50 protein-coding genes (2 of these 50 running past the window's edge) are annotated in these 55,577 nt (G+C 70.9%); 28 read left to right on the top strand and 22 right to left on the bottom strand.

What is annotated here, in order from left to right; genetic code table 11:
* From ACGFR7_RS21830 to ACGFR7_RS21805, 6 genes are all read right to left on the bottom strand, one after another.
* Positions 1 to 1,833: the 5' portion of a 3-hydroxyacyl-CoA dehydrogenase NAD-binding domain-containing protein gene (locus ACGFR7_RS21830; RefSeq protein ID WP_393321631.1), read on the bottom strand. 372 nt of this gene lie to the left of the window's left edge; only the first 1,833 of its 2,205 coding nucleotides appear in the window; its start codon is at positions 1,831 to 1,833; its stop codon lies beyond the left edge, outside the window.
* A gap of 31 nt (positions 1,834 to 1,864) precedes the next feature.
* Positions 1,865 to 3,079 carry an acetyl-CoA C-acetyltransferase gene (locus ACGFR7_RS21825; protein WP_393321629.1) on the bottom strand — a complete coding sequence of 405 codons (1,215 nt, stop codon included), beginning with the start codon at positions 3,077 to 3,079 and terminating at the stop codon, positions 1,865 to 1,867.
* A 66-nt stretch (positions 3,080 to 3,145) separates the two neighbouring features.
* A complete protein-coding gene (locus tag ACGFR7_RS21820) occupies positions 3,146 to 4,288 on the bottom strand; it encodes an acyl-CoA dehydrogenase family protein (protein ID WP_393321771.1) in 1,143 nt (380 codons plus the stop codon).
* A 214-nt stretch (positions 4,289 to 4,502) separates the two neighbouring features.
* Positions 4,503 to 5,687: a CaiB/BaiF CoA transferase family protein gene (locus ACGFR7_RS21815; protein ID WP_393321626.1), complete on the bottom strand. Its 1,185-nt coding sequence runs from the start codon at positions 5,685 to 5,687 to the stop codon at positions 4,503 to 4,505.
* Positions 5,688 to 5,864: 177 nt separating this feature from the next.
* On the bottom strand, positions 5,865 to 6,245 hold the full coding sequence (locus ACGFR7_RS21810) for an MmcQ/YjbR family DNA-binding protein (protein ID WP_393321768.1): 381 nt from the start codon (positions 6,243 to 6,245) through the stop codon (positions 5,865 to 5,867).
* Between the two features lie 259 nt (positions 6,246 to 6,504).
* On the bottom strand, positions 6,505 to 7,995 hold the full coding sequence (locus tag ACGFR7_RS21805) for a sialate:H+ symport family MFS transporter (RefSeq protein ID WP_393321765.1): 1,491 nt from the start codon (positions 7,993 to 7,995) through the stop codon (positions 6,505 to 6,507).
* Positions 7,996 to 8,371: 376 nt separating this feature from the next.
* Here ACGFR7_RS21805 and ACGFR7_RS21800 point away from each other — a divergent pair, with 376 nt between their 5' ends.
* Both ACGFR7_RS21800 and ACGFR7_RS21795 read left to right on the top strand, forming a co-directional pair.
* Positions 8,372 to 9,559, top strand: coding sequence for a saccharopine dehydrogenase family protein (locus tag ACGFR7_RS21800; protein WP_393321623.1), 1,188 nt, complete (start codon positions 8,372 to 8,374; stop codon positions 9,557 to 9,559).
* A 90-nt stretch (positions 9,560 to 9,649) separates the two neighbouring features.
* Positions 9,650 to 10,156 carry an NUDIX hydrolase gene (locus ACGFR7_RS21795; RefSeq protein ID WP_393321620.1) on the top strand — a complete coding sequence of 169 codons (507 nt, stop codon included), beginning with the start codon at positions 9,650 to 9,652 and terminating at the stop codon, positions 10,154 to 10,156.
* Positions 10,157 to 10,327: 171 nt separating this feature from the next.
* Here the strand turns inward: ACGFR7_RS21795 and ACGFR7_RS21790 are convergent, their stop codons facing one another.
* The gene (locus ACGFR7_RS21790; protein WP_393321617.1) at positions 10,328 to 11,032 is read right to left on the bottom strand and encodes an endonuclease V; all 705 of its coding nucleotides are present in this window, start codon (positions 11,030 to 11,032) and stop codon (positions 10,328 to 10,330) included.
* 214 nt (positions 11,033 to 11,246) lie between these two features.
* Here ACGFR7_RS21790 and ACGFR7_RS21785 point away from each other — a divergent pair, with 214 nt between their 5' ends.
* Together ACGFR7_RS21785 and ACGFR7_RS21780 are read left to right on the top strand one after the other, a co-directional pair.
* Complete coding sequence (locus ACGFR7_RS21785; protein ID WP_393321614.1) at positions 11,247 to 12,668, top strand: amidase; 1,422 nt, start codon at positions 11,247 to 11,249, stop codon at positions 12,666 to 12,668.
* Positions 12,669 to 12,846: 178 nt separating this feature from the next.
* On the top strand, positions 12,847 to 13,146 hold the full coding sequence (locus ACGFR7_RS21780) for a YciI family protein (RefSeq protein WP_393321611.1): 300 nt from the start codon (positions 12,847 to 12,849) through the stop codon (positions 13,144 to 13,146).
* A 167-nt stretch (positions 13,147 to 13,313) separates the two neighbouring features.
* Here the strand turns inward: ACGFR7_RS21780 and ACGFR7_RS21775 are convergent, their stop codons facing one another.
* Entirely contained in the window at positions 13,314 to 14,774 is a 1,461-nt protein-coding gene (locus ACGFR7_RS21775; protein WP_393321609.1) for a sugar porter family MFS transporter, read from the bottom strand.
* A 453-nt stretch (positions 14,775 to 15,227) separates the two neighbouring features.
* On the opposite strand from ACGFR7_RS21775, the gene ACGFR7_RS21770 reads away from it, so the two are divergent.
* The 4 genes from ACGFR7_RS21770 to ACGFR7_RS21755 all read left to right on the top strand — a co-directional run bounded on the left by ACGFR7_RS21770 (position 15,228) and on the right by ACGFR7_RS21755 (position 18,785).
* Positions 15,228 to 16,133, top strand: coding sequence for an SIS domain-containing protein (locus ACGFR7_RS21770; RefSeq protein WP_393321606.1), 906 nt, complete (start codon positions 15,228 to 15,230; stop codon positions 16,131 to 16,133).
* 68 nt (positions 16,134 to 16,201) lie between these two features.
* Positions 16,202 to 17,083 carry a ketose-bisphosphate aldolase gene (locus ACGFR7_RS21765; RefSeq protein WP_393321603.1) on the top strand — a complete coding sequence of 294 codons (882 nt, stop codon included), beginning with the start codon at positions 16,202 to 16,204 and terminating at the stop codon, positions 17,081 to 17,083.
* 142 nt (positions 17,084 to 17,225) lie between these two features.
* Complete coding sequence (locus ACGFR7_RS21760; protein ID WP_393321600.1) at positions 17,226 to 18,029, top strand: DeoR/GlpR family DNA-binding transcription regulator; 804 nt, start codon at positions 17,226 to 17,228, stop codon at positions 18,027 to 18,029.
* 444 nt (positions 18,030 to 18,473) lie between these two features.
* Positions 18,474 to 18,785, top strand: coding sequence for a hypothetical protein (locus ACGFR7_RS21755; RefSeq protein WP_393321597.1), 312 nt, complete (start codon positions 18,474 to 18,476; stop codon positions 18,783 to 18,785).
* Between the two features lie 69 nt (positions 18,786 to 18,854).
* Here the strand turns inward: ACGFR7_RS21755 and ACGFR7_RS21750 are convergent, their stop codons facing one another.
* On the bottom strand, positions 18,855 to 19,472 hold the full coding sequence (locus tag ACGFR7_RS21750; RefSeq protein WP_393321594.1) for a TetR/AcrR family transcriptional regulator: 618 nt from the start codon (positions 19,470 to 19,472) through the stop codon (positions 18,855 to 18,857).
* 302 nt (positions 19,473 to 19,774) lie between these two features.
* Here ACGFR7_RS21750 and ACGFR7_RS21745 point away from each other — a divergent pair, with 302 nt between their 5' ends.
* Positions 19,775 to 21,781, top strand: a complete 2,007-nt coding sequence (locus ACGFR7_RS21745) for an FUSC family protein (RefSeq protein ID WP_393321592.1) — start codon at positions 19,775 to 19,777, stop codon at positions 21,779 to 21,781.
* 82 nt (positions 21,782 to 21,863) lie between these two features.
* Positions 21,864 to 22,370 (top strand): MarR family winged helix-turn-helix transcriptional regulator, encoded by a 507-nt coding sequence (locus tag ACGFR7_RS21740; protein ID WP_393321763.1) that lies wholly within the window; start codon positions 21,864 to 21,866, stop codon positions 22,368 to 22,370.
* A gap of 86 nt (positions 22,371 to 22,456) precedes the next feature.
* Here the strand turns inward: ACGFR7_RS21740 and ACGFR7_RS21735 are convergent, their stop codons facing one another.
* Both ACGFR7_RS21735 and ACGFR7_RS21730 read right to left on the bottom strand, forming a co-directional pair.
* Positions 22,457 to 23,548, bottom strand: coding sequence for a WD40/YVTN/BNR-like repeat-containing protein (locus tag ACGFR7_RS21735; RefSeq protein ID WP_393321761.1), 1,092 nt, complete (start codon positions 23,546 to 23,548; stop codon positions 22,457 to 22,459).
* 238 nt (positions 23,549 to 23,786) lie between these two features.
* Positions 23,787 to 23,954, bottom strand: coding sequence for a hypothetical protein (locus ACGFR7_RS21730; RefSeq protein WP_393321589.1), 168 nt, complete (start codon positions 23,952 to 23,954; stop codon positions 23,787 to 23,789).
* A gap of 177 nt (positions 23,955 to 24,131) precedes the next feature.
* Between ACGFR7_RS21730 and ACGFR7_RS21725 the strand changes: the two genes are divergently transcribed.
* Entirely contained in the window at positions 24,132 to 24,545 is a 414-nt protein-coding gene (locus tag ACGFR7_RS21725; protein WP_393321587.1) for an SsgA family sporulation/cell division regulator, read from the top strand.
* A 29-nt stretch (positions 24,546 to 24,574) separates the two neighbouring features.
* On the opposite strand, the gene ACGFR7_RS21720 is transcribed toward ACGFR7_RS21725, so the two are convergent.
* The gene (locus ACGFR7_RS21720; protein WP_393321585.1) at positions 24,575 to 25,198 is read right to left on the bottom strand and encodes a TetR/AcrR family transcriptional regulator; all 624 of its coding nucleotides are present in this window, start codon (positions 25,196 to 25,198) and stop codon (positions 24,575 to 24,577) included.
* Positions 25,199 to 25,383: 185 nt separating this feature from the next.
* Between ACGFR7_RS21720 and ACGFR7_RS21715 the strand changes: the two genes are divergently transcribed.
* From ACGFR7_RS21715 to ACGFR7_RS21705, 3 genes are all read left to right on the top strand, one after another.
* Complete coding sequence (locus tag ACGFR7_RS21715; protein WP_393321583.1) at positions 25,384 to 25,902, top strand: PH domain-containing protein; 519 nt, start codon at positions 25,384 to 25,386, stop codon at positions 25,900 to 25,902.
* Entirely contained in the window at positions 25,899 to 27,590 is a 1,692-nt protein-coding gene (locus ACGFR7_RS21710) for a PH domain-containing protein (RefSeq protein WP_393321581.1), read from the top strand. The genes ACGFR7_RS21715 and ACGFR7_RS21710 overlap by 4 nt, the downstream gene beginning before the upstream one ends.
* Before the next feature lie 207 nt (positions 27,591 to 27,797).
* Positions 27,798 to 28,211, top strand: a complete 414-nt coding sequence (locus tag ACGFR7_RS21705; protein WP_393321579.1) for an SsgA family sporulation/cell division regulator — start codon at positions 27,798 to 27,800, stop codon at positions 28,209 to 28,211.
* Positions 28,212 to 28,388: 177 nt separating this feature from the next.
* Here ACGFR7_RS21705 and ACGFR7_RS21700 read toward each other — a convergent pair whose 3' ends face one another.
* A complete protein-coding gene (locus tag ACGFR7_RS21700) occupies positions 28,389 to 29,159 on the bottom strand; it encodes a polysaccharide deacetylase family protein (RefSeq protein WP_393321576.1) in 771 nt (256 codons plus the stop codon).
* 147 nt (positions 29,160 to 29,306) lie between these two features.
* Here ACGFR7_RS21700 and ACGFR7_RS21695 point away from each other — a divergent pair, with 147 nt between their 5' ends.
* The 6 genes from ACGFR7_RS21695 to meaB all read left to right on the top strand — a co-directional run bounded on the left by ACGFR7_RS21695 (position 29,307) and on the right by meaB (position 37,637).
* A complete protein-coding gene (locus ACGFR7_RS21695; RefSeq protein ID WP_393321574.1) occupies positions 29,307 to 30,014 on the top strand; it encodes a response regulator in 708 nt (235 codons plus the stop codon).
* Positions 30,015 to 30,031: 17 nt separating this feature from the next.
* On the top strand, positions 30,032 to 31,615 hold the full coding sequence (locus ACGFR7_RS21690; protein WP_393321758.1) for an ATP-binding protein: 1,584 nt from the start codon (positions 30,032 to 30,034) through the stop codon (positions 31,613 to 31,615).
* Positions 31,612 to 32,286: a hypothetical protein gene (locus ACGFR7_RS21685; protein ID WP_393321571.1), complete on the top strand. Its 675-nt coding sequence runs from the start codon at positions 31,612 to 31,614 to the stop codon at positions 32,284 to 32,286. Before ACGFR7_RS21690 ends, ACGFR7_RS21685 begins: the two co-directional genes overlap by 4 nt.
* A gap of 224 nt (positions 32,287 to 32,510) precedes the next feature.
* The gene (gene mutA / locus ACGFR7_RS21680) at positions 32,511 to 34,394 is read left to right on the top strand and encodes a methylmalonyl-CoA mutase small subunit (protein WP_393321568.1); all 1,884 of its coding nucleotides are present in this window, start codon (positions 32,511 to 32,513) and stop codon (positions 34,392 to 34,394) included.
* Entirely contained in the window at positions 34,394 to 36,625 is a 2,232-nt protein-coding gene (gene scpA, locus ACGFR7_RS21675; protein ID WP_393321565.1) for a methylmalonyl-CoA mutase, read from the top strand. Before mutA ends, scpA begins: the two co-directional genes overlap by 1 nt.
* A gap of 10 nt (positions 36,626 to 36,635) precedes the next feature.
* Positions 36,636 to 37,637 carry a methylmalonyl Co-A mutase-associated GTPase MeaB gene (gene meaB / locus ACGFR7_RS21670; protein ID WP_393321564.1) on the top strand — a complete coding sequence of 334 codons (1,002 nt, stop codon included), beginning with the start codon at positions 36,636 to 36,638 and terminating at the stop codon, positions 37,635 to 37,637.
* Between the two features lie 42 nt (positions 37,638 to 37,679).
* Here the strand turns inward: meaB and ACGFR7_RS21665 are convergent, their stop codons facing one another.
* Complete coding sequence (locus ACGFR7_RS21665; RefSeq protein WP_393321561.1) at positions 37,680 to 38,612, bottom strand: LysR family transcriptional regulator; 933 nt, start codon at positions 38,610 to 38,612, stop codon at positions 37,680 to 37,682.
* A 151-nt stretch (positions 38,613 to 38,763) separates the two neighbouring features.
* Positions 38,764 to 39,270: an ATP-binding protein gene (locus tag ACGFR7_RS21660; RefSeq protein WP_393321558.1), complete on the bottom strand. Its 507-nt coding sequence runs from the start codon at positions 39,268 to 39,270 to the stop codon at positions 38,764 to 38,766.
* Positions 39,271 to 39,465: 195 nt separating this feature from the next.
* Between ACGFR7_RS21660 and ACGFR7_RS21655 the strand changes: the two genes are divergently transcribed.
* Positions 39,466 to 39,708 (top strand): DUF397 domain-containing protein, encoded by a 243-nt coding sequence (locus ACGFR7_RS21655; protein ID WP_392375694.1) that lies wholly within the window; start codon positions 39,466 to 39,468, stop codon positions 39,706 to 39,708.
* Between the two features lie 112 nt (positions 39,709 to 39,820).
* A complete protein-coding gene (locus ACGFR7_RS21650; RefSeq protein WP_393321555.1) occupies positions 39,821 to 40,729 on the top strand; it encodes a helix-turn-helix domain-containing protein in 909 nt (302 codons plus the stop codon).
* Positions 40,730 to 40,837: 108 nt separating this feature from the next.
* Here ACGFR7_RS21650 and ACGFR7_RS21645 read toward each other — a convergent pair whose 3' ends face one another.
* Complete coding sequence (locus tag ACGFR7_RS21645) at positions 40,838 to 41,653, bottom strand: SAM-dependent methyltransferase (RefSeq protein ID WP_393321552.1); 816 nt, start codon at positions 41,651 to 41,653, stop codon at positions 40,838 to 40,840.
* A gap of 609 nt (positions 41,654 to 42,262) precedes the next feature.
* Here ACGFR7_RS21645 and ACGFR7_RS21640 point away from each other — a divergent pair.
* Complete coding sequence (locus tag ACGFR7_RS21640) at positions 42,263 to 42,925, top strand: TetR/AcrR family transcriptional regulator (protein ID WP_393321549.1); 663 nt, start codon at positions 42,263 to 42,265, stop codon at positions 42,923 to 42,925.
* Between the two features lie 202 nt (positions 42,926 to 43,127).
* Entirely contained in the window at positions 43,128 to 44,027 is a 900-nt protein-coding gene (locus ACGFR7_RS21635; RefSeq protein WP_393321546.1) for a class I SAM-dependent methyltransferase, read from the top strand.
* A 109-nt stretch (positions 44,028 to 44,136) separates the two neighbouring features.
* Here the strand turns inward: ACGFR7_RS21635 and ACGFR7_RS21630 are convergent, their stop codons facing one another.
* Entirely contained in the window at positions 44,137 to 45,510 is a 1,374-nt protein-coding gene (locus ACGFR7_RS21630) for a PucR family transcriptional regulator (protein WP_393321544.1), read from the bottom strand.
* Between the two features lie 187 nt (positions 45,511 to 45,697).
* Here ACGFR7_RS21630 and ACGFR7_RS21625 point away from each other — a divergent pair, with 187 nt between their 5' ends.
* A complete protein-coding gene (locus tag ACGFR7_RS21625) occupies positions 45,698 to 47,245 on the top strand; it encodes a hypothetical protein (RefSeq protein ID WP_393321541.1) in 1,548 nt (515 codons plus the stop codon).
* A 112-nt stretch (positions 47,246 to 47,357) separates the two neighbouring features.
* Here ACGFR7_RS21625 and ACGFR7_RS21620 read toward each other — a convergent pair whose 3' ends face one another.
* Positions 47,358 to 47,900 carry a DUF6314 family protein gene (locus ACGFR7_RS21620; RefSeq protein WP_393321538.1) on the bottom strand — a complete coding sequence of 181 codons (543 nt, stop codon included), beginning with the start codon at positions 47,898 to 47,900 and terminating at the stop codon, positions 47,358 to 47,360.
* Between the two features lie 245 nt (positions 47,901 to 48,145).
* On the opposite strand from ACGFR7_RS21620, the gene ACGFR7_RS21615 reads away from it, so the two are divergent.
* The 3 genes from ACGFR7_RS21615 to ACGFR7_RS21605 are packed head-to-tail and all read left to right on the top strand — an operon-like array spanning position 48,146 to position 52,764.
* On the top strand, positions 48,146 to 49,615 hold the full coding sequence (locus ACGFR7_RS21615; protein ID WP_393321535.1) for an aldehyde dehydrogenase family protein: 1,470 nt from the start codon (positions 48,146 to 48,148) through the stop codon (positions 49,613 to 49,615).
* Entirely contained in the window at positions 49,612 to 51,186 is a 1,575-nt protein-coding gene (locus ACGFR7_RS21610) for an APC family permease (protein WP_393321532.1), read from the top strand. Before ACGFR7_RS21615 ends, ACGFR7_RS21610 begins: the two co-directional genes overlap by 4 nt.
* Positions 51,187 to 51,201: 15 nt before the next feature.
* Positions 51,202 to 52,764 (top strand): GMC family oxidoreductase, encoded by a 1,563-nt coding sequence (locus ACGFR7_RS21605; RefSeq protein WP_393321529.1) that lies wholly within the window; start codon positions 51,202 to 51,204, stop codon positions 52,762 to 52,764.
* Positions 52,765 to 53,519: 755 nt separating this feature from the next.
* Here ACGFR7_RS21605 and ACGFR7_RS21600 read toward each other — a convergent pair.
* From ACGFR7_RS21600 to ACGFR7_RS21585, 4 genes are all read right to left on the bottom strand, one after another.
* Positions 53,520 to 54,050 carry an SUKH-4 family immunity protein gene (locus tag ACGFR7_RS21600; RefSeq protein WP_393321526.1) on the bottom strand — a complete coding sequence of 177 codons (531 nt, stop codon included), beginning with the start codon at positions 54,048 to 54,050 and terminating at the stop codon, positions 53,520 to 53,522.
* A 66-nt stretch (positions 54,051 to 54,116) separates the two neighbouring features.
* Positions 54,117 to 54,656, bottom strand: a complete 540-nt coding sequence (locus tag ACGFR7_RS21595) for a hypothetical protein (protein WP_393321523.1) — start codon at positions 54,654 to 54,656, stop codon at positions 54,117 to 54,119.
* Entirely contained in the window at positions 54,649 to 55,458 is an 810-nt protein-coding gene (locus tag ACGFR7_RS21590) for a hypothetical protein (RefSeq protein ID WP_393321521.1), read from the bottom strand. Before ACGFR7_RS21590 ends, ACGFR7_RS21595 begins: the two co-directional genes overlap by 8 nt.
* On the bottom strand, positions 55,455 to 55,577 hold the 3' portion of the coding sequence (locus ACGFR7_RS21585) for a hypothetical protein (RefSeq protein ID WP_393321518.1). Its footprint extends 564 nt past the window's final position; the window shows 123 of its 687 coding nt (coding positions 565-687); its start codon lies beyond the right edge, outside the window — the gene reads right to left on this strand; the stop codon is at positions 55,455 to 55,457. Before ACGFR7_RS21585 ends, ACGFR7_RS21590 begins: the two co-directional genes overlap by 4 nt.

Raw genomic sequence — 55,577 nt, 5'->3', positions numbered from 1 at the left:
CTTGCCGTCGTCTCCGTACTCGTAGAAGCCCGCGCCACCGCTGCGACCGGGACGGCCGAACTCGTCGACCATCCGGTCGATCACCGCGTCGGCCGGGTGCGGCTGCCAGTCGCCGCCGGACTCCTCGACCGCCCGCTTGGTCTCCTCGCGGATCTTGCGCGGCAGGGTGAGGGTCAGCTCGTCCATCAGGGACAGCACCTTGGCCGGGTAGCCGGCCTGGGCCGCGGCCTGCTCGACGGAGACCGGGTCGACGCCTTCGCCGATCATCGCCACGCCTTCGTTGATGAAGTGGCCGATGACGCGGGAGGTGAAGAAGCCGCGCGAGTCGTTGACGACGATCGGGGTCTTCTTGATCTGGCGGACCAGGTCGAAGGCGCGGGCCAGTGCCTCGTCGCCGGTCCGCTCCCCCTTGATGATCTCCACCAGCGGCATCTTGTCGACCGGCGAGAAGAAGTGCAGTCCGATGAAGTCCTGGTCGCGCTCGACGCCCTCGGCCAGCAGCGTGATGGGCAGGGTGGAGGTGTTGGAGCACAGCAGCGCGTCGGGGGCGACGATGTGCTGGATCTCCTTGAACACCTTGCGCTTGAGGGCCACGTCCTCGAAGACCGCCTCGATGACGGCGTCACAGCCCGCGAGGTCCGCCGGCTCGGCGGTGGGCGTGATGCGCGCCAGCAGCTCGTCGCGCTTCTGCTCGGTCGTACGGCCCCGGGAAAGCGCCTTGGCGAGCAGCCCCTCCGCGTACGCCTTGCCCTTCTGCGCCGCCTCCGGGGTGATGTCCTTGAGGACGACCTGCATTCCGGCCCTGGCACAGGAGTAGGCGATGCCCGCGCCCATCATGCCGGCGCCGAGGACCGCGACCTTCTCGACCTTGCGGGGTGCGATGTCCTTGGGCCGGTTGGCGCCGGAATTGACGGCCTGCAGGTCGAAGAAGAACGCCTGGATCATGTTCTTGGAGATCTGGCCGGTCACCAGCTCGACGAAGTAGCGCGCCTCGATGGTCTGCGCGGTCTCGAAGTCGACCTGGGAGCCCTCCACCGCCGCGGCGAGGATGTTGCGAGGGGCGGGGTAGGGCGCGCCGTTGAGCTGCTTCTTGAGGTTGGCGGGGAACGCCGGGAGGTTGGCCGCGAACTTCGGCTGGGCGGGGGTGCCGCCGGGGATGCGGTAGCCCTTGACGTCCCAGGGCTGCTGGGACTCGGGGTGCTCGTCGATGAAGGTGCGGGCCTTGGCCAGCAGCTCCTCCGGCGTGGCCGCGACATCGTGGATCAGCCCGGCGTCCTTGGCGCGGGTGGCGTTGTACTGGGTGCCCTGGAGCAGCACCTTCAGCAGCGCGTCGGCGATCCCGAGCAGCCGGACCGTACGGGTGACGCCGCCGGCTGCGGGCAGCAGGCCGAGGGTGACCTCGGGCAGGCCGATCTTGGTGCCGGGGGTGTCGAGGGCGATGCGGTGGTGGCAGGCCAGCGCGATCTCGTAACCGCCGCCCAGCGCCGCGCCGTTGACCGCGGCGACGACGGGCTTGCCGAGGGTTTCGATGCGGCGCAGGTCGCGCTTGATGCCGTTGCCCGACTCGAAGGCCTGCTGGGCCGTGTCGGGGGTGACGGCGATCAGGTCGCGCAGGTCGCCGCCGGCGAAGAAGGTCTTCTTGGCGGAGGTGAAGATGATGCCGCGGATGCTGTCCTTCTCGGCCTCCAGGCGGTCGGCGACCGCGGTGAGGGAGGTTTTGAAGGCGTTGTTCATGGTGTTGGCGGACTGGTCCGGGTCGTCCAGGACCAGGGTGACGATGCCGGTCTCGTCCTGTTCCCAGCGAATGGTCGACACAGCAGCGGATTCACTCATGGTGCGTACTCCGTAGTGGGTAGGACGAGGGTCAGAGGCGCTCGATGACGGTGGCGGTGCCCATACCGCCGCCGACACAGAGGGTGGCCAGGCCGTAGCGCTTGTCCTGCCGCTCCAGCTCATCGATCAGGGTGCCGAGGATCATCGCGCCGGTGGCGCCGAGGGGGTGTCCCAGGGCGATGGCGCCGCCGTTGACATTGACCTTGTCCAGGCTCAGCCCCATGTCCTTGACGAAGCGCAGCACGACGGCGGCGAAGGCCTCGTTGATCTCGACCAGGTCGATGTCGTCGATGGTCAGCCCGGCCTTGGCGAGGGCCTTGCGGCTGGCGGGCGCGGGGCCGGTAAGCATGATCGTCGGCTCGGAGCCGGAGACCGCGGCGGAGAGAATACGGGCCCGGGGGGTCAGGCCGTAGCGCTCGCCGACCTCCTTGGAGCCGATGGCGACGAGCGCCGCGCCGTCCACGATGCCGGAGGAGTTGCCGGCGTGGTGGACATGGTCGATCTTCTCGACCCAGTGGTACTTCTGCAGGGCGACCGCGTCGAAGCCGCCGGCGTCACCGATAGTGGCGAAGGACGGCTTGAGGCCGGCCAGCGAGTCGGCGGTGGTGCCGGGGCGCATGTGCTCGTCGTGGTCGAGGACGACCAGGCCGTTGCGGTCGCGTACCGGGACGACGGAGCGGTCGAAGCGGCCGTCCTTCCAGGCCTCGGCGGCGCGCTCCTGGGAGAGCGCGGCGAACTCGTCGACGTCCCGGCGGGTGTAGCCCTCGATCGTGGCGATCAGGTCGGCTCCGATGCCCTGCGGGACGAAGCCGGTGTCGAAGTTGGTCATCGGGTCGGCGAACCAGGCGCCGCCGTCGGAGGCCATCGGGACCCGGGACATGGATTCGACGCCGCCCGCCAGGACCAGGTCCTCCCAGCCGGAACGCACCTTGGCGGCCGCCATGTTGACGGCCTCCAGACCCGAGGCACAGAAGCGGTTCTCCTGGACGCCGGCCACGGTGTCGGGCAGCCCGGCGGCGATCGCCGCGATCCGGGCGATGTCGGACCCCTGGTCACCGACCGGCCCGACGACGCCGAGCACGATGTCGTCGACGGCGGCCGGGTCCAGCCCGGGGAAGCGCCGGCGCACTTCATGGATCAGGCCGACGACCAGGTCGATCGGCTTGGTGCCGTGCAGTGCGCCATTGGCCTTGCCGCGGCCGCGCGGGGTGCGGATCGCGTCGTATACGTACGCTTCGGTACTCAAGTCAACAAGCCTTTCGCATGAGGGTGGAGGCAGGGGCAGCGGGTGGGGACCGGGGCCGGTCCGCGGTCAGCCGAGCAGGGAGCGTCCGATGATCTCCTTCATGATCTCGGTGGTCCCTCCGTAGATCGTCTGGATACGGCCGTCGGTGAAGGCCTTGGCCACGCGGTATTCCGCCATATAGCCGTAGCCGCCATGGAGTTGCAGACAGCGGTCGGCGACGCGCTTTTGCAGTTCGGTGGCCCACCACTTGGCCATCGAGGCGTGCACCGCATCCAGTGCGCCGGCGGAGTGGTCGGCGATACAGCGGTCGAGGAACGCCCGGGTGACGGCACATTCGGTGGCCATCTCGGCTATCTCGAAGCGGATGTGCTGGAGCTTGGCCAGCGGCCGTCCGAAGGCTTCGCGCTCCTTGACGTACTCGCTGGTGATCTCCAGCAGGTGTTCGGCACCGGCGATGGCGGCGACGGCGATGCCCATCCGCTCCTGGGCGAGATGGGTCATCAGATGGACGAAGGCGCCGTTCAGCGTGCCGAGGAGGTTGCCCTTGGGGACGCGGACGTCGTGGAAGAACAGCTCGGCGGTGTCCTGGGACTTCTGTCCGATCTTGTCGAGGTTGCGGCCCCGCTCGAAGCCCGCCATACCCCGCTCGACGACCAGCAGGCTCAGGCCGTGGGCCCCGCCTTCCGGTGTCGTTCTGGCCACGACGATGACCAGGTCGGCGAGGATTCCGTTGGAGATGAAGGTCTTGGATCCGTTGAGGATCCAGTGGTCACCGGCATCCTCGGCGTGGGTGCGGATGCCCTGCAGGTCGGAGCCCGCCCCTGGCTCGGTCATCGCGATGGCGGTGATGATCTCGCCGCTGCAGAAGCCGGGCAGCCAGCGGCGCTTCTGCTCCTCGGTGCCCAGCGTCGTCAGGTAGGGGCCGATGATGTCGTTGTGCAGGCCCACGGCCAGCCCGGCCGCGCCCGCCCGGGTGAATTCCTCGGCCAGCACCGCGCTGTAGCGGAAGTCGTGCTGCCCGCCCCCGCCGTACTCCTCGGGAACCGCCGGCCCCAGGAGCCCCTGCTTGCCGGCCGCTCGCCAGGCGTCCCGGCTGACGATGCCGTCCTTCTCCCACTGCTCGTAATACGGCGTCACTTCCCTGGCCAAAAAGGTCCGTACGACCTTGCGGAACGCCTCGTGGTCCTCGGTGAAAATCTGGCGCTTCATCTGCGCGGTCATCGCTGCGGGCCCTCCTCGGAGCCGGTTCTTGACGGTGTCGGTCGGCGTGGGGGCCCCGGCCGCCCCACGGGAGGGCACCGGGCGGCGCCCATGGCGAGTCGCCCGCCCCACCCGTCGCCGGCCCGCCCTTTGGGGAAGGACGCGGCCTCTTCGGCAGCCGGATGCGGGCCGGCCGCGTACGGGAGCGTGGTGGCGGGTGCCATCAGCCGGCCGTGTCCTGCTGGCCGGCGCCGACCGGTCCGGCGGGCGGGTCGGCGGCGGCGCGCGAGGCGAGGAGGCCGGGGACCTGCCAGTCACGGGCGATCTCCACCAGGTCGGCGCCGGGCCGCGCGGGGGGTCTGCGTACCGCGCCCGGAGTGCGCGAGAAGCGCGGCGCGGGTGCGGGCTGGGTGAGTCCACCGTGCTCGACGAAGGTGCCACGGGCGGCGAGATGTGGGTGCTGCGGGGCCTCGCGCAGGGAGAGCACGGGCGCCACACAGGCGTCGGACTCCGCGAAGACCGCCGTCCATTCCTCGCGGGTACGGGTCTTGAAGCGGGCGGCGATGGTGGTGCGCAGCTCGCCCCAGGCAGTCATGTCGTCGCGGCTGGGTGCCTCCTGCTCGATGCCCAGCAGCCGGATGAACGCGCCGTAGAACCGCGCCTCCAGCGCGCCCACCGCCATATAGCCGCCGTCGGCGGTCTCGTAGGTGCCGTAGAAGGGTGCCCCGCCGTCGAGGAGATTGGCGCTGCGCCGGTCCTGCCAGCCGCCGGCCGCCAGCATGCCGTGGATCATCGCCGTCAGATGGGCCGTGCCGTCGACGATGGCGGCGTCGACGACCTGGCCCGTTCCGTCCTCGGTGCGGGCGTGCTGGAGGGCGGCGAGGACACCGATGACGAGGTAGAGGGAGCCGCCGGCGTAGTCACCGAGGAGATTGGCGGGGATCGCGGGCGGGCCGTCGGGCGGGCCGATCATGCCCAGGGCGCCCGTGATGGCGATATAGCCGATGTCGTGTCCGGCGGTGTCGGCGAGCGGGCCCTGCTGTCCCCAGCCCGTCATCCGGCCGTAGACCAGCCGGGGGTTGCGCGCCAGGCACTCCTCGGGGCCCACCCCCAGCCGTTCGGCCACGCCCGGGCGGTACCCCTCGATCAGCACATCGGCACGCCCGGCGAGTTCGAGGACCTGCGCCACCCCCTCGGGGCTCTTCAGGTCCACCAGCACGGAGCGCTTGTTTCGGTTGGTGACGTCGCAGGCCGGATCGACGCCCAGCCCCGGGCCTCCGGGCCGGTCGACGCGGACGACATCCGCGCCGAGGTCGGCCAGGAGCATGGCGGCGAATGGACCGGGGCCGATGCCCGCGAGTTCGACCACCCGCACCCCGCTCAGCGGGCCGTTCCCTGACTCCGTCATCGCGCCCCATGCCCTTCCGCACTGTGACACTTCTGATGTAACACTCGCGATGTTAAGAACGTGTTCCACTTTCCACAAGACCCCCGTGCCACGTGGCACCAGCCAGAAGGCCCGTGACGGCGATGCTGAACTGCCATCGCCGTCACGGGCCTTTGCGCGCCTGTTGCCGCTGCGCCGCTATCCCCCGTCGAGCTCGGCGATGAGCTTCTTGGGGGCTATGCAGCGATATGACTCCTCTGCCCAGTCGCAGAGCAGCTCGGCCGGCGGAGCACCCGGCTCCACCAGCGGGACCTGCACCCATCCGGACCTGCCCAGGCCGTAACCCGCGGGCTTGGCGCCGGGCAAGGTCAGGGCATGGGCATGCGCTGCGGGATCCGTCAGCTTCAGCGTGACCGCGCGCGGACAGCCGCCGTCGTCGATGCCGAGGAAGACGAAGACCTTCTTGTTGACCTTGATGACGCTCTCCCCCCAGGGGAACTCCTCCACGGCCCCGGGAAGTCCGAGCGCGAACTCGCGCACCCGCTCACGCACCACCGCCGGACCTGCCACCTTCGCCATCCGCTCCTCCACATCCGTCCCCCGTACGGCGCCGCCCGCGGCGCCGCCCGGCGCCGCGCTCGTCACGCGCGGGCCGCCCAACGCCTTCCACGCTAACGGCGACCACTGACAACGGCCCGCGGAGCGCCGGACGCCGGGCCGACCGAGGGACAACGCCATCGTGTCCGCCCCGCAACTCGCCAGCCACCGCCCCTCCGCATCGGAAACGGCCCGGCGCCCCTCCGCCGGGTCTGCTCCCCCAGCGCCCGGTGGAGCACCGCTACGCCGGGTCCGGCGGCACCTCCCCGGGAGCGGGAGTGGAAGCGGGAGTGGTGGAAGCGGGGGTGGAAGCAGGAGCGGGAGTGGAAGCGGATGCCTGCCGCGGCGGCGTCCCCCCTTCCCCGGCCTCGGGCACAAGGTGCTCTTCGGGCGCCTGACGGTCCACCAGCCGGCCCAGCCGCCGGGGGACGTCGCCGCCCACCAGGATGATGACCACGAGCGTCAGTCCGAAGGTGAGCACGGCCAGCGCCCGCCCCAGGGACATGCCTTCGGCCAGCTGCGCTCCCAGGACGGGAGCCACCGCCCCGCCCAGGGCTCCGACGTTGTAGACGAAGCCCAGAGAGGCGGCGCGGGTGGCGGTCGGGAAGTGGCCGGCGAGGTACTTCGGCAAGATGCCGGAGATGCCCTGGCCGAGGGCTAGCAGCCCGAAGACCAGTACCCCGAGCGCCGGCAGGCTGTCCTGCACCGCGAAGACCGGGAAGACGAAGGCGAGGGAGGCCAGCAGGGTGCCGGCATAGGCGCGGCGGGTACCGAACCGGTCGCCGGCGAAGCCCGCCAGCCAGCAGCCCGCCATGGTGCCGAAGCCTGCGTAGAACATCACGTCGGTGACCTGTCCGGGGGCGTACCCGAGGTCGGTCTTGAGGTAGGTGGGCAGCAGGGCCTGGATCGGCCAGCTGTAGAGGAAAGCGCAGAACACGGTCGCCATCAAGGCCACATACAGCAGCCACCCGCGACGGCCACCGAGCTGCGCGGCGAATGCCACCAGGCACACTGCCGCGACGGCGGACAGCCCTGGCACGGCCCCCGCGCCGACGGGTGTGAAGACGCCGAACAGCGCGACCGAGGCCGCCGACCCCAGGGCAGCATTGATCCAGGGCCGGATGCGGCCGGTGAACAACGGCCGGAAAGGATGGGGACGTTCCCCTTCCGTGCCGGTGGTGCCGATCTGCCGCTGCCAGTCACCGGCCTCCGGCAGCGATCTGCGCATCCAGAGGGCGACCAGGACGGGCAGGACGCCGATCCAGAACATCCAGCGCCAGCCCCAGTGCGGGACCACCCACCGGTAGAGCTCGGCCGCGAGGACGGTTCCGCCGGCGTACCCGGAGATGATGAATCCGGAGGCGCGATTGCGCCATCGGACGGGCCAGCTCTCCAGGACATACGTCACGCCGGCGCTGTACTCCCCCGCCATGCCCAGGCCGATCACCAGCCGCGCGACGAACAGGCTGGTGTAGCCCCAGGCGAATCCGCAGGCGAAGGTGCCCAGCGAATACAGCAGGATGCTGGTGACCATGGCGGTCTTGCGGCCGTAGCGGTCACCCATCGCGCCCAGGACGGCGCCGCCCAGCCAGCGGGTGATGAAGGCGCCGGAGATCAGCGATGCGGCGGTTGCGGTGTTCAGGTGGAATTCGGCGGCGATTTCGGTCAGCACGAGGGTGATCAGGACGAAGTCGAAGCCGTCCAGGAGATAGCCGATCCAGGCGGCGAACATCGCCTTCCACTGGCCCGGGGTGACCTCCTGCCACCACTTCCGACTGTGCTCAGGCGGGTCCGAGTGACGCGTCGTCACGGCTGTCCGGCCTCCTCCGGTGATCGGCGGACGGTGCGGTTCGCGGCGTCGCCGGGCGAGCCGCTGGGTGACGGTCGGGCAGCAGGGCCGGACATGGGACGTCCTATGTCGCCGGTGCCATCGGTGAATCTGGACCGGTCGCCATGCCTTGTCAAGACTGCGTGCCACACTCCTTGGCGTCCGTGGGGCCGCAGCCAAGGCAGCGGCCGGGAGCGTACGTTGACGGGCGACGGTGACTACCTGGTGTCCGGCTCGTGTCCGGGCTCCGTGCCCAGTGGGGCGGTCGAAAGGACGCACGATGCGACGGCAGGACACCTCCGGACGGGACCATGACCTCGTCCTCTACGGCGCGACCGGTTTTGCGGGCACTCTCACCGCCGCCTATCTGGCCGCGCATGCTCCCCGGGGCTGCCGCTGGGCGCTGGCCGGGCGCAACACCGCCAAGCTGGAGCGGCTGCGCGACCGGCTGACAGCGATCAACCCGGACTGCGCCGACCTGCCACTGCTGCGGGCCGACAGCGGCGATCCACAGGCGCTGCGCGCCCTCGCCGCCGGTACCAAAGTGCTGGTGACGACCGTCGGGCCGTATTTGCTCCACGGTGAGCCGCTGGTCGCCGCGTGCGCCGCGGCAGGCACCGACTATGTCGATCTGACCGGTGAGTCGGAGTTCATCGACCGGATGTATGTGCGTCACGATGCGACGGCCCGCGCCTCCGGTGCGCGCCTCGTGCACGCCTGCGGATTCGACTCCGTCCCGCACGATCTGGGCGTGCTCTTCACGGTGGGCCTCCTCCCCGAAGGCGTCCCCGTCACCATCGACGGCTTCGTGCGGACCAACGCCGGCTTTTCCGGCGGCACGCTGGCCTCGGCCCTGACCGCCGCATCGCGTCCGGTTGCCATGGCGCGGGCCGCCCGCGAGCGGCAGCGGGCGGAGCCGCGACCGGTCGGCCGTACGGTGCGGGCACCCTTCGGACCGCTTCTCCGGAGCGGTGAAACACGCACCTGGGGTGTGCCGTTGCCGACCCTCGATCCTCAGGTCATCGCCCGCTCAGCCGCCGCGCTGGACCGTTACGGGCCCGACTTCCGCTATCGCCACTACGCAGGCGTACGACGGCTGCCGATCGCCGTGGGCGGCGCCATGGGGGTGGGGGCCTTGTGCGCACTCGCCCAGGTGCCGGCCGCGCGGCGCTGGTTGTCGCGGCGTCTGGAACCGGGCGACGGGCCGGGCCCCGAGCGGCGCGCACGCAGCTGGTTCAAGGTCCGCTTCGTCGCCTCCGGCGGCGGCGAACGCCTGATCACCGAGGTCTCGGGCGGTGACCCCGGCTACGACGAGACGGCGAAGATGCTGGCCGAGGCGGCGCTCAGCCTGGCTTTCGACGAGCTGCCGGAGACGGCCGGCCAGGTGACGACCGCGGTGGCCATGGGAGACGCACTGACGGCCCGCCTCCGGGACGCGGGCATCACGTTCCGCGTCGTCCAGGAGTAGCCCCGGCTCTCTTTCCGGGCTCAAGGAAGAGACCTGCCGGCGGCGCGAAACCCAACAGCCTTCCGGCGTCGCCCCGATTACGCTGCCGACATGCCCGATCAGGGAAGTTGTCGCCGCGAGTCCGCCCGTGTTCTGTTGATCGACGCACGGGACCGCCTGCTCTTGCTGAAGTTCCATGTCGACCCGGACGATCCCGAGAGCGGTCTCGGATGGTGCACTCCCGGTGGTGGTGTCGAGGACGGGGAGACACTGGCGCAGGCGGCGGCCCGTGAGCTTCGCGAAGAGACGGGCCTGTCCGTGGAGCCTGAGGCCCTGGGATCAGCAATAGCGGAGACCTCCGGATACGCAGATGTCGGATGGGCCGCAGGCATCTTCCGGGACGTCTTCTTTGCACTTCGTGTCACCAGCCACCAAGTCGATGTGACCGGCCAGGAGGCGAATGAGCGCAAGTACCACGCCGGGTACCACTGGTGGCCCCTCGCTGACCTGGCAGCCACTGATGAGACGATCTACCCGTTCGGCCTGGCCGAGTTGGCGGCCCAGCTCGTGACCGGGCATGCCCCTGCCGCTCCGATTCAACTGCCCTGGCACCACTGAGGGCCGTCTGAAGCGCACGTTCCTCGGTCAGGGTGGAGTTTCGGTGAGGACGGGCATGCCGTCCTTCGTCATCGGATGGCGCACCGTCTACCGAACGGGCCAAGCGGGGAATGCGCTCCCGCTCGGCGTGTCCGCCCGTCGTCCGGTCAACGACTCCTCGTCTCCACCCCGTCAGGCGTCGGCGAGCGCCTTCCGGCAGAGGGCGTCCGCGGCGCGGGTCGTCTCGGGAAGCCGGTACTGCGCTGCCAGGTGGAGCGTATGGGCGCAGGCACGGTCGAGATCGATGCGATGCCCCACGGAGACAAAGACCGGCTTGACGCCGCTTTGGGTACGCAGTGCACGGCCTACCTCCTCGGCTCCGTCCAGGAGAGGCGAGGTGGCGCCGCGGCCCGGCCCGGGAAGTTCGTAGCGGAACGTGAAGGGGTTCTTGGCGACACCGATGGTGGGCAGCCCGGTCAGCACTCCCAGGTGGCTGGCGAGCCCGAAGCGGCGCGGGTGCGCCAGCCCGTAACCGTCGCAGACCACGAGGTCAGGGGTGGGGGTGAGGCGGGCGAGGGCGTCGAGCACGGTGGGAATCTCACGGAACGCGAGCAGTCCGGGGACGTACGGGAAGGAGATCTGCCCCACGGCGGTCGCCTCGTCGACGACGGCGCGCGTACGGGCGTCCAGCGCGACGGCGGCAGCGGCGACGACGTCATGTGCGTCGTCGTAGGCGACGTCCACCCCGACGACCGTGCCCTCGAACCCCGGTTCCGGACCGGGTTCATCGAGCCGCACGTGGGGCCGCAACCGGTCCTGGACCGCACGCGCCTGGTCTTCGTCGGCCGGCCAGTTCCGCAGTTCGTCGTCGCAGGAGATCATTCCGGGAGTGTCCATGGTGACCACCACGCTACCGAACCGGTGAAGAAGCCTCTGACCAGGCCGGGAGGCCTGATCATGATGCGTTGTCAGTGGCGCTGGGTACCGTGGTGAGCGTGGATCCGGACCCCGCCGACCGCACAAGCGGCGCCGCCGAGGGCAGCCCCTCGGCGATCCGCTCGTGCACTGTCATCGGTACCTCGCCGCTCTGAAACAACCTTCCGAGGTCTTCATGCCCGAAGCGCTCCACCAGCTCGATGCCATCGACCTCGCCGCCCGGTTGCGCCGCCGCGAGCTCTCCGCCCGGGAGATCGTCCAGGCGCACCTGGACCGCATCGAACAGGTCAATCCGACTGTCAACGCCCTCGTCACCCTCGACCCCGAGGGCGCGCTCTCCGCTGCCGCGCTCGCCGACGAACGCCTCGTCCGGGGCGCCGCCGTACCACCCCTGCACGGGCTTCCGATCGCCTTCAAGGACACTCATCTCACCCGCGGTATGCGCACCACACATGGCTCACCGCTCTTCGCCGACCACGTCCCCGACGAGGACGAACTGCTGGTCGACAGGCTGCAGCGAGCCGGCGCCATCCGCCTCGGCAAGACCAATGTGCCCGAATTCGCCGCCGGTTCCCACACCTTCAACCCCGTCTTCGGCACCACCCGCAATCCGTACGACACCACACGTTCGGCGGGCGGCAGCAGTGGCGGCGCCGCCGCGGCGCTCGCGGCCGGGCTGCAGCCCCTGGCCGACGGCAGTGACATGGGCGGCTCACTGCGCAACCCCGCGTCCTTCTGCAATGTCGTCGGGCTGCGGCCGACGCCGGGACGCGTCCCCCGGCACCCCGGTGGCGACCTCTGGGACACCCTGTCGGTCCCCGGCCCGATGGGGCGGACCGTTGCGGATACGGCGCTGTTGCTGTCGGCGATGGCGGGTCCGGATCCGCGCTGCCCCATCGGCCTGGAGACCCCCGGCGAGGCGTTCCGGGTGCCCCTCGATGGCGAGTTGCGCGGTCTGCGCATCGCCTGGACACCGGACCTCGGGGGCCACGCCCCGGCCGACCCGGACGTACTCGCCGTTCTGGAGCCGCAGTTGAGGGTCCTGGAGGAACTCGGCTGCCGTATCGACACCGCCTGCCCGGACCTCACCGGGGCCGACGACACCTTCCGCACGCTGCGGGCCCACAGCTTCGCCCTGGCGCTCGGCGCCCTGCTCGACTCCGACCGGCAGGCTCTCAAGCCCAGCATCGTCCAGAACATCGAGCAGGGCCGCCGGCTGACCGCCGCCGACCTCCGCACCGCCACCGTGACCCGCAGCCGGCTGTACCTCGACACGCTGGACTTCTTCTCCCGGTACGACCTGCTCCTGACCCCGGTCAGCCAAGTCACGCCGTTCGACGCGGAGCTGGAGTATCCCCGGGAGGTCGCGGGCCGGCCCACACACTCCTATCTGGACTGGATGCGATCCGCCTACCTCATATCCGTCCTCGGCGTGCCCGCCCTTTCGGTTCCCGCGGGATTCACCCCGGGCGGTCTGCCCGTGGGGCTGCAGTTCATCGGTGCGCCGCGCGCGGATCTCGCCGTTCTCCGGGCAGGGCATGCCTATGAGAGCGCCACTCGGCACGGGCGGCGCCGCCCGGACCTGCCCACGGCTTGACCGTCCCGGCGTCCGGCCTTGAGGTCGCGACACTGCTGGACCTGTATGTGCCCGCAGAGACGCGCCTGCGGAGTACGCCGCACCAGCCGCGGACACATGCGGCGGTAGCCGCCCTGGCCTGCGCCTTCCCTTCCCCGGAAGCCGCGCTTCCGCCTGATATCTCGTCTATATTGCACCTATGTTCGTACTGGAACTGACCTACACCGCGTCCCTCGAACGCGTCGACGCCGTTCTTCAGGAGCACCAGGAGTGGCTGAAGAAGGAGTACGCCGCCGGGCACTTCCTCGCCGCCGGCCGCAAGATCCCGCGTGACGGAGGCGTGATTCTCGCCGCGGGGATGGACCGTGCGACCGTCGAGCGGATTGTGACCCAGGACCCGTTCGCCCTCGCCGGGGTGTGTGAGTACCGGATCACGGAGTTCGCGGCGACAACGACGGCTCCGGCTCTGGAGCAGTACCGGGAACAACTGCCGTCCTGAGCGGCCGCCTCCTTCGCCCGGGCCGCCGGCGCTCCGGCCGTCCGGGCACCCGGGCGTCCACCCTCGGCGCTGTGGACGCCATCCGGCCCGGCCCCTCCGCCTTGAGCGCCCCACGGCGGAACGGCCGGCCCCGTCCCCGGTCGGCCCGGCAACCCCACTCCCCGGGACTACGAAGTCGTCGTCGGCGGCACCGCTGAACCACTGAGCGAGCCGGAACTCACGGAAACGGGCGACGCGGGCCAGCGGCCCCCGTTTCGCCAGTAGTCCTGAATTTCCTCCAGCTGACGCCCCTTGGTCTCGGGCGCGGTGGCGGCGGCGAAGACCAGTGCGGCCAGCGCCAGGACGCCAAGGCCCGCGAAGGTCAGGGCCGCACCGGCCCAGGCCATCAAAGAGGGGAAGAACTGGGCGATCAGCAGATTGGCCACCAAATCGGCGGTGAGCATCACCGAAGCCCCTGTCGAGCGCAGTTGGGCGGGGAAGGTCTCGCTCGCATAGACCCAGATCAGCGATCCGAAGCCGAAGTTGAAGGCTGCGGTGAACAGCAGGATCGCGGCGAAGCCCACCCAGGTCGCGACGCCGTGCAGCTCGCCCCTGGCGAAGACCGCGGTCAGGACGGCGAGCATCGCGACCATCGTGCCGATACCGCAGAGCAGCACCACCCGGCGGCCGAGCCGGTCGATGATCAGGAGGGCGAGCACGGTCGCGGCCAGCGAGGCGAGCTGGACGAAGGACGGCAGCAGGAAGTTCTGGCCGCTGCCGGTGAAGCCCATCTCCTCGAAGATCTGAGGGCTGTAGTACGTCACGGCATTGATGCCGGTGATCTGGCAGAAGAATCCGAGGCCGACAACGAAGAGCGCGGCACGGGCGTACGGCTTGCGCAGCAAGGAGCGGGCCGATCCACCGCTCTCCTGGGCGAGCGCGGACGCCACGACAGCGACCTCCTCACGCGGATCGACGTCCGGATCGGTCATGGCCATGACCTCCACTGCTCGCTCCGTGCGTCCCTTGAGGGCGTACCAGCGCGGGGTGTCCGGCAGCCTGAGCAACGGGATCAGAACGAGCGCGGCCGGGATCGCGGAGAGGCCGAGCATCCAGCGCCAGTGACCGCCGCCGGACAGACCCCAGTTGACGAAGTACGTGATGACGATGCCCGCGACCGTGGCCACTTGGTAGGCGGCGACAGAGGCTCCGCGGATACGCGCCGGAGTCGACTCGGCGACATAGAGCGGGGCGGCGACGATCGAGATGCCGATGGCGATGCCGAGCAGGAAGCGGACGGCGTCCAGCACGACGACGTTGGGCGCGACGGCGGAGAGTGCAACGAATACGGCGTACGAGCCGGCGACGATCAGCATCGCCGCCTTGCGGCCCAGGGCATCGGCGAGCTTGCCGCCGACCAGCGCGCCCACGATGGAGCCGAACACCAGGATGCTGTTGACCAGGCCCTTTTCGGCCTCGGTGAGATGAAAGTCCTTGCTCAGGAACACCAAAGCACCGGAGATGCTGCCGGTGTCGTAGCCGTAGATGACGCCGACGACGGCGCCGGTGAGCGCGAACAGTCTGCCGGTGCGGCGGGCGGTCCCGGATGACGGGGGCGGGGGCGTCGCGGAGAGCGTGGCAATGGACATGGGAAGTCCTTTGTGCGGCGGAGCGGGCCTTGCTGCATGACTGAGCTGCGTGACTGGACTGCGCGCTTGCACTGCATACTTGAAGCGCGTGAGCGATCTTGCAAGTATTCGGCGCGTTTCACGCAGCTGTCAACACTTCCTGGCGCTTCCCTCCACCCCCTGCGCCCGCCCGCACCCACTCGCGCCACCCGGCAAAACCCCACGTTCGCCCAGGTGAGACCGGTTCACGACTCCCCGCCAAGCCACCGACCCGCCTCTCCCCTCCGGCGCATCCGCCCGAACGAGGGATGGAAGCCTGGCAGCTTTCTGCGTACAGTCGATTGCAACGAACGCGAATCTTGCACTTTCACGCAGAACTGCTGACGCACAGACACGCAGCGACGCGGACACACAGAGACGCAGAGACGCAGACATGCAGCCGATGAGCACATACGCATCGCAGGAGGGCGGGCCATGAGCGAGATCTCGTACATGGAGCAGGAAATGCACAGCCAGCCGGAGACGTGGCGGGAGGCCGCGCGGATCGGGGCGGCCACGAACCCGCTGCCCAAGGCCGGACAGCGGGTGGCCGTTATCGGCTGCGGCACCTCATGGTTCATGGCGCAGTCGTATGCGGCGCTGCGCGAGGCAGCCGGACAGGGGGTGACGGACCCCTTCGCCGCCTCCGAGGCGTTCCTCGGCACCGACCGCGGCTATGACGCGGTGGTCGCGATCACCCGGTCCGGCACCACGACCGAGGTGTTGCGCGTACTCGATGCCGTCAAGGGGCGCATCCCGACGGTGGCGATCATCGGTAGCCCCGCGACGCCGGCGGCAGCGGTCGCCGACGAGATGGTCGCGCTTCCCTTCGCCGATGAGGAGTCGGTGGTGCAGACCCGCTTCGCGACGACTGCGCTGACGATGCTGCGTGCCCATCTGGGTGAGGACGTCTCCCGGGCGGTGACGGACGCGGAGGAGGCGCTGACCGCGCCGGTGGACAAGGAATGGGTGGACGCCGAGCAGTTCGCCTTCCTCGGGACGGGCTGGACGTTCGGTCTGGCCAATGAGGCGGCCCTCAAGATGCGGGAGGCGTCGCAGAGTTGGACCGAGTCGTACCCCGCGATGGAGTACCGCCACGGTCCGATCTCGATAGCCGCACCCGGCCGGGTGACCTGGCTGTTCGGTCCGGCACCGGACGGCCTGGAGGCCGACGTGGCGCGGACCGGGGCGCACTTTGTGTGCCATGCGCGCGATCCGCTGGCCGATCTGGTGCTGGTCCAGCGGGTGGCGCTGGAACGGGCCCGCGCCCGCGGCCTGGACCCGGACAACCCCCGCGGTCTGACCCGGTCGGTGATGCTCGAAACGCCGTCCGCCTCGTAGACGCCCACTCCCCCACGTCACCCCGCCTCCCCGTCAATCAGCCCCGTCCGCAAGGGAGCCAGCCTCCGATGCCCCTCGTTCCGACCTCATCGATCGTGGACGCCGCGCGTGAGGCGCGGGTCGGTGCCGCGGCCTTCAACGTCATTCATCTGGAGACGGCCGAAGCGCTCGTCACCGCCGCCGAGCGCACCGCGATCCCGTTGATCCTGCAGATCAGCGAGAACTGCATCCGTTACCACGGCAGTCTGCTGCCCCTCACCCGTGCCACCCTCGCCCTGGCCGAAGGCTCCACGGCCCCGATTGCGGTGCACCTCGACCACATCACCGATGCCGATCTGGTCCACCAGGGCATCGCCGCCGGGGTGGGCTCCGTCATGGTGGATGCCTCCGCGCTTCCGTACGAAGAGAATGTGGCCACCACCGCCGAGCTCACCGCCTGGTGCCATGACCGTGGCGCCTATGTCGAGGCGGAACTCGGCGAGGTCGGCGGCAAGGACGGGGTCCATGCGCCAGGGGCGCGTACGGACCCGGGCGAGGCCCTGGCCTTCGTCCGTGCGACGGGGGTGGACGCTCTCGCCGTGGCCGTCGGTTCCTCCCATGCGATGCATGAGCGCACGGCCGTACTGGACAAGATCCTCATCGAGGCGCTGCACACCACTCTGCCGGTGCCGCTGGTACTGCACGGCTCATCCGGTGTGCCCGACGACGAGCTGCGGCGGGCCATCGCCGCCGGCATGACGAAGATCAATATCTCCACTCATCTGGTCTCCGTCTTCACGCACTCGATACGGCACACCCTGGGCGCCGACCCCTCGCTCGTGGACTCCCGGAAGTACCTCAAGCCCGCCCGGGAGGCCGTGGCCGAGGAAGCGGCGAGGCTGCTGGAGGTGCTGGGCACTCCGGCGACGGTGCCGGACCAGTACGCAGCCCAGGCGCCGGCCCGGGGGTGAGGCACCCGGGGATGAGACGGCAGCAGGCGGTCATCGCCTCGGCGGCGCTTCGTCACAGCGGAGGGGATGGTCCGGCGCGGCGGAGTACGAGGGCGCCTACGGCGCGTCACTGTGACCTGCTGAGACGAATTAGGCTCGCGCCATGAAGCGCCATGAACGGATGAACGCACTGCTCGAGCTGCTCGGCGACCGAGGCCGGATGGACGTCGAGGAGGCGGCGACCGAGCTGGAGGTCTCGGCCGCCACGATGCGGCGCGACATGGACGCCCTGGCCGAGCAGCAGCTGCTGACCCGCACCCGGGGCGGGGCGGTGCTCAGTTCGGTGGCGTACGACCTGCCCATCCGGTACAAGCATGCTCACCGGTCGGAAGAGAAGGAGGCAGTGGCACAGGCCGCGGCGAAGCTCGTCGAGCGGGGACATGTGGTCGGGCTGAGCGGCGGCACGACGACCACGGCGATCGCACGGGTGCTTGCCACCCGTGCGGACTTCGCGGAGGCCGGCCCGCAGCCGCATCTGACGATCGTCACCAACTCCCTCAACATCGCCAATGAACTGGCCGTGCGGCCGCAGATCAAGATCGTGCTCACCGGCGGCGTGGCACACTCGCGGTCGTTCGAACTGGTCGGGCCCTTCAGTGAGTTGGTGCTGCAGCAGATCTCCATCGATATCGCGTTCATCGGCGCCAACGGCATGGACCCGATGATGGGGGCCACGGTGCACGACGAGGCGGAGGCCCGGGTCAACCGCCTGATGGCCGAGCGTGCCCGGCGTGCCGTGGTCGTCGCGGACTCGTCGAAGATCGGCGAGCGCTGCTTCGCCCGGGTCGGCGACGCGGATGTCTTTGACACGTTCATCACGGACAACGGAGCGAAGGAGGCAATCCGCCGTGAATTCTCGGATCGAGGGATGAAGGTGATGGCGGCACGCCCGTCCTCGGGCGAGTGATACCCGGCCGAGAACGGAGGCGAGGCCGGCCCTCGGCAGCCGGCCCTCGGCCCTCAGCGGTCAGCGGTCAGCGGTCAGCGGTCAGCGGTCAGCCGATCCTCGGCCCGGCCAGATCCCTTCCGCTCGCTGTGCACGAACACCCTCGTCTCGCCTCGCCTCGCCTGCCCCGATCACCGCCCCTGCCGGCCCGTACAGCCCGGACAGCCCCCGTGGGTCGCTTGCCCCGCCCCTCGCTCGCTTGCCCCGACCACCCCGGCCCGACGATCCGGCTCGCTCCCGTCCCGCCCGGCCCGGTTCCGAAAGGGCTGCTGTTATGTCGCGCTCTTGTCCCTGTGTGACCCCCGGGGCTGCTTTTCCCTGGGTGGGTATGGACAATGGGAATGAACGTGCGAACCCGATGTGGGCTTCGCGGGGGTGTCCGAGGTGCCCAACGGGGGAGATGACGTGCGGAAGATCATGGCCATAGCGCTGGCAACGGTGACGTGCAGCGCCTCTCTGATGATGCTCAGCGCCTCGACCGCGGCAGCGGCCGACCGGCCGCCCCACTGCGTGGTGGTGCGGAAGTACTTCAACAAGGGTCATCAGCGCTATGTCCGCCTGACGAACCTGTGCAGCCGGCGCACCGCGTGCTACACCATCGTCGTCCCGCATCAGCGCGACCCGCACGGCAGCCTCCCCAAGGGCACGACGAAGGACGTCCACTACGGCACGACCTGGGCCTCACGGGCTCTGTACGTGAAGAACACTTCCTGCTGAACGGGTTCCGGCAGGGCGCCGCGGTGGCGCTGACGAGTGCGCGGGCCGCCGCCACCCCGCCCCGGTGGATCAGGCGCGTACGGCGACGCCGTCCAGCACCATGGAGAGGTACTGACGGGCGATCTCCTCGGGGCTGTGCTGTCCGCCCGGCCGGTACCAGCTCGCCGCAACCCAGACGGTGTCGCGGACGAAGCGGTAGGTGAGCCGGATGTCGAGGTCGGCTCGGAAGACTCCGTCCGCCACGCCGCGTTCCAGTGTGCCCAGCCAGGCCTTTTCGAACTTCCGCTGCGAGTCGGCGAGGTAGCCGAAGCGGGACTGCCCGGCCAGGTGCTTGGACTCCTTCTGGTAGATGGCGACGGCCGCGCGGTGCCGGTCGATCTCCCGGAAGGACTCGGTGACCAGGGCTTCGATGGTCTGCCTGGGACCGAGCCCGGCGGCGAGTACGGCGTCATAACCGTCCCACAGCTCGGTCAGGAAGCTGGACAGGATCTCGTCCAGCATCGATTCCTTGGAATCGAAGTGGTAGTAAAGGCTGCCCGCGAGCATCCCCGCCTCGTCGGCGATGCGGCGGACGGTCGTGGCGTTGTAGCCGTGTGCGGCGAATACCTCCGCCGCGATGTTGAGCAGTTCGCGGCGGCGCTCCGGTGACGCGTTCGCGGTCGTCGTCTTCTTCTTGGCGGCTGACACCCCGCCATTGTCGCCCCCTGCGCTCCCCTCTCCCCTCCCGCTCCGCCAATCCCCTCCCCTCCCGCTCCGCCTATCCACCCTCCCCCGCTCTGCCGATCCGCCTTCCGCTGCTCTGCCGCTCCGCCTTCCACCGCTCCGCCTTCCTCCGCTCCGCCTTCCTCCGCTCCGCCTTCCTCCGCTCCGCCTTCCTCCGCTCTCCCGCTCTCCCGCTCTCCCGCTCTCGGCCCGGCGCTGTGCTCCCTGACGCCCGGCGTGACGAGGCGCATATATTTCGCTAGTAAAACACCTGTTAACCTTTTGCCATGGGGAAGCATGTCAGACCATCCGGGAAGAGCGCGTACACCGTGTCGGGAGGCGCGGTGCGGGCCCGGCCGCTGCCCCTCAGGAGCACCGTGCGGCTGCGCCGGCCCGTCGACATCTGGCACAAACCGGCACTCAGTGCGGTGGCAGCGCTGGCGATCCCCGATCTCACCTTGCTCATCCTGGGGCGGCTGGATCTGATCCTGTACACCTCGGCAGGGGCGATGTGCGCCCTGTACGCGCACGGTCTTCCGTACGCCGCGCGGGCCCGCACTCTGCTGTGGGTGGTGCTCGGAATGGTCGCGAGCCTCGGCGTCGCGCTGACCGCCGCCTCGCTGACCACGTCGACCGCGCTGCTCGTCGTCTTCGCCTCGCTGCTGGCCGCGGTCCACAAGATGGCCTGTGACGCCACGCGTATCGGCCCGCCGGCGAACATCATCCTGACCTTCATCGCGGCCTCGGCCTTCTTCGTGCCGCAGCACCTCGGCCAGGTACCCCTGCATACGGCGGTGGCGCTCGGCGCCGGAGGACTCGCCTGGCTGGTCTGCATGGCGCCGGCGCTGATACGGCCGCAGGGGCCGGAGCGGATCGCCGTCGCCCGCGCGCTGGAGGCCGCGGCAGGACTGCTGCGTACTACCGAACGGGGCTTCGGCGGGGCGGAGGGGGCCGGTGGAAAACCGGCCGGTGGCCCCACCGGCGCCACCGGTGGGGGACCCGATGATGGCGCTGGTCGGAAACCCGCTGAGGGTGCCGGTCTGGAACCCGCTCGTGAGGCCAGTCGGGAACCCGCTGAGGGTGAACCCGCCAGTCGGGAGCTCGTCGATGGTGAACCCGCCGGTGTGGCGCAGGCGCGGCATGCCACTGCGGCCGCCGTGAACGCCGCCTGGCACACACTGTTTCTGGTTCCGGTGCACACCCCGGCGAGAGCCGCCGCGCGGGCCGGGCTCGAACGGCCGCTGGTGCGGGCCGAATCGGTGCTGGGCCACGACGGCCGGTCCCCCGCAGGCGAAGCCGAGCGGCTCGGCGCCTGGGCATGTGAACTGCGCAGCGGGCGGCCGCTGCCCCGGGTTGCGCTCTCGGCCGCGGAGGCCGAAGAGCTGGTGGGCGTCGCCGACGAGGCGCGGGAGCCGCGGCGGCCTGCGCCCGGCCGTCCGCGCGGGGTGCGCGCGGTGCTCGCCCGGCTCGCACCCGGGTCACCGCTGCTGCCCATAGGTGCGCGGGTCGCCGCAGGATGTGTGCTGGCGGGCTGGATGTCGATGGCCATCGGCGTCGGGCATCCGTATTGGGCCGTGGTCACCGCGGCCTCGATCTACCAGGCCAACACCACGCTCTCCTGGCAACGGGCGCTCCAACGGACCCTCGGCAACCTTCTCGGTCTGCTGCTCTACACCGCCCTGCTGCCGCTGACACACCTCGGGGAGCTCGCCATGGTCGCGGTGGCACTGGTCTTCCAGCTCGGCGCGGAGGCCTGTATCACCCGTAACTACTGGCTCGGCTCGGTGTGCGTGACCCCGATGGCGCTGCTGCTGACCGAGTTCGGCGGGCGGCTGCCGGCCGGCACGCTGATCGCCGACCGCTGGATCGACACCGTGGTGGGCGCGGTGGTGGGGCTGGCCTGCTGTGTCCTGATCACCAATAAACGGGCCGCCAGCCGTATCGAGGTCGCCCTGGGACGGGTTGCGGCCGCGGAGACCGCCGCCTTGCGGCTGCTCACGGCGAGCACCGCGCCCGGGGCGGACGGCGCCCGGGAAGCCGGTTGGGCCCACGAGACCGGTTGGGCCCACGAGACCGACCGGGCCCGGGATACCGACAGGGACCAGGAGATCCGCTGGGCCCGTGACCGGCTGGCCACGGGGCTGGTCGAGCTCCGCGAAGCCGTGGAGGTGGCGGCCGGCGAGTGGTGGCAGCGCGCCCTCCCCGAGGAGCGGATCGCCCGTGCCGAGCAGCAGGGCCACCGGACGCTGGCCGGCCTCGTCCGCCGGCTCCCGGCACCGGTTCCGGCCGCCTGACCCTCGGTACCGCCCGGCGCGGCGGCAGGCACCACGGCAGGCACAATTGCAGGCGTACGGCATGGCCGAGAGGAGTGTGCGGGTGACCGAGGACATCGTCGCGGGGGTGCTGCGCCAGTGGCAGCGGGTGCACCCCGGGCTGGACACCGGCCCGATGGCGGTGATCGGGCGGCTCAACCGCTGTTCCGCACTGCTGCAGCAGGCGGCAGATGCGCCACTGCGGAAGGCCGGACTCACCCGCCCCGAATTCGACATCCTCGGCACCTTGCGCCGGATGGACCGCGAACTGACCCCAGGGCGGGTGGCCCGCGAGACCTTTGCGTCCGGTGCCGCGGTGACCAAACGCGTGCGGCAACTGGAGGAGCGCGGGCTCATCGCCCGCCGCCCCGACGACCGGGACCGCCGCGTCGCGCATCTCTCGCTCACCGACGAGGGACGCGAGATCATCGACCGGCTGCTGCCCGAACAGTTGCGGTACGAAGCCGCGCTGCTCGAAGGCATCGGCGATCGGCGGCAGGAGGAACTCTCCGTGGCGTTGGGCGAGTTGCTGGTGGTGCTGGAGGGACGGCTCGGCAGCCTGATGGAGTAGCGACGGCCACGGGGGGTGGGTCGGGGCAGGGTGCGGGGAGGCGAGGCGGGAGGGGTGGGACAGCCGCCCGGAGGCGTGGCCCGCCCTCACGGCTCCAGTCGTGCGATCCGGCCTCGCTCGCCCGCGGCCCAGCAGCCCAGGTCCGGGGCGCAGTCGACGGTGTCGTACGAACCCTGGTCGAAGCTGTGCCAGGTGCGGCCGCCGTCAAGGGTCAGATCGCTGCCGGACGGGCCGACGGCCACGGCGAGGCGCCGGGAATACGGGAGCCAGGCGACGCCGGAGCGGTAGGACTTGGGAGGTTCGGCGGCCGGTGTCCAGGTTCGGCCGGCGTCGTCGCTGACCGCGGCGGCGCGGGGCGAGGACTGGTCGGGGCGGAAATCACCACCGACGGCGAGGACATGGGTGCGGTCGCGGAGGGCGAGCGCGAAGACGCCGCGGGCCGGGTCGCCCGCCGGTATCGGGGTGTCGGTGACCGACCAGGTACGGCCGCGGTCGGCGGTGTGCAGGACGCGGGCGGTGCCCGCGCCACCGGTCGCGATCCAGGCGTCACGGCTGCCCGCGGAGACCAGGCACTGGCCGCTGGCGGCGAACGCGGCCTCGCCCGGCTGGGCCGGCGGCATGCCCTTTGACGGCAGTGGGCGCCAACTGCGTCCGCCGTCCGCAGTGGACAGGATGCGGTACCTGCCGTCAACGGGGTCGCTGAGCGCGATGCCGTGCCGCCGGTCGAAGAAGGTCAGGCAGTCGTAGAAGGCACGAGGGTCGGTGTTGCGGAAGCTTTCGGTCCAGGTGGCGCCGGCGTCGTCGGTGCGCAAGACCCGCGAGGCCTCCCCCTCACCGATCGCGAGAACCACCGCACGGCGCGCATCGAACGCCTCGATGTCGCGGAACTCCAGCGCACCGGCACCGGGTGGGGAGACGTCACTCCAGTGCTTGCCTCCGTCGCGGCTGCGCAGCACGGTGCCCGCCGTACCGGCGACCCAGGCGGTCGTACGGCTGACGGCCGCCAGGCCGCGGAAGCGGGCGGTGCTGCCGCTGTCCTTGAGCCGCCAGCCGGCGTGCGGGGCGGTGAGTGATGCCGCCGTTGCCGGCTCGGTGCCTTCCGATGCCCGTGTCACCGCGGGCGAACCCACCGGGGCCCCGGCCGCCGGCCCGACTGCCGTTGTGGCGAGCACCGCCATACCGGCCGCCATGGCCGCCCACCACCGAGCCCTGCCGGTACGCAGCACCCACCGCGTGTCCCGGTCCCGTTCCCGGTATCGGCCACCTTCCCGGTTCCGGCCCCAGTCACGGCCCCGGTCCCGTTCCCGATTCCGATGCCGATCCCGATTCCGACCCCATTTACGGACCTGGTCCCCGCACAACAAGCGCTCTGTGCGCCGCAATTCGCCCCACCCCGCTCTGGTTGTGGGCTGGAAGCTAGCCCAGCCCGACCCGGCCGTCCAGACCACCGTCCGGACCACCGTCCGGATCGACATCCCGGCCACCCACCTCCGCCGACACCACTCCCCCACCGACACCGCTCACCCACACCGCGCGCACCAACAGCGCACACCACCAGCACCTCGAACACACCTGACGAGCCATCACATCAGTCAACTGAGCCCCCATCACGCCCCCTGACGCACAGCAAAGAGGGCATTTCCGTACATTCAAAGGCCCGTGATGCAGGTCACGCAGGAATCCAATGCACCTGGCGCGATGACCTACGCGTCCTAGTGGTCACAGCACCGATGATCCGCACCGAATACAAGGGAGCCGGCGATGTCCAGCGTCATCGACCAAGCCGTTCAGGCCCGTCTCATCGCGACCGCTCCCCGGTCGCAGGTGATTCCGGCGAGCCTGCGTTATGACCGCGCCGATCCGTTCGCGGTGCGCCTGGTCTTTCCGCCCGCCGCGTCGCTGGACGGGGCCGAGGTGACCTGGACGTTCGCGAGGGAACTGCTGGAGGAGGGCCTGTGCGAGCCGGCCGGCGCGGGCGATGTGCAGATCTGGCCGTACGACGCCCACGCCGTGGTGGTGGAGTTCCATGCCGTAGGCGGCATGGCGGTGGTGCAGTTCGACGCACCGGAGCTGCGGAGCTTTCTGACCCGGTCGTACCAGATCGTCGCGAAGGGCGACGAGGCGCGCCATCTGGACGTCGAGGCCGATCTCGTCGCCCTGTTGCGCGAGGCGTAACCCCCTCCCTCCCCGACGACCCGTTCCGCTCACGCCCGGGGGGCCGCCCCGAAGAGGTTCGCCAGCTGCAGATCCAGCAGCCGCAGCGCGGTCTCGGGGTCGTGCACGCCCAGCAGGACGTAGGTGGCGAGCCCGTCGGCCATGCTGATCAGCAGCATCGCCTCGTCCTCGGTGGCGCGTTCCGGCGGCAGCTCCCCTCGGTCCGCGGCCAGCCGTAGTTGACCGGCGAAGAAGGCACGGAGCTGGGGGATGCCGTTCTCGGCCTCCGCACGCAGGGTCTTGTCGTGCACGGCGCGGGCGAAGTAGGCGGCGCCGACCAGCAGCCCGGTCCGGCTCTGGTCGTCGAGCGGCAGCATGCCCGACAGGCAGGCGCGCAGCACCTCACGGGGCGTCGGCTCCTCGGCCGACTCCTCGGCCAGCGCCTCGATGCGGGCGCGGATCCGGTCCGCGGCGAGCCGGTTGATGTGCCGCAGGGCGAAGAGAAGCATCTCGTCCCTGGTGCGGAAGTAATGCTGCAGCCGGCCGAGCGAGATCCCGGCCTCGGCCGCGACATCGCGCAGGCTCGCGCCGTCCAGTCCGCGGGTGCTCGCAATCCGCCACAGCGCCTCGGAGATCTCCTGGCGCCTGGCTTCGTGGTCCACCTTCTTGGGCACGGATGACCTCCCTCCTACCTACCGTGCGCGACCCGGCCCTTCGTATGACTCCGGCGCATGGCTCCGGCTCAGGAGGGCTGACTCAGGAGGGCCGGCCCAGGAAGGCCGTCCCGCTTTTACAAGTCGCTTGTACCGTTATAACGTACCGGCACTCAATACGCTTGACTTGGAAACCGGTGACCTTCATGCCCGAGCATGCCGCCCCGCTGCTGCGCCCACCCCGCCACCGGGTCGATCCCCGGGCCCGCCGCTGGTGGACGGCCCAGGCCCTGCTGACGCTCAGCGGTCCGATGGTGCTCATCGCCCTCGTCATGGCGGTCCTTTCCCTCCTCTTCTTCCCCGGCGCACTGCCGTGGCTGGGCCCGTTGCTGCTGGTCGTGCTGGTGCTGCCGGCGGTCGGCTATCTCGTGGTCATGCCGCGGTGGCGGTATGCGGTGCACGCCTGGGAACTGGGCGAGCGTGCGGTCTATGCGGCGGGCGGCTGGTTCTGGCAGAAGCGGCGGATCGCGCCACTGACCCGGGTGCAGACGGTGGACACCGTGCGCGGACCGCTCCAGAGGCGCTACGGGCTGGCGACGGTGACCGTCACCACCGCCTCGACCGCGGGCGACATCAAGATCGCGGGACTGTCCGACACGGATGCCGAGGAGCTGTCCCGGCGGATCGGCGAGGCGGCGCAGGACATACCGGGTGATGCCGCATGAGCACGCCACACGAGCCCTCTGCACCGGCCGGCGCGGACCACGGCATACCGGACATGGCACCCGCCGTGCCCACCACCCCCTCTACCGCCCCCTCCACCACCCCGTCCGGCACCGGCCGGTGGCAGCGGCTGGATCCGCGCACCCTGCTGGTGCACTGCGGCTGGATGGCGGCACCGCTCGGTTCGCTGGCGCTGACGGCGCTGGCCACCGGTGGCCGGATCACCGCCAAAGCGTGGATCACGCTCGCCGCCATCGCCGCCTCGTTCGCCGTCGTCACCGCCATCGGCCTGATCCGCTGGGCCCGGACGGAGTTCCGGGTCACGCTCCCCGGGAGTCCGGACGGCACGGAAAGGGGTGCTTCCGGCGGACACGGCCACGCTTCCCCCACCCTTGAGGTACGCAGCGGGCTGCTGACGCGCCGGCTGCGCAGCGTGCCGCTGCACCGCATCCGCACCGTCGACCTGACCGCGTCGCCCTTGCACCGGCTGCTGGGGGTCACCGTGCTGCGGGCCGGCACGGCGGGCTCGGGGGACGGCCGCAGCGAGCTGTCGCTGGAGGCGCTGACGGTCGTCGACGCGGAACGGCTGCGCGCCGAGCTGCTTGCGTACGCGGACGCCGAGGGGACGGCGAACGATCCGGTGGTGGCCCGTATCAGCTGGCGCTGGCTGCGGTACGCGCCGCTCACCTTCTGGGTCATCGGCGGGGTGTTCGTGGTGGCCGGTTCGGTGTACCGGGTGCTGGACGGCATCGGCATCGAGCCCTGGAAACTGGGCTTCGTCCAGCGGGCGTTCACCGAGTTCGGCGCGAGCGCCCTCTGGCTGACGGTCCCGGCGGCACTGCTCGCCGTCCTCGCCCTCGGCTCGGTCGGCGCCGTCGCCCTGTACGTCGAGAACTGGTTCAACTACTGCCTGGAGTGGACCGACGCGCGCACCCTGCGGGTACGCCGCGGCCTGTTCACCACCCGGTCGGTCACCATCGAACGGGCCCGGCTGCGCGGGGTGTTGCTGCGCGAACCACTGCTGCTGAGGGCGGGCGGCGGGGCGCTGGTGCGCGCGGTGGCGGGCGGTCTGGGCAATCGCGAGGAGAACCGCAAGCGCAGCGGGCTGCTGCCTCCGGCGCCCCGCCCGGAGGCGCTGCGGGTGGCGGGCGGCGCCTTGCGGTCGCCCTTCCCGGCAGGCGCGTCACCGGCTGCGCTGACACCACACCCCCGCATCGCGCTTCGCCGGCGCCGGGTGCGCGGACTGCTGTGGGCGGTACTGCCCGGCACCGCCGTCCTGGCCGGTCTCGGCGCGGCGTTCACCCCCGTCCTGCTGCACTGCGCCTGGGTCTACGCGGTCATCACCACGGCGCTGGTGCTGTGGCTGGCCCGGGACGCGTACCGCAATCTGGGGCACGGGACCGAGGGCCCCTACCTGGTCGCCCGCTCGGGCACCTTCAGCCGCGACACCCTCGCCCTCCAGCGCGAGGCCATCGCGGCCTGGACGTTCTCGACCTCGCCGTTCACCCGCCGGGCCGGCCTGGTCGCGCTCACCGCCGCGGTCGCGGCGGGCGAGGACGGCTATCGCATCCCGGACCTCGCGGCGGCGGAGGCTCCGGCCTTCGCCGCGATGGCGGCCCCGGGGATCCTGGAGGAGTTCTTGGCGTACCCCGGGACGCCGGATCACCTTCCGGAGCAGCGACTGCCGTAGCGGAAAGGGCACTTCCCCGGGGCATGCGGCGCGCCCGCCGCACAGGCACCGCGCCCCGCGCACCTGGCATACGACGGACCACCGGGCGGCCCCGCCGGCTACATGAGACACATCTCACACCGATGTCGCGTGCACGGGAGCACGGGCACACCGTCTTACTGGACGAGCCAGTGCCCATGACCCGACAGCCGCAGGGGGAGCAGCGCGATGAACACCGTCATCGACCAAGCCGTCCAGGTTCGCCTCATCGCCACCACCTTCGGCCCGCATGCGGTGCCCGCGGTGCTGCATTACCAGCCCGCCGATCCGCTGGCGGTACGGATGTTCTTCCCGCCGGAGATCTCGTTGGACGGCTCCGCCGTCGACTGGGCCTTCGCCCGGGAACTGCTCGACGAGGGTCTTCGGAGACCGGCCGGGCGGGGTGATGTGCGGGTGCGGCCGTCCGGCCCGGACCGCACGGTGATGGAGTTCCACGCGGAGGAGGGCGTCGCCCTGGTCCAGTTGAAGACCGCGGATGTCCGGCTGTTCCTCGCCCGCTCCTACGAGGCCGTCCCCGCGGGCGGCGAGTCGGCGCACCTCGGTATGGAGCGCGGCCTCGCGGAGCTGTTCGGCACGGCGTAAGGCAGGCGGGCCGTGCGCGGTACGCGGCAGCGAGCCTCGCACGGCAGGAGGCCGGGGGAGGAGGCCGCCGTCCCGGGGAGCCGGAGAGCGGCGGCACACACCGGGGCCTGTCCGGCAGGTCGGTGACGGACAGGCCCCGGGCATCCGGGTGGGGGCGGTCACCCGCCCCCACCCATCTCAGCGCTTCGGGAAGCCGAAACCGTAGCCCTGCTGCTGCATCCACGGCAGCAGCGCGTCCAGCGCCTCGACGGTCCGGGAACGGTCGCCCCCGCCGTCGTGGAACAGGACCGTCGGCCCGTTGGGGAGTTCACCGCGCACCGTCGCCTTGATCCCCTCGATGGTGCCGCCCTCGAAGTCCTTGCTGTCGACGTTCCAGCCCAGCGGCCGCATCCCGTGGTCCGCGGCCAGCTTCCGGCTGTAGGGGGTGAAGGCGCCGCCGGGGGCGCGGTAGTACTCGACCCGCGCGCCGCCCGCCGCGTCCTCGATCATCTTCTGCGCGTCGAGGATCTGCTGCGACTGGTAGCTCTGCGGCTGGTGATCCATACCGGTGTTGTGGCTGACGGTGTGGTCGCAGAGCTTGTGCCCCGCGGCCACCACCTGCTTGACCAGGTCCGGGTGCGCCTTGGCCTGCGGACCTATCATGCAGAAGACCGCTTTGACGTTGTGCTTCTTCAGCACGGCGAGCACCTTCGGGGTCCAGGCCGGGTCCGGGCCGTCGTCGATGGTGATGTTCAGGCTGCGGCCGGGACGGTCCGAGGCGTGCACGATCGAGGGGTCGACCTTGGCGACCGGGGCCCGCTTGGCCTGGCCGGAGCCGACGGTGTCGGCCTCGGCCTGTGAAGTGGCCCCGAAATCACCGAAGGCGAGCGTCCCCGCGACCGCGAGGGAAACCACCGCCGCCGCGGCCACTCCGATGATGCCGCTCTGAATGCCGAAGCGCCGTGCCATCCCGACCCCGTCCCTACCCTGCTCGTGTGCGTACCGACCGGCGGTGGCCGCGTTGTGCGCACCGCCTTGCACCACGTGAGATGCACCAGAGCCCGGGCAGGCTGCTCCTGTTACCGATCCATCATGAAACTTATTGATACTGGGCCCATGCCACGTGTACTTCTGATCGAGGACGACGCCGCCGTACGGGACGGGGTGTCCCTCGCCCTACGGCGGCGCGGCCATGAGGTGGCTGCCGCGGCCAGCGGCGAGGAGGGGCTGGAGGTCCTGCCGGGCTTCCGTCCCGACATCGTGCTGCTGGATCTGATGCTCCCCGGCAAGGACGGCTTCGAGGTGTGCCGGCTGATCCGCGCCGAGCGCCAGCTGCCGATCATCATGCTCACCGCCCGTGGCGAAGATCTCGACGTGGTACTCGGCCTGGAGGCCGGCGCCGACGACTACATCGTCAAGCCGGCCCGCGGCGAAGTCCTCGAAGCACGGATGCGTGCCGTGCTGCGCCGTACCGCGCTGCCCGCCGACGGCACGCCGGCCGTCGCGGAGCCGGGCCCCGCCCCGGTCGAGAGCTACGGCGAACTGGCCATAGACCGCGCCGGTCTGGTCGTCGGCAAGGGCGGCCAGGATCTGGCGCTGGCCCCCTCGGAGATGAAGCTGCTGCTGTTCCTGTCCGCCACCCCGGGACAGGTCTTCAGCCGCCAGCAACTGCTGGAGCATGTGTGGGAGCACAGCTATCACGGCGATTCGCGGTTGGTCGATGCCTGTGTCATGCGGCTGCGGACGAAGATAGAGGACACCCCGCGCAGCCCCCGTTACGTCCAGACCGTGCGCGGCTTCGGCTATCGCTTCGGACCCCTGTGAAGCGCCCCGGCCTCCGGATGCCGGCCCTGCCCCGCCTGCGGACCGGGAACCCCCAGTTGCTGCGGGGGCTGCGGGCCCGGCTCGTCGTGGGGTTCTTGGTGGTGGCCGCCGTCAGTGCGCTGACCACCGCTCTGCTGACCTACCAGGAAGCCCGTAACGCCATACTGCAGCGCTCCCAGGACATTGCCGTCAACGACCTGAGGGCGCAGGTCAACTCGCTGGCACCCGAGCTCCCGGTCCCGCCGTCCCAGGCGGATCTGGAGTCCCTGCGCGCCCAGTTGGAGCGCTCCGGGAAGTCCCGCGAATGGGACATTTCCGTGCATTACAGCGGCGTACGGGACAGTGGCGACGGCAGCCTGCGGGGCGACGTCGTGATACCGGACGACCTCAAGGGGTCGGTGGAGAAGCGCCATGTGCCGGCCTTCCAGCGCGTGGACCGCGGCGGGGACCCCTGGCTGCTGATCGGTATGCCGGTACGGCAGTCCGACGGCCGGGCCTCCGCGCTGACCGTCTATGCCCAACTCCCGCTGAGCGCCGAGGAGTCCAATGTCGAGGCGCTGGTGAGCGCGGCCCAGCGGGGCGCGCTGCCGGTACTCGTACTGACCGTGGTCCTGGCGCTGCTCGCCGCACGCGGCGTACTGCGGCCCGTACGGGGTCTGCGGCAGGCCGCCGGACGGATCGCCGAGGGCAAGCTGGACACCCGGCTGGAGGTCAAGGGCGCCGACGAGATCGCGGATCTGTCCCGGACCTTCAACGACATGGCGGCCCGGCTGGAGGAGAGCATGGCCGAGCTGCGCCGCCTGGAGTCCAACTCCCGGCGGTTCGCGGCCGATGTCTCGCACGAGCTGCGGACACCGCTGGCGGCGATGACCGCGGTGACCGATGTGCTCGACGAGGACGCCGACTCCCTCGACCCCGACACCGCCTCCGCGGTCCGGCTGATCAGCCAGGAGACCGGGAAGCTGGCGCGGATGGTGGAAGATCTGATGGAGGTGTCGCGCTTTGACGCGGGGGCCGCGGCGCTCCATCTGGACGAGGTGGATGTCGGCGAGACCATCCGCAAGACCCTCCAGGCCCGGGCCTGGCAGAACAGGGTGACGGCGGAACTGCCCGCGGACGTACGGGCCGGACTCGATCCGCGGCGGCTCGATGTGGTGGTCGCGAACCTGGTCGGCAATGCCCTGCACCACGGCGGCGAGCCGGTCCGGGTGCGGCTGCACGTCCCGGAGCCGGGCGCGGACCGGCTGCTGATCGAGATCTCCGACAGCGGCCCCGGCATCGACCCCGAGGTCCTGCCGCATGTCTTCGACCGTTTCTACAAGGCGGACTCCGCCCGCGCCCGCTCGGAGGGCAGCGGCCTGGGCCTGGCCATCGCGCAGGAGAACGTACGGCTGCACGGCGGCTCCATGCGCGCCGCCAACTGCCCCGAAGGGGGCGCGGTGTTCACGGTGGATCTGCCGCTGCGCCACCGGGAGGCGGGCGGGCCGGCGACCGAAGGGGACGACGGCCCGCCGGACGACGGAGGGACGGCCGACGAGCGGACCGCGGAGGACGACCGGGGCGGACTGCGGTCCGCAGCCGGAAAGGAGCTGCACGCATGAGCGCCGCGAACGTCCTGAACGCCCTGCGTGCGACGCGTGCCCGCCGGCGGGTGCTGACCGGCGGGCTCACCGGTGTACTGGCCGGCGTACTCACCGGCGCGCTGGCCGGCGGCCTGACCGGTTGCGGTATCGCCCCCACCGATGTCATCGACGCCGGCGAGCCCGCCACCGGCGTGAAGTCACCGGGCCAGCCCGCGGCCGATGTCCAGCTGTTCTTCTACGGGCCCTCCGGCCTGCGCTCCGCGACCCGGCGGGCCAAGGTGCCGGTCGACCCGGAGATGGCCATCGACATGCTGATGAAGGGGCCGAACCACGCGGAGCGGATGCGCGGCCTGTCCAGCGTGCTGCCGAAGTTCCCCGGCCCGCTGACCGCCACCACCCATGTGGGCAGTGTCGTGATCACCCTGCCGATGGACGTCAAGCGACTGGACTCCGCCTCGCTGAACCAGTTGGTATGTACCGCGGCCAATGCCCGGGTGCCCGGAAACAAGCCGTCGGGGGAGGTCTCCGTGACGCTGGTGAGCAAGACCGTGCGCGTGGGCCCCATGGTGTGCGGTGGCAACAATGCCTTCCCCGTCGTGGAGCCCAGCCCGACCGGGGCCGGCAGCGGCAGCGGCAGCGGCACGATCGACTCGGGCCCGAAGGCGGCGGAACCGGACCCGACGGGCTGAGCGGTCTCCCGCCCACGGGCCTTCCCCGAAGGCCCCGTGAACCTCCGCGGCGGCCCGTGGCAGGCGCGTCCCGCGGGGAAAAAGATGACTCGGCACCGTACGGCCGAACCGTCCCACCTGCCCCTTCCGGCGCATAAATATGAAGATCCATGGGAGGTCAACGAGTGCAAGGTCACAGCTGGAGCCCCTGCTCCAGCTAACGGTCGTTCGCCTAGCCTGCTGCTATGACCGCCGAGTCCCCCGAACTCCCCCTGGCCGCCGCCTTCCCCGATGCCGATCGAGAGCAGTGGCAGCGCCTCGTCGAAGGTGTGCTGCGCAAATCGGGCGCCACAGAGGCGACGGGCACCGCCGCCGAGGACGCGCTCGCCACCGATCTGCAGGACGGCATCCGCATCCGCCCGCTCTACACCGCCGAGGACGCCACGGGCTCCCTGGGCCTTCCGGGCTTCTGGCCGTTCGTACGGGCCGGCCGGCCCGAGGGTACGACCGTCGCCGGGTGGGACGTACGCCAGCGCCATGTCCACACCGATCCGGTGCGTGCCAATGAAGCGGTACTGGCCGACCTGGAAAACGGCGTCACCTCGGTCTGGCTGGCCGTCGGCGACGGCGGGCTGCCGGTGGACGGCCTACAGCGCGCGCTCGACGGTGTCTATCTGGACCTGGCCGCCGTGGTGCTGGACGCCGGTGCCGATTTCGCGCCCGCCGCCGAGGAGTTGCTGCGGCTGTACACCGCGTCCGGCGCGCCGCTCACCGAGGCGGTCGGCTGCCTGGGCGCGGACCCGCTCGGTCTGCTGGCCCGTACCGGCGACGACGCCAAGCTGCGCCTGCAGGGGGAGTCGGCCGCCCGGATCGCCGCGCGCTGCGCCGCGGAGGCGCCCGGAGTACGTGCGCTGGCCGTGGACGCGCTGCCGTACCACGAGGCGGGCGGCTCCGCGGCCGAGGAACTGGGCGCCTCGCTGGCGACCGGTGTCGCCTACCTGCGGCAGCTGACGGAGTCCGGCCTGGGCATCGACGACGCCTGCCGGCAGCTGGAGTTCCGCTATGCCGCCACCGCCGACCAGTTCCTGACGATCGCCAAGCTGCGCGCCGCCCGGCGGCTGTGGGCGCGGGTCGCCGAGGTCTGCGGGGCCTCGCCCGCGGCCTCCGCGCAGCGCCAGCACGCCGTCACCTCCACGGTGATGATGACCCGTCGGGACCCGTGGGTGAACATGCTGCGGACCACGGTCGCCGGGCTGTCCGCGGGCGTGGGCGGCGCGGATGCGGTGACGGTCCTGCCGTTCGATGCCGCGCTGGGCGTGCCCGATGCGTTCGCCCGCCGGATCGCCCGGAACACCCAGTCCGTGCTGCTGGAGGAGTCGCACCTGTCGAAGGTGATCGACCCGGCGGGCGGTTCCTGGTATGTGGAGAGCCTGACCGACGAGCTGGCCGGTGCGGCCTGGGCGTTCTTCCAGGAGATCGAGGGCGCGGGCGGTCAGGCCGCGGCGCTGCGGTCCGGGATGATCGCCGGGCGGCTGGCCCGTACCTGGGAGCGCCGCGGCAAGGACCTCGCCCACCGGCGCGAACCGATCACCGGGGTCAGCGAGTTCCCGCATCTCGCCGAGGCCCCGGTGCACCGCGAGCCGGCGCCCGACCCGATCGGCGGAGGGCTGCCGCGGGTGCGCAGGGACGATGCCTACGAGTTGCTGCGGTCGCGCTCCGATGACCGTCTGGCGGCGAGCGGCGCCCGGCCGAAGGTCTTCCTGGCCGCGCTGGGCCCGGTCGCGGCACACACCGCGCGGGTGACGTTCGCCGCCAATCTCTTCCAGGCCGGCGGCATCGAGACGGTGCAGGAGGCCGCGCCGGTGGACGCGGAGTCGGTGGCCGAGGCGTTCGCCCGCAGTGGCGCGCGGATCGCCTGTCTGTGTTCGAGCGACGCGGTGTACGGCGAGCAGGCGGCGGCCGTGGCGACCGCGCTGAAGTCGGCGGGGGCGCTGCGGGTGCACCTGGCCGGCAAGCCGGGTGAGCGCCGGGAGGAATTCACAGCGGCCGGGGTGGACTCCTTCGTCTTCGCGGGCTGCGACGCGGTCGAGGTGCTGTCCTCGGCCCTGGATGTCACGGAGGTGGCGTGATGAACGACACGACACAGCAGACGGGCGCCATCCCGGACTTCAGCACGGTCGAACTGGGCAAGCCGGCCGCGGCGGACGCCGCCGGCGGCACCGGGGAGTGGGCCGAGGCCGTGGCGCAGTCCACCGGAAAGGGCGTGGCGGATCTGACGTGGGAGACGCCGGAGGGCATCGACGTCAAGCCGCTGTACACCGAGTCGGACCTCGACGGCCTGGACTTCCTGGGCACGTACCCGGGGATCACGCCGTATCTGCGCGGCCCGTACCCGACGATGTACGTCAACCAGCCCTGGACGATCCGGCAGTACGCCGGCTTCTCCACCGCCGAGGAGTCCAACGCCTTCTACCGCCGCAACCTCGCGGCCGGCCAGAAGGGCCTGTCGGTCGCCTTCGACCTGCCCACCCACCGTGGTTACGACAGCGACCACCCGCGGGTGACCGGCGACGTCGGCATGGCGGGCGTCGCCATCGACTCGATCTACGACATGCGGCAGCTCTTCGAGGGCATTCCGCTGGACAAGATGACGGTGTCGATGACGATGAACGGCGCGGTGCTGCCCGTTCTCGCCCTCTACATCGTGGCCGCCGAGGAGCAGGGCGTACCGCCCGAGAAGCTGGCCGGGACCATCCAGAACGACATCCTCAAGGAGTTCATGGTCCGCAACACCTACATCTACCCGCCGCAGCCCTCGATGCGGATCATCTCCGACATCTTCGCGTACACCTCGCAGAAGATGCCGCGCTACAACTCCATCTCCATCTCCGGCTACCACATCCAGGAGGCGGGCGCGACGGCCGACCTGGAGCTGGCGTACACCCTCGCGGACGGGGTGGAGTACCTGCGCGCGGGCATGGCGGCGGGCATGGACGTGGACTCCTTCGCGCCGCGGCTGTCGTTCTTCTGGGCGATCGGCATGAACTTCTTCATGGAGATCGCCAAGCTGCGGGCGGCCCGGCTGCTGTGGGCGCGTCTGGTCCAGCGCTTCGAGCCGAAGAACCCCAAGTCCCTCTCCCTGCGCACCCATTCGCAGACTTCGGGCTGGTCGCTGACCGCGCAGGACGTCTTCAACAACGTCACGCGGACCTGTGTGGAGGCGATGGCCGCCACCCAGGGCCACACCCAGTCCCTGCACACCAACGCCCTGGACGAGGCGCTCGCGCTGCCCACCGACTTCTCCGCCCGCATCGCCCGCAACACCCAGCTGTTCCTGCAGCAGGAGTCGGGCACCTGCCGGGTCATCGACCCGTGGGGCGGCAGCGCCTACGTCGAAAAGCTCACCCACGACCTGGCGCGGCGGGCCTGGCAGCACATCGAGGAGGTCGAGGCGGCCGGCGGGATGGCCAAGGCCATCGACGCGGGCATCCCCAAGCTGCGGGTCGAGGAGGCCGCGGCCCGTACCCAGGCGCGGATCGACTCGGGGCGGCAGGCGCTGATCGGCGTCAACAAGTACCGGGTGGAGACCGATGAGGAGATCGAAGTCCTCAAGGTCGACAACTCCTCGGTGCGCGCCCAGCAGATCGAGAAGCTGAAGCGGCTGCGTGCCGAGCGCGACGAGGACGCCTGCCAGGCGGCGCTGCGGGCGCTGACCGCGGCGGCCGAGTCCGGTCCTGGCGAGGGGCTGGAGGGCAATCTGCTGGCGCTGGCGGTGGACGCGGCCCGTGCGATGGCGACGGTCGGCGAGATCTCGGACGCCCTGGAGTCGGTCTACGGGCGGCACTCCGGCCAGATCCGTACGATCTCCGGTGTGTACCGAGACGAAGCGGGCCCCTCCTCCGGTGTCGAGCGCACCCGGGACCTGGTGGCCGAGTTCGAGCGCGCCGAGGGGCGCCGGCCGCGCATCCTGGTGGCCAAGATGGGCCAGGACGGCCACGACCGCGGCCAGAAGGTGATCGCCACGGCCTTCGCCGACCTGGGCTTCGACGTCGATGTCGGCCCGCTGTTCCAGACCCCGGCCGAGGTCGCCCGCCAGGCCGTGGAGGCGGACGTCCACATCGTCGGGGTGTCCTCGCTGGCGGCCGGGCACCTGACCCTGGTGCCCGCGCTGAAGGAGGCACTGGCCGCCGAGGACCGCGAGGACATCACGATCGTGGTGGGCGGGGTGATCCCCCCGCAGGACGTGCAGCCGCTGCGCGACATGGGCGCCGCCGCGGTCTTCCTGCCCGGCACGGTCATCCCGGAGGCCGCGCACGACCTGGTGCGGGACCTGGCGTCGGTCCTCGGCCACGAGCTCTGAGCGGGGGGTCATGCCTGCGACGATCGATGTCGAACGGTACGCCGAGGGGGTCCGCGCGGGCTCTCGCGCCTGGATCGCCCGCGCCGTCACCCTGGTGGAGTCCACCCGGCCCGACCACCGGGCGGCGGCCCAGCGGCTGCTGGTCGAGCTGCTGCCGCACTCCGGCGCGGCCCGCAGGGTGGGCATCAGCGGGGTGCCGGGCGTCGGCAAGTCGACCTTCATCGACGCGCTCGGCTCGCTGCTGACCGGTGCCGGGCACCGGGTGGCGGTGCTCGCCGTCGACCCGTCCTCCAGCCGTACCGGCGGCTCCATCCTGGGCGACAAGACCCGGATGGAGCGGCTGGCGACGGACCCGGCGGCGTTCGTCCGCCCCTCCCCCACCTCCGGCACGCTGGGCGGGGTGGCGCGGGCCACCCGGGAGTCCATCGTGGTGATGGAGGCCGCGGGCTACGACGTGGTCCTGGTGGAGACGGTCGGCGTCGGCCAGTCCGAGACCACCGTCGCGGGCATGGTCGACACCTTTCTGCTGCTGACCCTGGCCCGCACCGGCGACCAGCTCCAGGGCATCAAGAAGGGGGTACTGGAGCTGGCGGACCTGGTCTCCGTCAACAAGGCCGACGGCCCGCACGAGCGGGATGCCCGTTCGGCGGCCCGCGAACTGTCCGGTGCACTGCGCCTGTTGCAGCCCCCGGACGCGGCCTGGACGCCTCCCGTACTGACCTGCAGCGCCCGTGAGGGCACCGGTCTGAAGGGGGTCTGGGAGCGGGTCGAGCAGCACCGCACCCTCCTGGAGTCCACCGGCGCACTGGCCGAGCGGCGCCGCGCCCAGCAGGTCGACTGGACCTGGTCGATGGTGCGCGACCGGCTGATCGACCGCCTCCAGGAGCACCCCGAGGTGCGCCGGCTGGGCCCCGGCGTGGAACAGGCGGTGCGCGACGGCGAGATCACCGCGACGCTGGCCGCCGAACGCCTGCTGCAGGCCTTCGGGCTCGGGGACGGCCTTGCGGGCTGACGGGCTGACGGGCTGACGGGCGAGGCATAGGGGAGTTCCGCGCTACCGGGACCCTGATGCCTCCCCCCGCCGCGCCTCCCCCGGCCGGTCACCTCGTCCCCGTGCCGCGAAGTGTGCCACGGCCATGTCACGGAACCGTCCGGCGGCCGTGGAGAGATAGCTGTCCTCGCGCCGGACCAGGCTCAGGGTCCGTACGCAGTCAGGGGTGTCGAGGTGCAGCCAGGCGAGCGGCACCTGCGGGAGCTCGGCGCGGGCGAGCGCGGGGATCAGGCCGATGCCGAGGCCGGCTGCCACCAGGAAGTGCGTGGCACCCGGCTCATCGCCCTCACAGGAGATCACCGGCCGCCGCCCGATCACGCTGAACAGCCGCTCCAGCAGGGCACGTTGCCAGTGCCCGGCCCTGGTGGTGATGAAGGGCTCATCGGCGATCTCGGCCACCGTGACCCGCTCCCGGGCGGCCAGCGGATGACCGGCGGGCACCACGAGCAGCACCTCTTCGCGCGAGAGCCGCACGGCGCCCAGACCGGGCCCGGACAGCGGCTGGGAGGCGATGCAGAAGTCGACCTCCCGGGACCGCAACTGATCACGCATCACGTCGGGGGTGGACTGCAGGCAGCGGACGATGACCCCGGGGTGGGCGGCGCGGAATCGGGCCAGCAGTTCGGTGAGGGGCAACAGGGTCTCAGCCGCCACGGCGACGGAGCCGTCGTCCAGCCCGGCGGCATCGGCCATCTCCCGCCGCGCGTCGTCGAGTTCGTCCAGCGCCCGTTCGACCCGGGCCAGGAACGCGGCGCCGTAGCGATTGAGCCGGACGGTGCGACCCTGCCGGTCGAAGAGCGGCACGCCCAGCTCGGCCTCCAGCCGGGCGATCGTCCGGCTCACCGAGGGCTGGGCCACCCGTAGTTCCTCGGCAGCCCGGCTGACGTGCTCCCGGCGCGCGACCTCCCGGAAGTAGCGCAGGGACAGCAGATCCATCGGCTTCTCGGGCCTTCCGCTCGGGTGAGGGCGACCCGGGAATCGTCACACGGCAAAACCGTGCCGCCTTCCGCGGGGTCGTGCCGCCTTCCGCGGGGTCGTGCCCCGTGGCGCGGGAGAGAGCCCGCGCCACGCCCCCCGCGGACCCGCCTCAGCCGCGCCTCGACACCGTCGCCCACACCGTCTTCCCCATCCGGTCCGGCGGTGTCCAGCCCCAGGAGTCGCTCAGCTGGTCGACGATGTGCAGACCGCGTCCGGATTCCGACAGGGCGTTGGGCGGCATGACGACGGGGGCGTCGGTTCCGGCGTCCGAGACCGCGCACAGCACGGCGGAGTTCTGCCGGGTCAGCGCGAGCCAGGCGTTGCAGAAGGGGACGGATGCCTCGACGGCGTCGTCGTCCCCCGCGTCCTTGGTGCCGTAGCGCAGGGCGTTGCTGACGAGTTCGGAGACGACCAGGGCCACGTCATCAGCCACATCCGCGCACATCTGCCAGCCCGCGAGGGTCGCCCGGGCGAACCGGCGGGCTTCCGGCACGGTGCTCGCGGAGCCGCTGAGGGCGCAGGCGGCGAAGCCGTCGGGGGCCGGCATCCACCATCCGCCCTCACACGGTTCCTCCCGAAGGGCGTCGTGCACGGTCTCTGCCGGATGTGTGGTCATCAACATCTCCGCGAGGGGGATTTCAGGGCTGGGCCGGACTGCCTCGGAGGGCTAATATCCTCGTCAGCCGTCACATGATGCAAGTGCATCTGCAATTACATCAGTAAGGACGGTCGCCCAGGGGCTTGTTCACGCCAAGGTGATCGCAGGCTCGGGGCCGGTCGGAGGAGAGACCTCCAGCAAGGAGCAACTGTTATGGAGCCGGTGACCAACGGCATGCAGGCGACCAGCATCGAAGGCGCCGTCTGGCGCAAGAGCCGCCGCAGCAATCCCAGCGGCAACTGTGTGGAGCTGGCCGTTCTTTCGGACGGCGGGGTGGCGGTGCGCAACTCCCGGTTCACCTCGGGCCCGGCGCTCGTCTACACCCGCGACGAGATGGTGGCTTTCGTCCAGGGAGCCAAGGACGGTGACTTCGACGATCTCATCGCCGGCCACTGACGATGCGCCGCCGCGATTGGCGCATATGTCGATCGGATAGTCGCCCCGGCTGTACGAAGCGCGCGGGGCGGTGGGACACTGGGCGTTCGCCCGACCACTCAGGGGAGTCAGCATGACCGCCGCGCAGCCGAGCAGCGATCCGTCCCTGCGCCGCTACCTGGAACATCCGCGGGGTGGCCCGACCGTCCTGCGGATCGTGCTGGGCACCCAGCTTCGCCGGCTGCGTGAAGGGGCGGGCATCACCCGTGAGGCCGCCGGAGACGCCATCCGGGGTTCCCACGCGAAGATCAGCCGCCTGGAGCTGGGCCGGGTGAGCTGCAAGGAGCGGGATGTCGCCGATCTGCTGACGCTCTACAACGTCACGGACGACGCGGTGCGTTCCGACTTCCTCAAGCTGGCCCGCAGGACCAGCAGTCCGGGCTGGTGGCATCAGTACAACGACGTACTGCCCGGCTGGTTCGAGACGCATATCGGCCTCGAAGAGGCCGCCTCGGTGATCCGTACCTACGAAGTCCAGTTCGTGCCGGGCCTGTTGCAGACGTCGGACTACGCCCGCGCGGTGGCGCAGCTCGGTCATCCGCGGTCCACTCCGGAGGAGATCGAGCGGCGGGTGCAGCTGCGTGTGCAGCGTCAGGAGCTGCTGACCGTCCCGGATGCGCCGCGGGTATGGGCCGTGATCGACGAGGCGTCACTGCGTCGTCCGCTCGGCGGTCCTGAGGTGATGGCAGGCCAGCTGAGACATCTGCTGAAGATGGCCGAGCTGCCGAACGTCACACTGCAGATCGCGCCGTTCAGCCTGGGCGGTCTGGCGGCGGCCGGTGGTCCGATCACGATCCTTCGGTTCCTGGAGCCGGATCTGCCGGACATCGTCTATCTGGAGCAGCTGACCAGCGCGCTCTACCTGGACAAGCGCGATGACGTCGATCATTACCTGGCGGTGATGGACCGTCTCAGCGCGCAGTCCGAGTCGCCCCGCGAGTCCCTGGCGATCCTGGAGCGGCTGCTCAAGCAGGAGAGCTGACGGGCGGAAGCCGAAGCGCGGAAGCTGACGCGCGGAACAGGAACCTCAACAAGGGGGCGGGGTGCCCATCGGGCGCCCCGCCCCGCTTTCCTGCGCGGTCCGCGCACGCTACAGCTTGCGGGCCACCCCGCCGAATTCGATCCACTCCTGGGTGAGCTGCTTGGGACCGAGGTCCGCGTCCGGCTTCCAGGTGGAGACCTCCACCAGGCCCGGCTCCTGGATCTCCAGTCCCTCCAGGAACCCGGCCAGCTCATGGGCCTGCCGCACCCGGCCCCACTGTCCGTGCGTGCTGACCCGCATGAATTCGGTGACGAAGTCGCGAGTGGCGGCATCCTCACTGACCAGCTGGCACACCACCAGGAAGCTGCCGGGGGCCAGCCGGTCGGCGACCCTCTTGATGAGCCCGGCCGGGTCATCGGCATCGGGTATGCAGTGGAGGACCGAGACGAACAGCGCGGCGGCCGGCCGGTCGAAGTCGATCAGCCGCTCGACCTCCGGGCTGCCGAAGATGCCTTCGGTGTCCCGCATATCCGCCTGGATCACGGCGGTACGGGCGTTCTCCTCCAGCAGCGCGCGGCCGTGCGCCAGCACGATGGGGTCGTTGTCGACGTACACCACCCGGGAGTCCGGGTCGACCTGCTGCGCGACCTGATGGACGTTGTCCTGGGTCGGCAGGCCTGAGCCGTGGTCGATGAACTGACGGATGCCGTGTTCGCGAGCCAGCCATCGGACCACCCGCTGCAGGAAACGCCGGTTGTTGATCGCCAGCACCTGGGTACTCGGGACGACCTTGCTCAGCTCCTCGCAGGCCTCGCGGTCAACGGCGTAGTTGTCCTTGCCGCCCAGGTAGTAGTCGTACATCCGCGCCACACTCGGGATGCTGACATCGACGGCCCCGGACTGCGGTCGTGATTCCTGGCTCATTCCACACTTTCCCGTCGCTTCGACAGTCATCAGCCATGGGGCAGGGGTGATCGCTCCGTACAGGAGTGACCACACGCTGCGAGCCCCCAACATACCCATCACAGGGCGGTTGTTGCAGACGAGCGGCAGGGTCCCTTGGGAAGAAGTGGCGGGTGCCGGTCGGCCGGCACGGACGAGCGCCCCAACAAGCGTACGAATACGGGGTGTTCAACCGGCCAGATCGCGCCCCAGGCCCGCGCCATCACCCGCATCGGACCCTGCATCCGACCCCGCATCCTGGAACCGAAGACCCCGACCGGGGGTACGGGCCGCCGCCACGCCACTCACGGGCGGCGGCCCGTTCCTCTTCCCCCGGCGACACCCAACGCCGGGCACACCCCCCGCGCGGCCCGCCCCGGACAGGAGCACACCGAGCCGGGCCGCATCCGGTTCCACCTCGGCAGACACCCGAGCAACAGCCGTTGCGGAGCGGGGCGTTGTGTGAGTTCGCCTACCACGATCGGACCGCTTTACACCCACGGGTAATACCGCCGAAGCGCCCCACCCCCGCCCACTGCCTTACTTTTGCGTAACATTACTGGCCAGTAGGGTTACGATAGGCTGGCGCCAATGACTGACATACGCAGGCGACGTGTCCCCCGGCCGGTCCGGGAGCAGCAGATCATCGACGCGGCGATCAGGGTCTTCGCCAAGCGCGGCTACCACGCCGCCTCGGTCGACGAGATCGCTGAACTCGCCGGAATCTCCAAGCCGATGGTCTATCTCTACCTCGACTCCAAGGAGGGGCTGTTCCTCGCCTGTCTGCGGCGCGAGGCCGAGCGCCTGGTGGCCGCCTTACGCGCTGCCGCGGGCCCTGCGCACACTGCCGAACTGCGGCTGCGGGCAGGGCTGCTCGCGTTCTTCACCTTCGTCACCGAACACCGGGACAGCTGGGTGGTGCTGCACCGCCAGGCGGCGGAGTTGAGCCCGGCGATCGCGACGGAGCTGGTCCGGACCCGGCGGGCGGTGATGACGGAGGTCTCGGGACTGGTCCGGGCCGGCGGCAAGGCGGACACCGGGCCCGCCTGCCCCGATGACGAGGCCGGCTTCGTGACGTACACCCTGGTCGGTGCGGCGGACTCGCTCACCGACTGGATGACGCTCCACCCCGACGAGCCGCCGGAGCGGATCACCCTGCGGCTGATGAACATGGTGTGGGTGGGGATGCGCAATGTCCTCGACGGCGAGGTGTGGGCGACGCCGGCCGGGGAGCCATGGGCCCGTGAGCCTTAGGCGTGCCTGGCGTGCCTGGCGTGCCCGGCGTGCCCGGCAGCCGCCTGGCGTGCCTGGCGTGCCCGGCAGCCGCCTGCCGTGCCCTGCCACGCCCACCGCGCCGCGTCCCGTCGGCTGCGCCTGCCCCGTTTGCCGCGCCTGCCGCGCCTGCCGCGCCGAGCGGTACTGGCCGACTTCCCCGCCCGGCCGGTACAAGAGAGGGATGACCACAGAGCAGAGTGAGTTGTCGACCGCCCCGGGGGCCTCACCCACCACCGCGGCACCCACCCTCCAGGAGCCCACCACCGAGGAGATGGTGCGTGCCAACGAGGCGAACTGGGATGCCCGTACGCCGGTCCATGTGGCCAGCGAGTTCTACGGCCTGGACGGCTCCCGGACCGCCGAGGACTGGTTCGCGCCGTTCGAGTGGACGGATCTGGGCGATCTGGCCGGGCGGGACGTGCTGCATCTGCAGTGTCATCTGGGCACCGAGACCGCCGCGTTCGCCGCGCGGGGCGCGCGCACGGTGGGGCTCGACTTCTCCGCGAAGGCGGTCGCGGAGGCGCGGCGGCTCGCCGAGGAGGGCGGCCGGAGCATGGAATTCGTCCGGTCCGATGTGCACCGGGCCGTGGAGGCGCTGGGTGAGCGCCGGTTCGATGTGATCTACACGGGCAAGGGCGCGCTGTGCTATCTCCCCGATCTGGCCACCTGGGCCGGGATCGTCAGCGCGCTGCTCCGGCCCGGCGGGACGTTCTACCTCGTCGAGTTCCATCCTCTGCTCGACTCCCTGGGGCCGACGCCGGGCCCGGACCGGCAGCAACTCCAGCTCCATCACGACTACTTGGGCGGCCGGGGTCCGCTCAGGAGCGATACTCCGTCCACGTACACCGACGGTCCGCCGGTGCAGGGCGCCACGACGAGTTACGAGTGGCGGCACGGCCTCGGGGAGGTCATCTCCGCCGTGGTCGGGGCGGGTCTGACCGTACAGCTGGTCCGGGAGACCGAGCTGCTGCCCTGGAAGCGGTTCGACGCGATGGTGCCGTCCGAGAACGGCTGGTGGCGTCTCCCGCCGTCGGAGCCGATCATTCCGCTGCTGTATGCGCTACGGGCGGTGAAGGCCTGAACCAGCGGCCGGCGCGGGCACCCGGCGGCCCTCCGACCCCCGCCGGCCCCGCCGACCCCCGCCGGCCCCCGCTGGTCGGCACCGGTCGGCACCGTAGCCGGCGGGCGCCTCAGCTCGCCGGCCCGTGGATCCTGCGATGTGTCAGCGCCCACCAGACCTCCGCCAGATCGGCCGGGTCACGGAGGCTGGTGCCGGTGATCTCCTCGAAACGCCTCAGCCGGTTGCGCAGGGTGTTGGGGTGGACGTAGAGGGTCCGCGCGGCGGCTTCCAGGCGCAGCCCCTGCTGCAGATAGGCGGCCGCGGCCTCCTCCAACTGGGTGCCGTCCTCGCCCCGTTCGGCCAGCGGGGCCAGACGGAGTCCCACCAGTTGCTCCCCCAGGGCCGGGAGCGCCACGACCGTGGCCCGCAGCCCCAGTTCCTCACGGGTGAACGCCCCGACCAGTCCGAAGCCGACGGCGGCCCGGAGCGCCTGGGTGGCCCGGGTGAACTCCGTGGCGAGTCCGGACGCGGGGGCCGGGGCGCCGAGTCCCAGGATCAGGCCGCGGCACAATCCTCCCGGTCGCCCCGTCAGCAGCCCCGCCACCTCCCCGCATACGGTCGTGACCAGAGGTTTCCCGGTCCCGTCCAGGGCGAGCCAGGGGCGCAGCAGGGTGACGATCCGGGCGAAGGCGCGGTCGCCGGGGCCGGGATGGTCGGTGTCATGCGGGTCGGGGACGGGCTCCGGGGTGCGGTCCGGCGCGCCGGTCGCGGGATCGTCGGGCAGGCGTGCGCGGAAGGGCAGACGGAGCGCGCCGCGGTCGTACCCGCCCTCCGTGGCGGCCCCCTCGTCGGGGTGGCCGCCGGTGCGGTGCCCGTCGTCGGGGTAGCCGCCGGCAGGGTGCCCCTCGCCCGTGCCGCCGCCGGCCGGCCCGGCGCCCCACGCACCGCCCGGGAAACCGGCGGTGCCCCACCGCGCCTCGCCGAGCAGCAGGGCGCGGACCATCGCCGCGCGCCGACGGTCCGTCATCGAGTCGCCCTGGATCCCCACCCGGCAACTGCGGACGATGCGCAGGGTGTTGGCGTCGACCCAGGCACGCAGCGTCTCGGCGATCGGCAGCAGGTCCTCGGCGGTACCCTGCCGGGCCGCCATCTCCTCGCCGAACCGCCGCCAGACGATATCCGTGCCGATCCGGTACGCCGAGATGATGTCCTCGGCGGGCAGTGAACGGGCCAGGGCCGTCACCTCGTCGAGGTGGGTCTCCGGAATGCCGTAGGCCCGCCCGTCGCCCCGCCCCTGGGGTGTCCTGCGCTCCTCGGACCAGCGCTGCACCAGCGACAGGCCGTTGCGCAGGGACGCCTGCACCCGTGGCCGGATCCGCTCCACCGACAGCGCGGCGTAGGAGGGGAGTTGGGCCCGGAGGCCGCCGATGACCTCGTCGGTGAGGGCGCCGATCCCGGCGTGCAGCGCGGCGACGGCCTCCGGCACCGTTGTGGAAGTCTCCACCCGTCCCCTCCCGACTCGGTGTCTTTCCCCATGGCGAAAGCGATCATTCGTCGCCATGCTACGAGGAAGCCGCCCGAACCCCTACAGATGTTCGATCCTGGACGACTTTTCCCCGGTCGTCCGGCATGCGTTCGGCGCCCGGCCCCGCTGTTCCTCCCCAACACCCCCCGCACCACCAAGGAATCCCATGGCTGTTTCCTGGCGCCGTATCGCGGTGCCCGCCGCCGCGGTCGGCGTACTCGTCCCCGCGGCCCTAGGCGCCCATGCGCTGCTCTCGGGCCCCGACACGCCGCGCACGTCCTCGGCCGGCATACCGGCCACCGGGGCGACGGTCCCCGGTGCCGTGCCGGACGATGCCCGGGCCTCCGGCCCCGAGGGCGGTGCCGCGGTCGCCCGGCCGTCCGACGCGCCGACCCGTTCCGGCAATTCGGTCTCCGTGCAGCTCTCGTCGTACGACGCGCACCGCAAGCAGGCGGAACTCAAGCCGTCCGCCGGAAAGACCGTACGGACCGGTGATGTGATCGCCGCCGCGCCCAACCGGCACGCCCCCTCGGGTGCGCTGTTCAAGGTCGGCAAGGTCACCGGCTCCCACGACGGCAAGGTCCGGGTGACCACCGCTCCCGCGACGCTCTCGGAGCTGCTGGGCGATCAGAAGGTGGATCAGCGGTCGGCGTTGCGGCCCGGCGAGGTCTCGGTCAAGCCGCTCTCCTCGGGTGTCACCGTGCACAAGCCCGCTGCCGGCAGCGGTGCGGACAGCGGCGGCCCGGCCACTCCGTCCGGCGGCCCGGCCACTCCGTCCGGCGGTCCGGACACGCCGTCGGGCACCCCGGACGCCACCGCCACCGCCACCGGCTCCCCGAGCCCCGCGGCGTCCGACTCCTCCGGGGTCCACACCCAGCTCGTTCCCTCCGGTACCCGTCCCGCCCCCACCTCCTCCGGCAGCGCGCTGTCGCCCGAGGCGCGCAAGGCGCTCACCACCCTGCGACTGGGCGTCAATGTGCCGCTGCCCAAGGGTGTGGAGGCGACCGGCAAGTCTCCCGCCCGGCTGGCCGGCGAGGTGACGTTCCGGCCCGAGCTGATCTTCCAGTACGAGAAGCGCGGCGGGCTGAACCTGCTGCCCCAGCGTGCGGCCATCGGCCTCGGCGGCTCGTACGGCTACGGCTGGCAGGTGCACGGCAAGGTCCGCAAGACCGCTGACACCGGGCAGATCGCGGTGCCGCTGGCGGCGGTCACCGGACGGCACGTCTTCTGGGTGGGCCCGGTCCCCGTCGTGGTCAGCACCGAGGTGACCTTCACCTACCGCTTCACCGCGGGCGGCCGCATCGTGCTCGACGCCGACCAGCACACCTCCGGCGCCTTCGCCGTCGGCGCGAAGTACGACCGGCAGAACGGGTGGCAGCCGCTGCACGAGGCGTACCAGCAGACCAAGGGGGCGACTCCCCGGGTCGAGGGTGCGGCCACCGCGACGGCCCGCGTCGGGACACGCGCCCAGGTGTTCCTCTACGACACCGCGGGCGTCGGCGGTGAGCTCTCCGTCCACCTGACCGGACGTGCCGCGGCGGCCAGTGACGGCGGTGCCCCGGCGTGGGCGCTCAGCGCGGGTTACGACCTCAAGACCGAGCTGATGCTGCAACTGAAGATCTTCGGCATTCAGATCGCCGATCTGCGCACCACACCGTTCGCGCTGCACGACGAGCGCAAGCTCTTCGGACGCGGGAAGCTGCCCGCCGCCTGAGCCCCCGCTCGGCACACACCGGACGGCGCCACCGGGGACTTCCGCTCCCGGCGGCGCCGTCCGTGCGTCCGCGTACCGGCCAGGCGGTCGTCCCCGTCCGGCCCCGCCGCTCTCACCTCAGCCGCCGGTAGGCCGAGCGCAGCAGCTGATCCTTCGCCGGCCCGCCGACCCGCCACTCCAGGTGCCAGGTGTCCGCCCCGGTGACGGTGAACGTTCCCTCGTAGCGGTCCTCGGCACAGGGGTGGACGGCACGCCAGCGGCCGGTCCTGAGATCGAGGTCGTGGAAGGGGCGGCCGTCGGCGAAGCCGATCTCGGCGGTGCCGTCCGGGCGGGGCCGCAGTCGCAGGGTGCGGCTCGCCGGATGCACCGCGGCGCCCCACCGCAGCCGGCCCTCCTCGATATGCAGCAGGCCCTCCCCCGCCGGGCCGGGCCGGAACTCGGCGGTGCCGCGGAAGCTGCCCTCGGCGCCGGTCCGCAGGTCGCACACGGTGCGCTCGATGCTCCAGCGGCCGGAGAGGTACGCCGCGGCGTCGGGGACGGGGTGCGGGGGCAGTTCGGCAACCGGTCCCGCCCCCGGCTCCAGGGACCGCCCCGGCTCCGGCTCCCCGGCCCGCCCCGGCGCCTGCCCCTGCCCTCGGTCCCGCTCACTGCCCATCCCCCCATTCTCCCGTGCGCCCGCGGAGGTCACTCCGTCGGCCCCGCCCGGCGACGCTCCCCTCTCCCCGGCCCCTTCTCCCCCGGCCCCTCGTACCGTGCGAAGCCGCACCGCCCGTCTTACTCTCGGTTGAGTGATCGTCACCGAGGTCCGCACGGCGGGCCGCCCGTCGGCCCGACGCCGTCGGCCGGGGCGCCGCGGCCGACGCCGCCGCCTCGTACGAGCCGGAGACCGGAGGCACCACCATGCCGGAGCTGTTCATCGGCGGTCAGTGGACCGCAGCGGCCGACGGGCAGGTGCGGGAGATCCGCTGCCCGGCGGACGGCACGCTGGTCGCGACCGTTGACGAGGGCGGGCCGAAGGACGTGGCGGCAGCGATCAGCGCCGCCCGGACGGCCTTCGACGACGGGCCCTGGCCGCGGACACCGGCGGCCGAGCGCGGCCGGCTCGTACTGCGCGTCGCCGAGCTGCTGGAGCGCGACAAGGACGCGCTGGCCAGGGCCGAGTCGCTGGACACCGGCAAGCGGCTGGTCGAGAGCGCCTACGACATGGACGACATCGCCAACTGCTTCCGCCACTTCGGCAACCTCGGCGCGGCCGGCGGGACCGACCGGGTGGTGGACGCCGGCGCGCCGGAGATCGCCAGTACGGTGCGGCACGAGCCGGTCGGCGTCTGCGCGCTGATCACCCCGTGGAACTACCCGCTGCTGCAGACCGCCTGGAAGGTCGCCCCCGCCCTGGTCACGGGCAACACCTTCATCCTGAAGCCCAGTGAGCTCACCCCGCACACCGCCATCCACCTGATGCGGCTGCTGGCCGAGGCCGGGCTGCCGGACGGCGCGGCCAACCTGGTGCTGGGCACCGGACCGGCGGTGGGCGCGCCGCTGACCGAGGACCCCCGGGTGGACATGGTGTCGTTCACCGGCGGTCTGCTCACCGGGCGGCGCATCATGGCCGCGGCGGCGCCGACGGTGAAGAAGATCGCCCTGGAGCTGGGCGGCAAGAACCCCAACATCGTCTTCGAGGACGCCGATTTCGACACCGCCGTCGACTACGCCCTGATGGCGGTTTTCCTGCACTCCGGGCAGGTCTGCTCGGCGGGCGCCCGGCTGCTCGTCCAGGAGGAGCTGCACGATGCGTTCGTCGACGAACTGGTCTCCCGCGCCCAGCGGATCCGGCTCGGCGGGCCGTTCGACGAGCATGCCCGGACCGGCCCGCTGATCTCGGCCGCACACCTCGCGAAGATCGAGGCGTATGTGGCGGCGGGGCTCGACGAGGGCGCCGTACTGCTCTGCGGCGGCGCCCGGCCCGACGATCCGTCGCTGGCCAACGGCTTCTACTACCTGCCGACCGTGCTGGACGAGTGCACCCCGGACATGTCCGTGGTGCGCGACGAGAGCTTCGGCCCGGTGCTGACCGTCGAGCGGTTCCGTTCCGAGGACGAGGCGGTCTCGCTCGCCAACGACACGGTGTACGGGCTGGCCGGGGCGGTGTGGACGCAGGACAGCGGGCGTGCGCACCGGGTCGCCGCCCGGCTGCGCGCGGGCACGGTGTGGATCAACGACTTCCACCCGTATGTGCCGCAGGCGGAGTGGGGCGGGATGAAGCAGTCGGGCATCGGGCGCGAGCTGGGGCCCGCGGGACTGGCCGAGTACCAGGAGGCCAAGCACGTCTGGCGCAATACCGCGCCACGGCCCCAGAGGTGGTTCGAGTGACCGACTCCGAGTCCCCGCGCCCCGGCACCCGGGCCGACGGTTCGCACGACGACGACTCGCTCGCCGAACTCGGCTACAAGCCGGAACTCAAGCGCACCCTGGGCAACTTCCACACCTTCGCCGCGGGAATCAGCTACATCTCCATCCTCACCGGCACCTTCCAGCTGTTCTACTTCGGTATCGCCCACGGCGGCCCGGCGTACTGGTGGTCCTGGCCGATGGTCTTCCTCGGGCAGCTCATGGTCGCGCTGTGCTTCTGCGAGCTGGCCGCCCGCTACCCCGTGGCCGGGTCGGTCTACAACTGGTCCAAGAAGCTCGGCGGCCCGCACATCGGCTGGCTCGGCGGCTGGATGATGCTGACCGCCACCATGGTGTCGCTGTCCGCGGTGGCGCTGGCGTACCAGGTGACGCTGCCGCAGATCTCGTCGTGGTTCCAGTTCATCGGCGACGGCACCGGCAAATCCGCGGCCGAGAACGCCGTGGTGCTCGGCACGATCCTCATCACCTTCACCACCCTGGTGAACGCCTTCGGGGTCAAGCTGATGGCGCGGATCAACTCCGCGGGCGTGGCGATCGAGCTGATCGCCGCCATCGTGCTGATCCTTCTGCTCGCCGCGCACGTCACCCGCGGCCCCGGCGTGGTGCTCAACACCTTCGGTCTGGGCAGCGGTCAGAGTCTCGGCTACTTCAGCGCGTTCCTGACCGCGGCTCTGGCCTCGGCCTACGTCATGTACGGCTTCGACACCGCCTCCTCGCTCGGTGAGGAGTCCAAGGACCCCGGCCGCAACGCGCCCCGCGCCATCCTGCGGGCCCTGGTCGCGTCCTTCCTCATCGGCGGCCTGATCCTCCTCTTCGCCCTGCTCTCGGTGCCCGATCTGCACTCCGCGAAGCTGTCCGTGGACGGCCTGCAGTACGTGGTGCTCTCCACGCTCGGCTCGACCGTCGGGCAGATCGTGCTCTGGTGTGTGGTCATTGCGATCACCGTGTGCGAGCTGGCGGTGCACACCGCGGGCATCCGGCTGGCGTTCGCGATGGCCAGGGACAACAACCTCCCGGCCGCCTCGCTGCTCGCCAAGGTCAGCCCGCGCTTCCAGACGCCGGTGCTGCCGGCCGTGATCATCGGCCTGGTGGCGATCGGCATCCTCCTCATCAACGTCAACCAGCCGCAGATCTTCTCGGTGATCACCAGCATCGCGATCATCATGATCTATCTGGCCTACCTGGCGGTCACCCTGCCGATGCTGTTCCAGCGGCTGCGCGGCAAGTGGACCCCGGCACAGGGGAGGTTCAGCCTGGGCAGGTTCGGCCTCCCGGTGAACGTCCTCGCCGTGCTCTGGGGCTTCGGCATGTCCCTCAACCTCGCCTGGCCGCGCGCCGCGGTCTACAACGCGACCGGCCCGCAGCACTGGTACCTGCGCTGGGGCGCCTTCTTGTTCATCGGAGTCGTCGCGATCGGCGGGTTCACCTACTACTGGTTCGTCCAGCGCAAGCGCACCGGAGTCCTGGCCATGCACGCCGCCGTCGCCCCCGACAGCGGCACCCCGGGCAACAGCGGCACCCCCACCCCCTGATCAGGAGACGGCGCGATGTCCCAAGAGGCCTCTGTGGACGAGTTCGACTATGTCGTGGTCGGCGGCGGTACGGCCGGCGCCGTCGTGGCGGCCCGGCTCAGCGAGGACCCGACGGCCACCGTCTGCCTGCTGGAGGCCGGCCCCTCCGACGTCGGTGACGAGAACGTGCTGCGCCTGGACCGCTGGATGGGGCTACTGGAGTCCGGCTACGACTGGGACTATCCGGTCGAGCCGCAGGAGAACGGCAACAGCTTCATGCGGCACGCCCGCGCCAAGGTGCTCGGCGGCTGCTCCTCGCACAACTCCTGTATCGCCTTCTGGGCCCCGGCCGAGGACCTTGACGAATGGGCCGCGATGGGCTGTACGGGCTGGAGCGCGGCCGACTGCTTCCCGCTCTACCAGCGGCTGGAGAACAACGACGCCCCCGGTGACCACCACGGACGCAGCGGCCCGGTCACCCTGCGCACCGTCCCGCCGCACGACCCGTGCGGGGTGGCGCTCCTGGAGGCCTGCGTGGCGGCCGGCATCCCGACCACACCCTTCAACACCGGTCAGACCGTCGTCCGGGGTGCGAACTGGTTCCAGATCAACTGCCGCCCGGACGGCACCCGTTCCTCCGCTTCGGTGTCCTACCTCCACCCCCTCATGGGCACCCGCCAGAACCTGGAGGTACGCACCGGGCTCCAGGCCAAGCGCCTGAATTTCGACTCCGCCCGGCACTGCACCGGCGTGGACTACCTCGCCCCCGACCTGATCCACACCCGCACCGTCAACGCCCGCCGCGAGACCGTCGTCTGCTGCGGCGCCATCGACTCCCCGAAACTCCTGATGCTCTCCGGTATCGGCCCGGCCACCCATCTGCGGGCCACCGGTGTCGAGCCGATCGTCGACTCCCCCGGCGTCGGTTCCTCCCTCCAGGACCACCCGGAGGGCGTGATCATGTGGGACGCCAAGCAGCCCATGGTCAACTCGTCCACCCAGTGGTGGGAGATCGGCATCTTCACGAACACCGAGCCCGGCCTCGACCGCCCGGACCTGATGTTCCACTACGGCCAGGTGCCCTTCGACATGAACACCTACCGCCACGGCTACCCCACCTCGGAGAACGCCTTCTGCCTCACCCCGAACGTCACCCGCGCCCGCTCGCTGGGCACGGTCCGCCTGCGCACCCGCGACTTCCGCGACAAGCCCAAGGTCGACCCCCGGTACTTCACCCATGACCACGACATCCGCGTGATGACCCACGGCCTGCGCCTCGCCCGCGAGATCGTCTCCCAGACCCCGATGGTCCAGTGGGCCGGTACCGAACTCGCCCCCGGCCCGTCGACCCACTCCGACGCCGACCTGTTCGACTACATCCGCGCCACGCACAACACGGTCTACCACCCCGCGTGCACCGTCCAGATGGGTTCCCCCGATGATCAGGCGACGCCCCTCGACCCCCATTTGCGCGTCAAGGGCGTGACCGGCCTGCGGGTGGCCGACGCGTCGGTGATGCCGTTCCTGCCGGCCGTGAACCCCTGCATCACCACGATGATGATCGGGGAGAAGTGTGCGGATCTGATGCGCAGCGACTGATCAGCGCACCGCGGCTCCACGCACACCAACGACCTACGAGGTGGGCTCCCTTCGCCGGCATGGTCCGGATCAGGTGCTAGGGGTCGCCGTCGGGTCTTACGACCTTTCGGCCTCTCAGCCCGGCCTTTCTTCCTGTCCTCGGCGGCAACCAGAGCTGCCTTCCCCGAGGCCGGTCCGGTCGGACTCCCTCGCTCGCCCCGTAGGCCTGCATTCAGGATACTCCTCGACAAAGAGGATGGAACAGGTTATCCACACTTTTTCCGGCGTCGCCCGGAGCGGCGGAACCCCTCCCCAACAGGGGTTTTCGCGGAAATTCGAGGGCCGCGAACCATGCGCACACGCCCGTGACCGTGCGTATGCGCCCACGCCGCAACCAAGACTCATCGCGCAGCGCGGCCGGCAGCCCCCGGCCCGGCCGCATCACCGCACCGAAGCCGCGCACGGAGGGCAAGACCTGCCCCGGAACCCCCGCGGTCCACCGGGGCACCCGACTTCCGGGCTGTGTCACGATCGTGGCGTCACGCAGGCCTGTTCACCGACCAGTGGCTCTGACCGGTGGCCGAGTTCGCCGATGTCGTGCGTCGAGGCGCCCAGCCCGTTCGACAGCATCGTCGCCCCCCTGGCACTCGTCGACACCCTGGTTTCCGCCGTGCATGCACGCCGTGGGTCGTTCACGAGCTATCGCAAGAGCGGCCGCACCTTCGAGTTCGCCCCTCGTCCGCACGCCCACGACCGTGCTCCGTCCGCCGCAGGGCTCAGCCGACTTGCTCGAAGACCATCGACCACCAGCTGTCCGGCTGCGCGAACGCGTACTGGTCGCGGGCCCGGAGGTATTCCACGAGCTTGTCTGTGTACGGGCCTCGGTCCTGCGGTGCGGTGTGTTCCAGGTGCTCGGTGCGCAGCGCGAAGCGGTACAGGAACTCGACGAGGTCGGCGAGGGTCCGGTTCACGATCTCGGCCCGCGGCTCCTCATCGACGGACATGAGGATGACGTAGCCGCGCTCCATGTCGAGGCAGTACCGCATCGTGGGGTCATCGGTCGGCCCGCCCAGCACGAGGATGCGGGTCTCCTCGCTGCCCGCGGCCACCGGCACCACGGTGAAGGGGTCGGGCCCCTCGTCGGCGGTGTCGAGGGTGAACAGGACATCGACGAAGACCGGCACACCGACGTCGCACAACACCTCGGCGTCGGCCTCGGACAGTCCGTGTTCCTCGGCGACGGAACGGTCCAGCGTGACTACGCGGTCCGCGCCGAACAGCTCCGTCATCTCGTCATGGGTGGCCATGCGTCCTCTACTTCCCCTTCGTCATACGTCCGGCTGCGTCCGGCCCTTTCGGCCCGCGCCGACGGTTCAGTCGGCGAGACCGGCCCGTCGCAAGAGCTTCAGCCAGTCGTCGTACTCCACCAACGCGTCGTCGATCATCGCAAGCCGTGCGTACTCCGGAGTGGCCAGCCGCTCCAGAAAGAACGCCTCCAGCCCGGGCGCGAGCCGCTCGAAACGCTCCGCGTCGACCCACTCGCGGTGCTCGTCCGGGATGCCGAGGACGCCGCCGCCCGCCCGGTCGAGAAAGACCGGCGTTTCGTGGATCATCCCGACGCAGAACAGCTTCTCCGGGGACAGCTCCAGCGGTGAGTCGACCACCGGCCCGCAGTAGAACTGGTGCTCTTCGGCCTCTTCCAGACCGAAGAGCTGCACGGACGGCCCGCAGCTCGCGCCGTCCAGTACTCGGCAGAAGTCCAGAAACTCCTGCGGCACCCCGTCGGCCGCGGTCTCCTCGTCAATCGTCCCACCGAGCGTGAACCGGAGCAGGTCCGTGCTCTCCGCCAGCGCCGTCCGCAAGGCGTCCACCGTCGCGATCAGACGGGACGATCCCGGGTTCGCGCTAGTCATCTGGCCACCACTTGATATCGATATTGATCGGATTGCCGTCCGGAAGATTCTTGATCTGCGGGCGTATCTGCTGCGTGCCGATGTCGAAGTTCGTCGTCCGGTCGAGCATCCGCAGGTTACGCCACGCGTCCGGTCCACCGGTCTGGAGCTCGTTGACATGGTCGGGTTGCATTTTACGGGCGGCCCCCGCGGCCTCCTCGGCGAACTCCGGGGCGTCCTTGTGGTTCCTGCGGATCAGCGCTTCCAGTGCGCCCTTGTACTGCTTGGTGATCTCCTTGTCGCGGTAGTCCTCGGTCTTGCCCTTGAACTTGAAGAGTTTCCCCTCCTCGCCGAGCCGCTGCAGGGCCCTCGCCTTCCGCTCGAAGGCCTGCTTGGGCATGCCGGGTTTCCACTCCAGAGTGACCGTGTGCGGATCCTTCGCCGGGTCCGGCCGGTCCTTGCCGACCCCGCCGCCGTCGCGGACTCCGTCCTGAGTACGGGAGCGTTTGACGATGTTGTTCAGCATCGTCTCGATGCCCTTGTCGTTGCGCGCATGGTTGTCGCCCATGGCCCGCACGCCCTTGGACACGTCGTGCAGGTGCTTGTGCAACTGGTCCTCAGCCTTCTCGATGGCCTGAAGGATCTTCTCCGCCGCACCCCCGACGGCCGCCGCCATGGTGCCGCGGCCCCGCGTCCGGTCCAGCCCGGCGCGACTGCGGCGCAGGTGGGGACGAGCGCCGGACTCGTGCTCGTCGGCCTGGGAGGTGATCCGGTCGGCCAGCCGGTCGTGCAGGTCCTTGTCATGGCGCACGATGTCGCTCACGTGCCGCTCCCCCGCCCGGTGAGCGGCCCGCCGGCAGTGTCCAGACCGCCGGAGAAGCCCTCGCCACCTGCCTTCAGGGTCTTCCCGGGGCTGTAACCGTCCTGCAGGCCGACGGCGTT

The organism is Streptomyces sp. NPDC048516 (assembly GCF_043199875.1).
Lineage (GTDB): Bacteria > Actinomycetota > Actinomycetes > Streptomycetales > Streptomycetaceae > Streptomyces.
Note: the sequence above shows the minus strand (reverse complement) of the source record. Positions and strands in the feature narration are given on the sequence as shown.

What these genes read in the sequence shown, in the direction of transcription:
- ACGFR7_RS21820 (WP_393321771.1), bottom strand. Translation starts at nt 4,288, where the DNA reads ATGAAGCGCCAGATTTTCACCGAGGACCACGAGGCGTTCCGCAAGGTC.
- ACGFR7_RS21815 (WP_393321626.1), bottom strand. Translation starts at nt 5,687, where the DNA reads ATGACGGAGTCAGGGAACGGCCCGCTGAGCGGGGTGCGGGTGGTCGAA.
- ACGFR7_RS21810 (WP_393321768.1), bottom strand. Translation starts at nt 6,245, where the DNA reads ATGGCGAAGGTGGCAGGTCCGGCGGTGGTGCGTGAGCGGGTGCGCGAG.
- ACGFR7_RS21805 (WP_393321765.1), bottom strand. Translation starts at nt 7,995, where the DNA reads ATGTTCGCCGCCTGGATCGGCTATCTCCTGGACGGCTTCGACTTCGTC.
- ACGFR7_RS21800 (WP_393321623.1), top strand. Translation starts at nt 8,372, where the DNA reads ATGCGACGGCAGGACACCTCCGGACGGGACCATGACCTCGTCCTCTAC.
- ACGFR7_RS21795 (WP_393321620.1), top strand. Translation starts at nt 9,650, where the DNA reads ATGCCCGATCAGGGAAGTTGTCGCCGCGAGTCCGCCCGTGTTCTGTTG.
- ACGFR7_RS21790 (WP_393321617.1), bottom strand. Translation starts at nt 11,032, where the DNA reads ATGGACACTCCCGGAATGATCTCCTGCGACGACGAACTGCGGAACTGG.
- ACGFR7_RS21785 (WP_393321614.1), top strand. Translation starts at nt 11,247, where the DNA reads ATGCCCGAAGCGCTCCACCAGCTCGATGCCATCGACCTCGCCGCCCGG.
- ACGFR7_RS21780 (WP_393321611.1), top strand. Translation starts at nt 12,847, where the DNA reads ATGTTCGTACTGGAACTGACCTACACCGCGTCCCTCGAACGCGTCGAC.
- ACGFR7_RS21775 (WP_393321609.1), bottom strand. Translation starts at nt 14,774, where the DNA reads ATGTCCATTGCCACGCTCTCCGCGACGCCCCCGCCCCCGTCATCCGGG.
- ACGFR7_RS21770 (WP_393321606.1), top strand. Translation starts at nt 15,228, where the DNA reads ATGAGCGAGATCTCGTACATGGAGCAGGAAATGCACAGCCAGCCGGAG.
- ACGFR7_RS21765 (WP_393321603.1), top strand. Translation starts at nt 16,202, where the DNA reads ATGCCCCTCGTTCCGACCTCATCGATCGTGGACGCCGCGCGTGAGGCG.
- ACGFR7_RS21760 (WP_393321600.1), top strand. Translation starts at nt 17,226, where the DNA reads ATGAAGCGCCATGAACGGATGAACGCACTGCTCGAGCTGCTCGGCGAC.
- ACGFR7_RS21745 (WP_393321592.1), top strand. Translation starts at nt 19,775, where the DNA reads ATGGGGAAGCATGTCAGACCATCCGGGAAGAGCGCGTACACCGTGTCG.
- ACGFR7_RS21735 (WP_393321761.1), bottom strand. Translation starts at nt 23,548, where the DNA reads ATGGCGGTGCTCGCCACAACGGCAGTCGGGCCGGCGGCCGGGGCCCCG.
- ACGFR7_RS21730 (WP_393321589.1), bottom strand. Translation starts at nt 23,954, where the DNA reads ATGGCTCGTCAGGTGTGTTCGAGGTGCTGGTGGTGTGCGCTGTTGGTG.
- ACGFR7_RS21725 (WP_393321587.1), top strand. Translation starts at nt 24,132, where the DNA reads ATGTCCAGCGTCATCGACCAAGCCGTTCAGGCCCGTCTCATCGCGACC.
- ACGFR7_RS21715 (WP_393321583.1), top strand. Translation starts at nt 25,384, where the DNA reads ATGCCCGAGCATGCCGCCCCGCTGCTGCGCCCACCCCGCCACCGGGTC.
- ACGFR7_RS21710 (WP_393321581.1), top strand. Translation starts at nt 25,899, where the DNA reads ATGAGCACGCCACACGAGCCCTCTGCACCGGCCGGCGCGGACCACGGC.
- ACGFR7_RS21705 (WP_393321579.1), top strand. Translation starts at nt 27,798, where the DNA reads ATGAACACCGTCATCGACCAAGCCGTCCAGGTTCGCCTCATCGCCACC.
- ACGFR7_RS21700 (WP_393321576.1), bottom strand. Translation starts at nt 29,159, where the DNA reads ATGGCACGGCGCTTCGGCATTCAGAGCGGCATCATCGGAGTGGCCGCG.
- ACGFR7_RS21695 (WP_393321574.1), top strand. Translation starts at nt 29,307, where the DNA reads ATGCCACGTGTACTTCTGATCGAGGACGACGCCGCCGTACGGGACGGG.
- ACGFR7_RS21690 (WP_393321758.1), top strand. Translation starts at nt 30,032, where the DNA reads ATGCCGGCCCTGCCCCGCCTGCGGACCGGGAACCCCCAGTTGCTGCGG.
- ACGFR7_RS21685 (WP_393321571.1), top strand. Translation starts at nt 31,612, where the DNA reads ATGAGCGCCGCGAACGTCCTGAACGCCCTGCGTGCGACGCGTGCCCGC.
- mutA (WP_393321568.1), top strand. Translation starts at nt 32,511, where the DNA reads ATGACCGCCGAGTCCCCCGAACTCCCCCTGGCCGCCGCCTTCCCCGAT.
- scpA (WP_393321565.1), top strand. Translation starts at nt 34,394, where the DNA reads ATGAACGACACGACACAGCAGACGGGCGCCATCCCGGACTTCAGCACG.
- meaB (WP_393321564.1), top strand. Translation starts at nt 36,636, where the DNA reads ATGCCTGCGACGATCGATGTCGAACGGTACGCCGAGGGGGTCCGCGCG.
- ACGFR7_RS21665 (WP_393321561.1), bottom strand. Translation starts at nt 38,612, where the DNA reads ATGGATCTGCTGTCCCTGCGCTACTTCCGGGAGGTCGCGCGCCGGGAG.
- ACGFR7_RS21660 (WP_393321558.1), bottom strand. Translation starts at nt 39,270, where the DNA reads ATGACCACACATCCGGCAGAGACCGTGCACGACGCCCTTCGGGAGGAA.
- ACGFR7_RS21655 (WP_392375694.1), top strand. Translation starts at nt 39,466, where the DNA reads ATGGAGCCGGTGACCAACGGCATGCAGGCGACCAGCATCGAAGGCGCC.
- ACGFR7_RS21650 (WP_393321555.1), top strand. Translation starts at nt 39,821, where the DNA reads ATGACCGCCGCGCAGCCGAGCAGCGATCCGTCCCTGCGCCGCTACCTG.
- ACGFR7_RS21645 (WP_393321552.1), bottom strand. Translation starts at nt 41,653, where the DNA reads ATGAGCCAGGAATCACGACCGCAGTCCGGGGCCGTCGATGTCAGCATC.
- ACGFR7_RS21640 (WP_393321549.1), top strand. Translation starts at nt 42,263, where the DNA reads ATGACTGACATACGCAGGCGACGTGTCCCCCGGCCGGTCCGGGAGCAG.
- ACGFR7_RS21635 (WP_393321546.1), top strand. Translation starts at nt 43,128, where the DNA reads ATGACCACAGAGCAGAGTGAGTTGTCGACCGCCCCGGGGGCCTCACCC.
- ACGFR7_RS21625 (WP_393321541.1), top strand. Translation starts at nt 45,698, where the DNA reads ATGGCTGTTTCCTGGCGCCGTATCGCGGTGCCCGCCGCCGCGGTCGGC.
- ACGFR7_RS21620 (WP_393321538.1), bottom strand. Translation starts at nt 47,900, where the DNA reads ATGGGCAGTGAGCGGGACCGAGGGCAGGGGCAGGCGCCGGGGCGGGCC.
- ACGFR7_RS21615 (WP_393321535.1), top strand. Translation starts at nt 48,146, where the DNA reads ATGCCGGAGCTGTTCATCGGCGGTCAGTGGACCGCAGCGGCCGACGGG.
- ACGFR7_RS21605 (WP_393321529.1), top strand. Translation starts at nt 51,202, where the DNA reads ATGTCCCAAGAGGCCTCTGTGGACGAGTTCGACTATGTCGTGGTCGGC.
- ACGFR7_RS21600 (WP_393321526.1), bottom strand. Translation starts at nt 54,050, where the DNA reads ATGGCCACCCATGACGAGATGACGGAGCTGTTCGGCGCGGACCGCGTA.
- ACGFR7_RS21595 (WP_393321523.1), bottom strand. Translation starts at nt 54,656, where the DNA reads ATGACTAGCGCGAACCCGGGATCGTCCCGTCTGATCGCGACGGTGGAC.